Annotated in this window: 59 protein-coding genes (2 of these 59 cut by a window edge); 33 read left to right on the top strand and 26 right to left on the bottom strand. The window is 70.5% G+C overall.

Annotated elements, in window-relative coordinates; all coding sequences use genetic code 11:
• The 3 genes from hemC to hemB form a co-directional block, all read left to right on the top strand.
• A protein-coding gene (gene hemC, locus ACGFYP_RS33425; RefSeq protein WP_361964671.1) for a hydroxymethylbilane synthase crosses the window boundary here: on the top strand, positions 1 to 973 show its 3' portion. The gene continues 14 nt to the left of window position 1, outside the view; only the last 973 of its 987 coding nucleotides appear in the window; the start codon falls outside the window, past its left edge; it ends in the stop codon at positions 971 to 973.
• The gene (locus ACGFYP_RS33420; protein ID WP_361964669.1) at positions 970 to 2640 is read left to right on the top strand and encodes a uroporphyrinogen-III synthase; all 1671 of its coding nucleotides are present in this window, start codon (positions 970 to 972) and stop codon (positions 2638 to 2640) included. The genes hemC and ACGFYP_RS33420 overlap by 4 nt, the downstream gene beginning before the upstream one ends.
• Before the next feature lie 124 nt (positions 2641 to 2764).
• Complete coding sequence (hemB, locus tag ACGFYP_RS33415; protein ID WP_361964667.1) at positions 2765 to 3766, top strand: porphobilinogen synthase; 1002 nt, start codon at positions 2765 to 2767, stop codon at positions 3764 to 3766.
• A gap of 61 nt (positions 3767 to 3827) precedes the next feature.
• On the opposite strand, the gene ACGFYP_RS33410 is transcribed toward hemB, so the two are convergent.
• Positions 3828 to 4718, bottom strand: a complete 891-nt coding sequence (locus ACGFYP_RS33410; protein WP_393501655.1) for an NAD(P)-dependent oxidoreductase — start codon at positions 4716 to 4718, stop codon at positions 3828 to 3830.
• A gap of 173 nt (positions 4719 to 4891) precedes the next feature.
• Between ACGFYP_RS33410 and ACGFYP_RS33405 the strand changes: the two genes are divergently transcribed.
• Complete coding sequence (locus tag ACGFYP_RS33405) at positions 4892 to 5161, top strand: DUF1876 domain-containing protein (protein ID WP_361964707.1); 270 nt, start codon at positions 4892 to 4894, stop codon at positions 5159 to 5161.
• Between the two features lie 117 nt (positions 5162 to 5278).
• On the opposite strand, the gene argS is transcribed toward ACGFYP_RS33405, so the two are convergent.
• Positions 5279 to 7042 carry an arginine--tRNA ligase gene (argS, locus tag ACGFYP_RS33400; protein ID WP_361964662.1) on the bottom strand — a complete coding sequence of 588 codons (1764 nt, stop codon included), beginning with the start codon at positions 7040 to 7042 and terminating at the stop codon, positions 5279 to 5281.
• Positions 7043 to 7272: 230 nt separating this feature from the next.
• Between argS and lysS the strand changes: the two genes are divergently transcribed.
• Positions 7273 to 8997: a lysine--tRNA ligase gene (lysS, locus tag ACGFYP_RS33395; protein WP_393501652.1), complete on the top strand. Its 1725-nt coding sequence runs from the start codon at positions 7273 to 7275 to the stop codon at positions 8995 to 8997.
• Between the two features lie 155 nt (positions 8998 to 9152).
• A complete protein-coding gene (locus ACGFYP_RS33390) occupies positions 9153 to 9359 on the top strand; it encodes a hypothetical protein (RefSeq protein ID WP_393501650.1) in 207 nt (68 codons plus the stop codon).
• 37 nt (positions 9360 to 9396) lie between these two features.
• On the opposite strand, the gene ACGFYP_RS33385 is transcribed toward ACGFYP_RS33390, so the two are convergent.
• The 3 genes from ACGFYP_RS33385 to ACGFYP_RS33375 form a co-directional block, all read right to left on the bottom strand.
• Entirely contained in the window at positions 9397 to 10692 is a 1296-nt protein-coding gene (locus ACGFYP_RS33385; RefSeq protein ID WP_393501648.1) for a DUF2637 domain-containing protein, read from the bottom strand.
• Between the two features lie 165 nt (positions 10693 to 10857).
• A complete protein-coding gene (locus ACGFYP_RS33380) occupies positions 10858 to 11583 on the bottom strand; it encodes a DUF3558 domain-containing protein (protein WP_361964654.1) in 726 nt (241 codons plus the stop codon).
• A 118-nt stretch (positions 11584 to 11701) separates the two neighbouring features.
• Entirely contained in the window at positions 11702 to 12607 is a 906-nt protein-coding gene (locus tag ACGFYP_RS33375) for a DUF3558 domain-containing protein (RefSeq protein ID WP_393501646.1), read from the bottom strand.
• Between the two features lie 174 nt (positions 12608 to 12781).
• Between ACGFYP_RS33375 and ACGFYP_RS33370 the strand changes: the two genes are divergently transcribed.
• On the top strand, positions 12782 to 13975 hold the full coding sequence (locus tag ACGFYP_RS33370; RefSeq protein WP_393501644.1) for an RtcB family protein: 1194 nt from the start codon (positions 12782 to 12784) through the stop codon (positions 13973 to 13975).
• Positions 13976 to 14124: 149 nt separating this feature from the next.
• Here ACGFYP_RS33370 and ACGFYP_RS33365 read toward each other — a convergent pair whose 3' ends face one another.
• Positions 14125 to 14889 carry an SDR family NAD(P)-dependent oxidoreductase gene (locus ACGFYP_RS33365; RefSeq protein WP_393501690.1) on the bottom strand — a complete coding sequence of 255 codons (765 nt, stop codon included), beginning with the start codon at positions 14887 to 14889 and terminating at the stop codon, positions 14125 to 14127.
• A gap of 62 nt (positions 14890 to 14951) precedes the next feature.
• Positions 14952 to 15287, bottom strand: coding sequence for a YnfA family protein (locus tag ACGFYP_RS33360; RefSeq protein ID WP_361964648.1), 336 nt, complete (start codon positions 15285 to 15287; stop codon positions 14952 to 14954).
• A gap of 75 nt (positions 15288 to 15362) precedes the next feature.
• On the opposite strand from ACGFYP_RS33360, the gene ACGFYP_RS33355 reads away from it, so the two are divergent.
• Positions 15363 to 15833 carry a hypothetical protein gene (locus ACGFYP_RS33355; protein WP_361964646.1) on the top strand — a complete coding sequence of 157 codons (471 nt, stop codon included), beginning with the start codon at positions 15363 to 15365 and terminating at the stop codon, positions 15831 to 15833.
• Positions 15834 to 15902: 69 nt separating this feature from the next.
• On the opposite strand, the gene ACGFYP_RS33350 is transcribed toward ACGFYP_RS33355, so the two are convergent.
• Positions 15903 to 17282 carry an FAD-dependent monooxygenase gene (locus ACGFYP_RS33350; protein WP_393501641.1) on the bottom strand — a complete coding sequence of 460 codons (1380 nt, stop codon included), beginning with the start codon at positions 17280 to 17282 and terminating at the stop codon, positions 15903 to 15905.
• A 128-nt stretch (positions 17283 to 17410) separates the two neighbouring features.
• Here ACGFYP_RS33350 and ACGFYP_RS33345 point away from each other — a divergent pair, with 128 nt between their 5' ends.
• Positions 17411 to 17971 (top strand): TetR family transcriptional regulator, encoded by a 561-nt coding sequence (locus tag ACGFYP_RS33345; protein WP_361964642.1) that lies wholly within the window; start codon positions 17411 to 17413, stop codon positions 17969 to 17971.
• Positions 17972 to 18003: 32 nt separating this feature from the next.
• The gene (locus ACGFYP_RS33340) at positions 18004 to 18489 is read left to right on the top strand and encodes a MarR family winged helix-turn-helix transcriptional regulator (protein ID WP_361964640.1); all 486 of its coding nucleotides are present in this window, start codon (positions 18004 to 18006) and stop codon (positions 18487 to 18489) included.
• Between the two features lie 45 nt (positions 18490 to 18534).
• Here the strand turns inward: ACGFYP_RS33340 and ACGFYP_RS33335 are convergent, their stop codons facing one another.
• Together ACGFYP_RS33335 and ACGFYP_RS33330 are read right to left on the bottom strand one after the other, a co-directional pair.
• Positions 18535 to 19272, bottom strand: a complete 738-nt coding sequence (locus tag ACGFYP_RS33335) for a Mut7-C RNAse domain-containing protein (RefSeq protein WP_393501638.1) — start codon at positions 19270 to 19272, stop codon at positions 18535 to 18537.
• A gap of 138 nt (positions 19273 to 19410) precedes the next feature.
• Complete coding sequence (locus ACGFYP_RS33330) at positions 19411 to 20268, bottom strand: NAD(P)H-binding protein (protein WP_393501636.1); 858 nt, start codon at positions 20266 to 20268, stop codon at positions 19411 to 19413.
• A gap of 278 nt (positions 20269 to 20546) precedes the next feature.
• Here ACGFYP_RS33330 and ACGFYP_RS33325 point away from each other — a divergent pair, with 278 nt between their 5' ends.
• Entirely contained in the window at positions 20547 to 20999 is a 453-nt protein-coding gene (locus ACGFYP_RS33325; RefSeq protein WP_393501634.1) for a GNAT family N-acetyltransferase, read from the top strand.
• A gap of 36 nt (positions 21000 to 21035) precedes the next feature.
• On the opposite strand, the gene ACGFYP_RS33320 is transcribed toward ACGFYP_RS33325, so the two are convergent.
• Both ACGFYP_RS33320 and ACGFYP_RS33315 read right to left on the bottom strand, forming a co-directional pair.
• Positions 21036 to 21908, bottom strand: a complete 873-nt coding sequence (locus ACGFYP_RS33320) for a DUF6597 domain-containing transcriptional factor (RefSeq protein ID WP_393501632.1) — start codon at positions 21906 to 21908, stop codon at positions 21036 to 21038.
• 145 nt (positions 21909 to 22053) lie between these two features.
• Complete coding sequence (locus ACGFYP_RS33315; RefSeq protein ID WP_393501630.1) at positions 22054 to 22299, bottom strand: hypothetical protein; 246 nt, start codon at positions 22297 to 22299, stop codon at positions 22054 to 22056.
• Between the two features lie 250 nt (positions 22300 to 22549).
• On the opposite strand from ACGFYP_RS33315, the gene ACGFYP_RS33310 reads away from it, so the two are divergent.
• Positions 22550 to 23416: an ABC transporter substrate-binding protein gene (locus tag ACGFYP_RS33310; protein WP_393501628.1), complete on the top strand. Its 867-nt coding sequence runs from the start codon at positions 22550 to 22552 to the stop codon at positions 23414 to 23416.
• 192 nt (positions 23417 to 23608) lie between these two features.
• Here the strand turns inward: ACGFYP_RS33310 and ACGFYP_RS33305 are convergent, their stop codons facing one another.
• Positions 23609 to 23995 (bottom strand): MerR family transcriptional regulator, encoded by a 387-nt coding sequence (locus tag ACGFYP_RS33305; RefSeq protein ID WP_393501687.1) that lies wholly within the window; start codon positions 23993 to 23995, stop codon positions 23609 to 23611.
• A gap of 79 nt (positions 23996 to 24074) precedes the next feature.
• Between ACGFYP_RS33305 and ACGFYP_RS33300 the strand changes: the two genes are divergently transcribed.
• Positions 24075 to 26039, top strand: a complete 1965-nt coding sequence (locus ACGFYP_RS33300; protein WP_393501626.1) for an APC family permease — start codon at positions 24075 to 24077, stop codon at positions 26037 to 26039.
• A 57-nt stretch (positions 26040 to 26096) separates the two neighbouring features.
• Here ACGFYP_RS33300 and ACGFYP_RS33295 read toward each other — a convergent pair whose 3' ends face one another.
• Positions 26097 to 26690 carry a hypothetical protein gene (locus ACGFYP_RS33295; RefSeq protein WP_393501624.1) on the bottom strand — a complete coding sequence of 198 codons (594 nt, stop codon included), beginning with the start codon at positions 26688 to 26690 and terminating at the stop codon, positions 26097 to 26099.
• Positions 26691 to 26947: 257 nt separating this feature from the next.
• On the opposite strand from ACGFYP_RS33295, the gene hemL reads away from it, so the two are divergent.
• The 8 genes from hemL (at position 26948) to ACGFYP_RS33255 (ending at position 35459) form a co-directional block, all read left to right on the top strand.
• Positions 26948 to 28255 (top strand): glutamate-1-semialdehyde 2,1-aminomutase, encoded by a 1308-nt coding sequence (gene hemL / locus ACGFYP_RS33290; RefSeq protein ID WP_361964622.1) that lies wholly within the window; start codon positions 26948 to 26950, stop codon positions 28253 to 28255.
• Positions 28252 to 28959: a histidine phosphatase family protein gene (locus ACGFYP_RS33285; protein WP_361964620.1), complete on the top strand. Its 708-nt coding sequence runs from the start codon at positions 28252 to 28254 to the stop codon at positions 28957 to 28959. Before hemL ends, ACGFYP_RS33285 begins: the two co-directional genes overlap by 4 nt.
• Before the next feature lie 320 nt (positions 28960 to 29279).
• Positions 29280 to 30530 carry a hypothetical protein gene (locus tag ACGFYP_RS33280; RefSeq protein WP_393501621.1) on the top strand — a complete coding sequence of 417 codons (1251 nt, stop codon included), beginning with the start codon at positions 29280 to 29282 and terminating at the stop codon, positions 30528 to 30530.
• A 118-nt stretch (positions 30531 to 30648) separates the two neighbouring features.
• Positions 30649 to 31254, top strand: coding sequence for a TlpA disulfide reductase family protein (locus tag ACGFYP_RS33275; protein WP_361964616.1), 606 nt, complete (start codon positions 30649 to 30651; stop codon positions 31252 to 31254).
• A 4-nt stretch (positions 31255 to 31258) separates the two neighbouring features.
• Positions 31259 to 31996: a cytochrome c biogenesis CcdA family protein gene (locus ACGFYP_RS33270; RefSeq protein WP_393501618.1), complete on the top strand. Its 738-nt coding sequence runs from the start codon at positions 31259 to 31261 to the stop codon at positions 31994 to 31996.
• A 3-nt stretch (positions 31997 to 31999) separates the two neighbouring features.
• Positions 32000 to 33754 carry a cytochrome c biogenesis protein ResB gene (locus ACGFYP_RS33265; RefSeq protein ID WP_393501616.1) on the top strand — a complete coding sequence of 585 codons (1755 nt, stop codon included), beginning with the start codon at positions 32000 to 32002 and terminating at the stop codon, positions 33752 to 33754.
• Positions 33755 to 33765: 11 nt separating this feature from the next.
• Positions 33766 to 34854 carry a c-type cytochrome biogenesis protein CcsB gene (gene ccsB / locus ACGFYP_RS33260; RefSeq protein WP_393501682.1) on the top strand — a complete coding sequence of 363 codons (1089 nt, stop codon included), beginning with the start codon at positions 33766 to 33768 and terminating at the stop codon, positions 34852 to 34854.
• Positions 34855 to 34931: 77 nt separating this feature from the next.
• Positions 34932 to 35459: an SRPBCC domain-containing protein gene (locus ACGFYP_RS33255; protein WP_393501613.1), complete on the top strand. Its 528-nt coding sequence runs from the start codon at positions 34932 to 34934 to the stop codon at positions 35457 to 35459.
• A gap of 9 nt (positions 35460 to 35468) precedes the next feature.
• Here the strand turns inward: ACGFYP_RS33255 and ACGFYP_RS33250 are convergent, their stop codons facing one another.
• The 5 genes from ACGFYP_RS33250 to ACGFYP_RS33230 all read right to left on the bottom strand — a co-directional run bounded on the left by ACGFYP_RS33250 (position 35469) and on the right by ACGFYP_RS33230 (position 40805).
• Entirely contained in the window at positions 35469 to 37007 is a 1539-nt protein-coding gene (locus ACGFYP_RS33250) for an ABC transporter substrate-binding protein (protein ID WP_393501611.1), read from the bottom strand.
• A gap of 4 nt (positions 37008 to 37011) precedes the next feature.
• Positions 37012 to 39072 (bottom strand): hypothetical protein, encoded by a 2061-nt coding sequence (locus ACGFYP_RS33245; RefSeq protein WP_393501609.1) that lies wholly within the window; start codon positions 39070 to 39072, stop codon positions 37012 to 37014.
• 89 nt (positions 39073 to 39161) lie between these two features.
• Complete coding sequence (locus ACGFYP_RS33240; protein WP_393501607.1) at positions 39162 to 40082, bottom strand: isopenicillin N synthase family dioxygenase; 921 nt, start codon at positions 40080 to 40082, stop codon at positions 39162 to 39164.
• A complete protein-coding gene (locus ACGFYP_RS33235) occupies positions 40075 to 40527 on the bottom strand; it encodes a nucleoside deaminase (protein WP_393501605.1) in 453 nt (150 codons plus the stop codon). The genes ACGFYP_RS33240 and ACGFYP_RS33235 overlap by 8 nt, the downstream gene beginning before the upstream one ends.
• Before the next feature lie 38 nt (positions 40528 to 40565).
• The gene (locus ACGFYP_RS33230; RefSeq protein ID WP_361964599.1) at positions 40566 to 40805 is read right to left on the bottom strand and encodes a winged helix-turn-helix domain-containing protein; all 240 of its coding nucleotides are present in this window, start codon (positions 40803 to 40805) and stop codon (positions 40566 to 40568) included.
• A 163-nt stretch (positions 40806 to 40968) separates the two neighbouring features.
• Between ACGFYP_RS33230 and ACGFYP_RS33225 the strand changes: the two genes are divergently transcribed.
• Together ACGFYP_RS33225 and ACGFYP_RS33220 are read left to right on the top strand one after the other, a co-directional pair.
• Complete coding sequence (locus ACGFYP_RS33225; RefSeq protein ID WP_393501602.1) at positions 40969 to 41262, top strand: hypothetical protein; 294 nt, start codon at positions 40969 to 40971, stop codon at positions 41260 to 41262.
• Positions 41263 to 41285: 23 nt separating this feature from the next.
• A complete protein-coding gene (locus ACGFYP_RS33220; RefSeq protein ID WP_393501600.1) occupies positions 41286 to 41603 on the top strand; it encodes a hypothetical protein in 318 nt (105 codons plus the stop codon).
• Here the strand turns inward: ACGFYP_RS33220 and ACGFYP_RS33215 are convergent.
• The 3 genes from ACGFYP_RS33215 to ACGFYP_RS33205 all read right to left on the bottom strand — a co-directional run bounded on the left by ACGFYP_RS33215 (position 41590) and on the right by ACGFYP_RS33205 (position 42972).
• On the bottom strand, positions 41590 to 42261 hold the full coding sequence (locus ACGFYP_RS33215; protein ID WP_393501598.1) for a class I SAM-dependent methyltransferase: 672 nt from the start codon (positions 42259 to 42261) through the stop codon (positions 41590 to 41592). The two genes, ACGFYP_RS33220 and ACGFYP_RS33215, sit on opposite strands and share 14 nt — an antisense overlap.
• A 70-nt stretch (positions 42262 to 42331) precedes the next feature.
• The gene (locus ACGFYP_RS33210; protein WP_393501596.1) at positions 42332 to 42802 is read right to left on the bottom strand and encodes a glycine-rich domain-containing protein; all 471 of its coding nucleotides are present in this window, start codon (positions 42800 to 42802) and stop codon (positions 42332 to 42334) included.
• Positions 42799 to 42972: a hypothetical protein gene (locus ACGFYP_RS33205; RefSeq protein WP_393501594.1), complete on the bottom strand. Its 174-nt coding sequence runs from the start codon at positions 42970 to 42972 to the stop codon at positions 42799 to 42801. The genes ACGFYP_RS33210 and ACGFYP_RS33205 overlap by 4 nt, the downstream gene beginning before the upstream one ends.
• A gap of 119 nt (positions 42973 to 43091) precedes the next feature.
• On the opposite strand from ACGFYP_RS33205, the gene ACGFYP_RS33200 reads away from it, so the two are divergent.
• Entirely contained in the window at positions 43092 to 43856 is a 765-nt protein-coding gene (locus ACGFYP_RS33200) for a helix-turn-helix domain-containing protein (RefSeq protein ID WP_393501592.1), read from the top strand.
• 351 nt (positions 43857 to 44207) lie between these two features.
• Entirely contained in the window at positions 44208 to 45137 is a 930-nt protein-coding gene (locus tag ACGFYP_RS33195) for a DMT family transporter (RefSeq protein WP_393501590.1), read from the top strand.
• Here the strand turns inward: ACGFYP_RS33195 and ACGFYP_RS33190 are convergent.
• Together ACGFYP_RS33190 and ACGFYP_RS33185 are read right to left on the bottom strand one after the other, a co-directional pair.
• Positions 45040 to 45924 (bottom strand): LysR family transcriptional regulator, encoded by an 885-nt coding sequence (locus tag ACGFYP_RS33190; RefSeq protein ID WP_393501680.1) that lies wholly within the window; start codon positions 45922 to 45924, stop codon positions 45040 to 45042. The two genes, ACGFYP_RS33195 and ACGFYP_RS33190, sit on opposite strands and share 98 nt — an antisense overlap.
• A 23-nt stretch (positions 45925 to 45947) precedes the next feature.
• Positions 45948 to 46310 (bottom strand): PLD nuclease N-terminal domain-containing protein, encoded by a 363-nt coding sequence (locus tag ACGFYP_RS33185; RefSeq protein WP_393501588.1) that lies wholly within the window; start codon positions 46308 to 46310, stop codon positions 45948 to 45950.
• An 89-nt stretch (positions 46311 to 46399) separates the two neighbouring features.
• On the opposite strand from ACGFYP_RS33185, the gene ACGFYP_RS33180 reads away from it, so the two are divergent.
• Entirely contained in the window at positions 46400 to 47851 is a 1452-nt protein-coding gene (locus tag ACGFYP_RS33180; RefSeq protein WP_361964582.1) for a menaquinone biosynthesis decarboxylase, read from the top strand.
• A complete protein-coding gene (gene mqnP / locus ACGFYP_RS33175) occupies positions 47848 to 48750 on the top strand; it encodes a menaquinone biosynthesis prenyltransferase MqnP (RefSeq protein ID WP_393501585.1) in 903 nt (300 codons plus the stop codon). Before ACGFYP_RS33180 ends, mqnP begins: the two co-directional genes overlap by 4 nt.
• Positions 48751 to 48801: 51 nt before the next feature.
• On the opposite strand, the gene ACGFYP_RS33170 is transcribed toward mqnP, so the two are convergent.
• The gene (locus ACGFYP_RS33170) at positions 48802 to 49413 is read right to left on the bottom strand and encodes a rhomboid family intramembrane serine protease (RefSeq protein ID WP_393501583.1); all 612 of its coding nucleotides are present in this window, start codon (positions 49411 to 49413) and stop codon (positions 48802 to 48804) included.
• Between the two features lie 88 nt (positions 49414 to 49501).
• Between ACGFYP_RS33170 and ACGFYP_RS33165 the strand changes: the two genes are divergently transcribed.
• Positions 49502 to 50182: a UbiX family flavin prenyltransferase gene (locus ACGFYP_RS33165; protein ID WP_393501581.1), complete on the top strand. Its 681-nt coding sequence runs from the start codon at positions 49502 to 49504 to the stop codon at positions 50180 to 50182.
• Positions 50183 to 50190: 8 nt separating this feature from the next.
• Here the strand turns inward: ACGFYP_RS33165 and ACGFYP_RS33160 are convergent, their stop codons facing one another.
• Entirely contained in the window at positions 50191 to 50331 is a 141-nt protein-coding gene (locus ACGFYP_RS33160; RefSeq protein ID WP_361964576.1) for a hypothetical protein, read from the bottom strand.
• 114 nt (positions 50332 to 50445) lie between these two features.
• Here ACGFYP_RS33160 and ACGFYP_RS33155 point away from each other — a divergent pair, with 114 nt between their 5' ends.
• The 5 genes from ACGFYP_RS33155 to ACGFYP_RS33135 all read left to right on the top strand — a co-directional run.
• Complete coding sequence (locus ACGFYP_RS33155) at positions 50446 to 50901, top strand: Lrp/AsnC family transcriptional regulator (RefSeq protein WP_361438252.1); 456 nt, start codon at positions 50446 to 50448, stop codon at positions 50899 to 50901.
• A gap of 48 nt (positions 50902 to 50949) precedes the next feature.
• Complete coding sequence (gene mqnE, locus ACGFYP_RS33150; protein WP_329119378.1) at positions 50950 to 52113, top strand: aminofutalosine synthase MqnE; 1164 nt, start codon at positions 50950 to 50952, stop codon at positions 52111 to 52113.
• 4 nt (positions 52114 to 52117) lie between these two features.
• Entirely contained in the window at positions 52118 to 52642 is a 525-nt protein-coding gene (locus tag ACGFYP_RS33145; protein WP_393501578.1) for a GNAT family N-acetyltransferase, read from the top strand.
• Between the two features lie 91 nt (positions 52643 to 52733).
• Positions 52734 to 53024, top strand: a complete 291-nt coding sequence (locus ACGFYP_RS33140) for a DUF4229 domain-containing protein (protein ID WP_361964572.1) — start codon at positions 52734 to 52736, stop codon at positions 53022 to 53024.
• Positions 53025 to 53386: 362 nt separating this feature from the next.
• Positions 53387 to 54289: the 5' portion of a dicarboxylate/amino acid:cation symporter gene (locus ACGFYP_RS33135; protein ID WP_393501576.1), read on the top strand. 441 nt of this gene lie beyond the right edge of the window; only the first 903 of its 1344 coding nucleotides appear in the window; its start codon is at positions 53387 to 53389; its stop codon lies beyond the right edge, outside the window.

Here is a 54289-nt window from a genome sequence, read left to right as displayed (position 1 = left end):
ACTGAGGCTCGGGACCAGGCGCAGCAAGCTCGCCATGGCCCAGTCCGGGCAGGTGGCCGACGCCGTGCGGCGGGCGACCGGCCGGTCCGTCGAGCTCGTGGAGATCACGACGTACGGGGACGTCTCCCGTGAGCACCTCGCGCAGATCGGCGGCACGGGCGTGTTCGTCGCCGCCCTGCGCGACGCGCTCCTGGCCGGCGAGGTGGACTTCGCCGTCCACTCCCTGAAGGACCTGCCGACCGCGCAGCACCCCGAGCTTGTGCTGGCCGCCATCCCCGAGCGCGAGGACCCGCGCGACGTCCTCGTCACCCGCGAGGGGCTCGCGCTCGACCGGCTGCCCTCGGGCGCCCGGATCGGGACCGGTTCGCCGCGCAGGACCGCTCAGCTCAACGCGTACGCGCGCAGCCATGGGCTGACCATCGAGACCGTGCCGATCCGCGGGAACATCGACACCCGCGTCGGATACGTACGAAGCGGAGAGCTGGACGCGGTGGTTCTCGCCGCGGCCGGTCTCAACCGCATCGGCGGGACGGCGGAGCTCACCGGCTCCCTGTCGCTCGACCACCTGTCGGTCGACTCCGTCCTGCCCGCCCCCGGCCAGGGGGCACTGGCGATCGAGTGCCTGGCGTCCGACGCCGACCTCGTCGCCGCGCTCGCCGTGCTCGACGACCCGCTCACCCGGGCCGCCGTGACCGCCGAGCGCTCCCTGCTCGCCGCCCTGGAGGCCGGCTGCTCCGCACCCGTGGGTGCGCTGGCCGACCTGCTGGCCGAGGATTCCGGCCGCGGGCAGATTGTCACCGAAATGCGCCTGCGTGGCGTCGTCGGCACCACCGACGGCTCGACGCTGGTGCAGCTGTCCACCACCGGTCCCGTACCCGCGTCGCACGACGAGGCGATGGCGCTCGGACGCGAACTCGCGGACGAGATGCTCGCCAAGGGTGCGGCCGGTCTTATGGGGGAGCGAGCACTTTGAGCCCCACCAGCCCGACCACCAGCCCCGCGCCCGCGGCCGTCTTCGGACACGGGAGCGTCACTTTCCTCGGAGCCGGACCCGGCGACCCCGGACTGCTGACGCTCCGGGCAGTCGAAGCCCTCGCCGGCGCGGACGTCCTGATCGCCGAGCCCGAGGTGCTCGAAGTAGTCCGGTGCCATGCGCGCGCGGGGGTGAGCACGCCTGAGCTGACGGTTGTTGACGAGGCGTCAACAACCGCCGGTGTCCCCGTGTTGAGGGATGCGACCAATCTTGTCATGGAGGCCGCACGGGGCGGCAAGCGGGTCGTCCGTGCGGTGACCGGCGACCCCGGCCTCGACGGAAACGCAGGTCAGGAGATGCTCGCCTGCGCCGCCGAGGGCATCCCCTTCGAGGTCGTGCCCGGTGTCGCCACGGCCGTGGGCGTCCCCGCGTACGCCGGTGTCCCGCTGCGCGACGCGCAGGGCACCGACGTGCGGTTCGTGGACGCCCGTACCGCGGACGACCGTTGCTGGACCGAGGTCGGTGCCTCGGACGGCACCGTCGTCGTGTCCACCTCCCTGGACGCGGTGGCGGCGGCGGCCGGTGAACTGGTGGCGGCTGGCCGTAAGCCGGACACCCCGCTCACCGTGACCATCGGCGGCACGACGACCCGGCAGCGGACCTGGACCGCGACGCTCGGGACCATCGCCCAGGTCTTCAAGCAGGGCAAGGTGCTCCCCTCGCCCGAGGGCCACCGGCCGGTCATAGCCGTGGTCGGCGAGCGCAGCGCCCCGGCGCAGCGGGACCAGCTGGCGTGGTTCGAGTCCAAGCCGCTCTTCGGCTGGCGGGTGCTCGTGCCGCGCACGAAGGAGCAGGCCGCGTCGCTCTCCGACCAGCTGCGTTCGTACGGTGCGGTGCCGCACGAGGTGCCGACGATCGCCGTCGAGCCGCCTCGGACGCCGCAGCAGATGGAGCGTGCGGTCAAGGGTCTGGTGACCGGGCGGTACGAGTGGATCGCCTTCACCAGCGTGAACGCCGTGAAGGCGGTGCGGGAGAAGTTCGAGGAGTACGGGCTCGACGCGCGGGCCTTCGCCGGGATCAAGGTCGCGGCGGTGGGCGAGCAGACGGCCGCGGCGCTCGTGGACTTCGGTGTGAAGCCGGACCTGGTGCCGAGCGGTGAGCAGTCGGCTGCCGGTCTTCTCGAGGACTGGCCGCCCTACGATCCCGTTTTCGATCCGATCGACCGGGTGTTCCTGCCGCGGGCCGACATCGCGACGGAGACGCTGGTCGCGGGGCTCATCGAGCTCGGGTGGGAGGTCGACGACGTCACCGCCTACCGGACGGTGCGGGCGTCGCCGCCGCCGGCGGACACGCGCGAGGCGATCAAGGGCGGCGGCTTCGACGCCGTGCTCTTCACGTCGTCGTCCACCGTGCGGAACCTGGTGGGTATCGCGGGGAAGCCGCACAACGTGACGGTCATCGCCTGTATCGGTCCGGCCACCGCGAAGACGGCGGAGGAGCACGGGCTGCGGGTCGACGTCCTGTCGCCGGAGCCGTCGGTGCACAAGCTCGCGGAGGCGCTGGCGGACTTCGGTCTGCGGCGGCGGGCGGCGGCGCTGGAGGCGGGGGATCCGGTGACGCGACCGTCGGAGCGGCGACCGGGTGCGCGGAGGCGTCGGACCACGTGACGCTGAAGTGACTTGGGGTGCGGGACCTTGCCGGGTCCCGCACCCCGGTGCGTTTCGGGGCCTTGGAACGTATGCCCACAGCTCGTCGGCAAGGGCATGGTGCTTGCGGGCGTAGCCTCGGGGCATGAACTCGTACGGAACCTTTCCCGGGGCGCGGCCGCGGCGGCTGCGGACGACTCCTGCCATGCGGCGGATGGTGGCCGAGACGCGGCTGAGCCCGGCCGATCTGATCCTTCCCGCCTTCGTGCGCGAGGGCATCGCGGAGCCCCGGCCGATCCTCGCGATGCCCGGCGTGGTGCAGCACTCGCGGGACACGCTGCGCAAGGCCGCTGTGGAGGCGCTGGAGGCCGGGGTCTCCGGGATCATGCTCTTCGGCGTGCCGGAGGACGAGAAGAAGGACGGCGCCGGTACGGCGGGGACCGATCCGGACGGGATCCTGCAGGTCGCGATCAGGGACGTGAAGGCGGAGGTCGGCGACGACCTCGTCATCATGTCGGACCTGTGCCTGGACGAGTACACCGACCACGGGCACTGCGGTGTCCTGGACGAGAACGGGCGCGTCGACAACGACGCGACGCTGGAACGTTACGCCGAGATGGCCCAGGTCCAGGCCGACGCCGGCGTCCACGTCGTCGGGCCGTCCGGGATGATGGACGGTCAGGTCGGAGTGGTCCGCGACGCGCTGGACACCATCGGCAAGGAGGACGTGTCGATCCTCGCGTACACCGCGAAGTACTCCTCCGCCTTCTACGGCCCCTTCCGTGAGGCCGTCGGATCGTCTCTGCAGGGCGACCGCAAGACCTACCAGCAGGACCCGGCCAACGTCCGTGAGTCGCTGCGGGAGCTCGCGCTCGACCTGGAGGAGGGCGCCGACATGGTCATGGTGAAGCCCGCCGGTCCCTACCTGGACGTGCTCGCGAAGGTCGCCGACGCCGTGGACGTGCCGGTCGCCGCGTACCAGATCAGTGGCGAGTACGCGATGGTCGAAGCCGCCGCCGAGAAGGGCTGGATCGACCGCGACAAGGCCATCCTCGAGACGCTGACCGGGATCCGGCGCGCGGGCGCGCAGATGATCCTCACCTACTGGGCCACCGAGGTCGCCCAGAAGCTCGGGCGTGGGGTCTGACCGCCCCGAGACAATCTTCCACGGGGTCGGAGCCGCTGCACGGTGGTTCCGACCCCGTCGGTCATCGCGTCAGCAGCTCCACCAGGCGTGACATGCCGTCCTGCGCGTAACCCTCCTCGACCGACCGGTCCAGGAGCGCCTGGAGCGGCTCGAACAGCTCCGTGCTGACGCCCTGCGCCTCGAACGTCGCCATGAAGTTCGGGAACGCCGCCTGGTTCACGGCGAGGCTGGAGACGTCCGTGAGGTGGTTCCCGGAGTCGATGTCCCGGGCGATCTCGGGCACGATGCCGAGCATCGCCGTGATCCACGGGACCAGCAGCTCGGCGTACTCCTCGGCGCCGACCTTCTCCGTACGGACCAGGGCCAGCGCCTGCAGGACACCCGCGAACATCCCGTACATGCCCGTGAGCAGACCGAGGTCGTACAGCGCCGCGAGGCCCGGGTCGGCGCCCGTCCACCTGGTGCCGCCGAGCACGGCCAGGGTCGTGCGGTGGGTCTCGTACGCCTCCTCGTCACCGCTGTAGAAGACGTACGCCGCCGGGCTCGCGATCATCTGCGGGACGGCCATGATGCCGCCGTCGACGTACCGGGCACCGAGGCCCGTGGCGCGGGCGGAGAGGGCGCGGGCCTGCTCCGGCGTCCCGTTGGTGAGGTTGACCAGGGTCTTTCCGGCCACGGAGTCGCCGAGGGAGGTAAGGATCTCGTCGACGTTGTCGTTCGTCAGCAGGCACAGGATCACGAGTGGACTCGCCGCGACCGCGTCCGCGGTCGTGGCGGTCGGGTGCGCGCCCTGGGCGACCAGGGGGCCGGTCCTGGCCGGCGAACGGTTCCAGACGGTGACCGGGTGGCCGGCCCGCAGGAAGGCCGCGGCTAGGGCGGAGCCCATCATTCCCAGGCCGAGGACGGAGACCGGGGTGGGAGTGGGGGAGGGGGCGAAAGGTCTTTTGGGCATGGGTCTGCTCCTGGGCTCGGAAATGGAGGTTCGAGCCGTTCTCCGGCTCCCTTTCGATCCTTCTCCGGCGTGGTTGGTGCCACAAGTACCGACTTATTCGTCAGGTACGCACCGATTGGTAAGGGAGGGCCGGGCGGCGCACCCTGGAAGTACCTCAGGAGGTGGTCCTCATGATGCACACGCTCGTGGGATGGCACGTCGAGATGGAGTTCGAGGAGGACGGCGACCGGACGAGGGCGGCCGCCATGGTGCGGTTGGGTGACGGCACCGAGTTCCGCGCCCAGGGCAACGCCCACCGGCATCCGTCCGACCCGGAGCAGTTGCGGGTCGGCGAGGAGATCGCGGGCGCCCGCGCGCTCATGGATCTCGCCTCTCAACTGCTCCAGAAGGCCCACGTCGAGATCGACGAGGTGTCGGGGCGGACGTCCCACCCGATCCGCTGAAGCTTCATTCCGCGACGGGTTCAGTTGCGGCGTACGGAAAGGCCCCGGCACGGTCGCCCGTGCCGGGGCCTTCCACGGTCCGTTCTGATCCGTACGGATCAGGGGCGCTCGGGAGGATCAGAGGCGCTCGGGCGTCCGGATGCCGAGGAGCGCCATGCCCTGGTGGAGCGTGCGGGCCGTCAGGTCGCAGATGAACAGGCGGTTCTCCGCGACCTCCTGCGGCGGCTCGGGCTTGATGACCGGGCACTGGTCGTAGAACGTCGTGTACAGCGAGGCCAGCTGGTACAGGTACGCGGCCAGCTTGTGCGGGGCGTAGTCGGCGGCGGCCTCGGCCACCGTCTCGCCGAACTGGTCCAGGTGCAGGCCGAGCGCGCGCTCCGCCGGGGCCAGCTCCAGCTCGGGGTGGGCGACCGGGGTGCGGTCGCCCGCCTTGCCGAAGATCGACTTGATACGCGCGTACGCGTACTGGAGGTACACCGAGGTGTCGCCGTTGAGCGACACCATCTGGTCCAGGTCGAACTTGTAGTCCCGCGCCGCCGACGTCGACAGGTCCGCGTACTTCACCGCGCCGATGCCCACCTGGGCACCCCGCTCGGCGATCTCGTCCTCGGTCAGGTCGCGCGCCTTCTCGCGGACCACGGACGCGGCCCGGTCGATCGCCTCGTCCAGCAGGTCCACCAGCCGGACCGTCTCGCCCTCACGGGTCTTGAACGGCTTGCCGTCCTTGCCGAGCACCGTGCCGAAGGCCAGCTGGACTGCCTTCACGTCCTCGTTCAGCCAGCCGGCCCGGCGGGCGGTCTCGAAGACCATCTTGAAGTGCAGGGACTGCCGGGCGTCGACCACGTACAGCAGGGTCGTCGCCTTCAGGTTCTGCACCCGGTCACGGATCGCCGACAGGTCCGTCGCCGCGTAGCCGAAGCCGCCGTCGGACTTCTGGACGATCAGCGGCGTCGGGTTGCCGTCGGGGCCCTTGATGTCGTCGAAGAAGACGCACAGCGCACCGTTGGAGCGGACCGCGACACCGGACTCCTCCAGGATGCGGCAGGTCTCCACCAGCATGTCGTTGTAGCCCGACTCGCCGACCACGTCCGGGTCGTGGATGTCCATGTCGAGCTTGTCGAAGACCGAGTAGAAGTAGATCTTCGACTCGTCGACGAACCGCTGCCACATGGCACGGGTCTGCTCGTCGCCCGCCTGGAGCTCCACCACCCGTGCCCGCGCCCGGGTCTTGAACTCCTCGTCGGAGTCGAACAGCGCGCGCGAGGCCTTGTAGAGCCGGTTGAGGTTGGACATGGCCTCCTCACCGGAGACCTCGTCCTCGGACTTGTGGTCCAGCTCGTGCGGGTGCTCCATCAGGTACTGGATGAGCATGCCGAACTGGGTGCCCCAGTCGCCGATGTGGTGGCGACGGACCACCTTCTCGCCCGTGAACTCCAGGATCTCGACCATCGCCGCACCGATCACGGCGGAGCGGAGGTGGCCGACGTGCATCTCCTTGGCCACGTTCGGCTGGGCGTAGTCGATCACCGTCGTGCCCGCGTCCTGCGCGAACGGCACGCCGAGGCGGTCGTCGGCGGCGCGCGCGGCGAGGGTCCTGACGATCGCCGCGTCCGTGACCGTGATGTTCAGGAAGCCGGGGCCGGAGACCTCGATCTCCTTCAGCACGTCGTTCGCCGGGATTCCGTCGACGACCTTCGTCGCCAGCTCACGCGGATTGCCCTTGAGCTGCTTGGCGAGCGCCAGGATGCCGTTGGCCTGGAAGTCGGCCCGGTCGCTTCGTCGCAGCAGCGGGTCGGCGGAACCGGCCTCCGGCAGAGCTGCCGAGAGACCTTCCGCGAGACGCTGCTGCACGGTCGAAGCGAGGGAAGGGACCGAGGCCATGAGCTTCCGTTCCTGTCGGTGTTCTGTGGTGGGCTATTGCGCTTGTCAAGTGTCCCATGGGCGGGCAACGTGTTTTCTCCACCTGTGGACAACCTCGGCCTGTGGACAACCTCGGGGCGGGCCGTTCCGTCTGGGAGAATGGCTGGCGTAAGGCCGCAAGGCTTTCGCGTGCATCCAGCCTGATCAACCCTGAACGACAGAGACCATCCAGGAAGAAGGACGTACCGACCGTGGCTCAGAGCAGCACAGAGACCGACTGGGTCTCCCGTTTCGCGGACGAGGTCATCGCCGAGTCGGAGCGACGTGCGCCTGGCAAACCGGTCGTCGTCGCCTCCGGACTCTCCCCCTCCGGCCCCATCCACCTGGGCAACCTTCGCGAGGTCATGACCCCGCACCTGGTCGCCGACGAGATCCGGCGGCGCGGGCACGAGGTCCGCCACCTGATCTCCTGGGACGACTACGACCGGTACCGCAAGGTGCCGAACGGCGTCGAGGGCATCGACGACTCCTGGGGCGAGCACATCGGCAAGCCGCTGACCTCCGTCCCCGCCCCGGCCGGCTCCCCGCACCCGAACTGGGCCGAGCACTTCAAGGCCGCCATGGTCGAGGCGCTCGAGGAGCTGGGCGTCGAGTACGACCCGATCAGCCAGACCGAGCAGTACACGGCGGGCACGTACCGCGAGCAGATCCTGCACGCCATGAAGCACCGCGGTGACATCGACGCCATCCTCGACCAGTACCGGACGAAGAAGGCGCCGAAGAAGCAGTCGCAGAAGCCGGTCGACGCCGCGGAGCTGGAGGCCGAGGAGGGCTCCGGCGCGGCGAACGAGGACGACGGCTCCGGCGGCACCGGCGGGTACTACCCGTACAAGCCGTACTGCGGCCGGTGCGAGAAGGACCTGACGGCCGTCACCTCGTACGACGACGAGACCACCGAGCTCGCCTACACCTGCACGGCGTGCGGCTTCGGCGAGACCGTGAAGCTCAGCGAGTTCAACCGCGGCAAGCTGGTCTGGAAGGTCGACTGGCCGATGCGCTGGGCGTTCGAGGGCGTCATCTTCGAGCCGTCGGGTGTGGACCACTCGTCCCCCGGCTCGTCGTTCGTCGTCGGCGGCCAGATCGTCCGCGAGATCTTCGACGGCGTCCAGCCGATCGGCCCCATGTACGCCTTCGTCGGCATCAGCGGCATGGCCAAGATGTCCTCCTCGAAGGGCGGCGTGCCCACCCCGGCGGACGCGCTGAAGATCATGGAGGCGCCGCTGCTGCGCTGGCTCTACGCCCGCCGCAAGCCCAACCAGTCCTTCAAGATCGCCTTCGACCAGGAGATCCAGCGGCTCTACGACGAGTGGGACAAGCTGGAGGCCAAGGTCGCCGACGGCACCGTCCTGCCGGCGGACGCCGCCGCGCACGCCCGGGCCGCCCGCACGGCCGCCGGTGAGCTGCCGCGCACCCCGCGCCCGCTGCCGTACCGGACGCTCGCCTCGGTCATGGACATCACGGCCGGTCACGACGAGCAGACCCTGCGGATCCTCACCGAGCTGGACCCGGAGCAACCGGTGACCTCCCTCGACGAGGTCCGGCCCCGCCTGGACCGCGCCGAGAACTGGATCACCACGCAGGTCCCGGCCGACCAGCGCACCATCGTCCGCGACGAGCCCGACACCGAGCTGCTCGGCTCGCTCGACGACGAGGGCCGCGAGTCCCTGCGCCTCCTCCTGGAGGGCCTGGACACGCACTGGTCCCTGGACGGCCTCACCACGCTCGTCTACGGCGTCCCGAAGGTCATGGCCGGACTGGACCCCGAGGCCAAGCCGACGCCCGAGCTGAAGGTCGCCCAGCGCTCCTTCTTCGCCCTGCTCTACAAGCTCCTCGTCAGCCGCGAGACCGGGCCCCGCCTGCCCACGCTGCTCCTCGCGGTCGGCGCCGGGCGCGTACGCAAGCTGCTCGGCGCGTAACCGGGTACTCGTACGGACAGGGCCGCCACCGGGATTCCGGTGGCGGCCCTTCCGCGTCCGTCTGCCTGCTTCCGTGTCTTCTGCGACCTTCGGAGTAGACCGGGTTCCGACGTGCGCACGACGAAACGTGGCGCCGCGCACGGGACCGTGGACACATGAAGAACGAAGTCATCGCAGTCATCGGATGGATCACCCTCGTCCAGGGCGTACTCGGCGCCGGCGGCCAGATCTTCGGGGACAAGGCCTGGGGCCTGCTCCAGAAGTGGTGGGAGATCCCCACCGCCGGATACGTCGTCCTGGCGCTCGCCGGTCTCGTCCTCGCCGTGTGGGGCGAGGGCGCGAAGAAGCGGGCGAAGGCCTGAGCGACGCGGCAGTGGCCGATCGCGGCCGATCGCCGGGTCAGGCGATGTGGTTCTCCGCGAGCTCCTGCTCCATGCGCTGCCTGAGCCCGGGCATCAACTGCCGGAGCAGCGCAGCGCTGCGCGGGTGTTGGACGCCGTACCGGTCGCTCAGCAGTATGTCGAGCTGCTCGACGCTCGGCGGGAGCTGGTTGTCCCCGTAGTACGTCAGCAGGGCCTTGTACGCCACCTCCGTGAACTCCTCCACGGGCGGATCCTGGTCCACGTACTCCGGGTACTCCTGGAACTGCTCCGGGCCCTGCTCCTGGCGCGGGTCGGGGATCGGGAGCTCGTCGGGGCCGTAGGGCACCGCCACCGGCGTCGGCTCCAGGCCTTCGACGAACTGAGGAGCGTAAGCCCCTTCGTACGCCTCCGGCGGCAGCTGCTGGGCCTGGAACCACGGGCTGTCGTGGTTCGGTTCCTGAAGCTCCTGAGGATCGAGCTGCTCCTGAGGGGCGAGCTGCTCGTGCTGCTCCTGCCGCGGACCCGGCTGGTGCCGCTGCTGGACCTGGTACCCGGCCTGGCCCTGCGGAAGCTGCGGCGCCGTCTGCGCCGGCACCGCCAGCGGCTCGGCCTGCGCGACCACCGGCTGCGGCGGCAGCAGAGCCGGCTCCACACCGGCTGCCGCGAGCCCGGCCGCGGCCGTCTCCGACAGCGGCACACCGTACTTCGCGAGCCGTAGCGGCATCAGGGCCTCCACCGGCGCCTTCCGGCGCCACGCCCGGCCGAACCGCGCCTGCAGCCGCGCCTGGTAGATCAGCCGGTCCTGCTCCAGCTTGATCACCTGCTCGTACGAGCGCAGCTCCCACAGCTTCATCCGCCGCCACAGCCGGAAGGTCGGAATCGGCGACAGCAGCCAACGCGTCAGCCGTACGCCCTCCATGTGCTTGTCGGCGGTGATGTCGGCTATTCGGCCCACCGCGTGACGTGCGGCCTCCACCGCGACCACGAACAGCACCGGGATCACCGCGTGCATGCCGACGCCCAGCGGGTCCGGCCACGCGGCCGCGCCGTTGAAGGCGATCGTCGCCGCCGTCAGCACCCATGCGGTCTGACGCAGCAGCGGGAAGGGGATCCGGATCCAGGTCAGCAGCAGGTCGAGTGCGAGGAGCACACAGATGCCCGCGTCGATGCCGATCGGGAAGAAGTACGAGAAGTCGCCGAAGCCCTTCTCCACGGCGAGCTCGCGCACAGCTGCGTACGAACCCGCGAAACCGATACCGGCGATGATCACCGCACCGGCGATCACCACACCGATCAGCACCTTGTGCGTGCGTGTCAGCTGCACCGCGGCCACCCGCGATCCCCTCCCGTCAATCCACATCTCGCGGGCACAGCGTGGCACATGCGCGAGGAGCCCGGCCCCCGGGGGAGGGACAGGCTCCTCGAAAACACGTGCAAATACGGGTGTACGCGACGCCCGTCGGCTCCTGGCCTACGCGTTCGGTCCTACTGGGTCGGTCTACTTGTTGGCCGCGGCGACCGCCGCGACCGCCTCCTTGGAGGCCTTCACCGCGCCGTCCATCACCGTCTTGTCCGAGGGCGCGTCCGCGCCCGCGTAGCCGGCGCCGTTGTACGTGAGCAGCACCAGCACGTTGCCCGTGCGGGCGACGACCGAGACGTACTTGAAGTCCTCGTCCGTCTTCTTCAGCTCGTACGCCACGGTCTTCGACTGGTCGCCGATGCCCGACGCGTCCGCGGTACGGATCTTCTTCGCGCCCGCGGTCGCCTGGAGCTTGGCCAGCTCCTTGGCGAAGTTGTCCTGGGCACGCTCCTCGCCGCTGCCGAGGGAGGCGTCCGACGCGTAGCGGTAGAAGGAGACGTCGAGCCAGCGGTACTGCGAGCCCTTGACGCCCTTGTCGTCCAGACCGTTCCACGAGCAGCCGCCCCGGCTCTCGACGTCGCTGGACGCCGCCGCCGTACCGTTCTTCGCCTTCGCCTTCGGCACCAGGCTCGCGGTGGTCTTCTCGGTGATCGACTTGCAGACGTCGGGCAGCTTCGCGAACTTCGCGGGCGCGACCGACTTCGTCGACTGCGCGGCGCTCGGCGCCGACGACGCCGAACCCTTGCCCTTGTCCGGCGAGCCCGAACCACTGTCGGAGTCCGAGGAGCAGCCGGCGACGACGAGCATCACCGGGACGGCTGCGCAGGCGAGTATGCGGGTGAGTCGCGGGGCTGATCGGTGCATGGTTCCTTCAGTCGCTTGTCGTACGGTCCGGATTCCGGGTGCGGTCGGGAGGGAGTACGCCGACACGTTACGTGGTCCGGGAGCGGTCACGGAGTGGGTCCGAACGACTGCGGGACCGCTACTCCTCCAGGCGCTCGGCGAGCAGCCGGGCCAGGTTCCGGGCCTTTTCCTGCAGTTCCTGGCTGTCGGGGGCGTCCGCGGAACCCGTCGTCTGCTCCACGTACTCGACCGTCACGATCACGTTGGATGTGCGGAACACCACGCTCACGGTGCGGTGCCGGCCGTTCGCTCCCCCCGCGCTGAGCGCGTCGTCGAGGAACGCGACCTGGCCGAGGCCCTCCAGGACGCGGGGCTCCAGGCCGGTGGTGGGCGTGCCGGAGGGGGTGCCGTTGGGCGCTCCTCCGGTGGACGTCCCGGGGGGAGCGGCGGGGGGCGTCGTGGCTCCGCTCGGGCCGCTCGGGCCGCCGCTCGCCGTGGCGCTCGGGCTGCCGGGCGCCGTGGCGGTGCCCGTGCCCGTCTCCGTCGCCGAGCCGCTCGCCGAGCCGCTCGGGGTGGTCCCGGTCGGGCTCGGGGGCGGCTGGGGGAGGTTCGCCGCGATCTGCTTGTGGGAGAACACCTCCTGCGCGCGGTCGTCGTCGCTCACGGTCGGGTCGTACGACACCACCCGCTCGATGTCGATCCGCAGCCGGTGCATGGCGTCGGGTGTGTCGGACTTCCAGCTGCAGCCGACCCGGCGGTCGGTGTCGTACGTGACGGCGGCGCTGCCGCGGTAGGCCGCGTCCCGCTCGTCGTCGGGGAGCTGGGTGGCGCCGGGGAGCAGGTCGCGGAGGGTGTTCTGGGGGACGGCGCCGCAGGGCTCGAAGAGCGTGCGGTAGCGGCCGGGGGGAGCGGCGGCGGAGGCGGGGCCGGCCTTGGAGTCGACGTTGTCGGTGCCGGACCCGCTGCCGGCGGAGCATCCGGTGAGCCCCAGGACGAGGGCCGCGCCGAGCGCTGCCAGTCCGGGTACGTACGCCTGTCGCTGCACGCTCCCAGGCTCCCTTCTCCCGAAGACTTCCCCGAAAACCCTTTGCCGCCGGAGACCGGTCGGTGGACACAATGTCTATCGCACGCGCTGCCGTTGATGCCGGTCCGTTGTCACCTGTACGGGCCTTGGAGCCGGTTTTTGCGTTATCAGGCTTTTTGGGGGAATTGAGGAAGTATGTCGTATGTAGAGGTACCGGGTGCGAAGGTGCCCATCCGGATGTGGACCGATCCTTCCATGATCGACGACGGTGCGATGCGCCAGCTCCACAACGTGGCCACCCTCCCGTGGATCAAGGGCCTGGCCGTGATGCCGGACGTGCATTACGGCAAGGGCGCGACGGTCGGCTCGGTGATCGCGATGCGCGGGGCGGTGTGTCCTGCGGCGGTGGGTGTGGACATCGGCTGTGGCATGTCGGCGGTGAAGACGTCGCTGACGGCGAACGACCTGCCGGGGGATCTGTCGCGGCTGCGGTCGAAGATCGAGCAGGCGATTCCGGTGGGGCGCGGGATGCACCGGGACGAGGTGGACCCCGCGCGGCTGTTCAAGTTCCCGACGGCGGGGTGGGACGACTTCTGGTCGCGCTTCGACGGGATCGCGGAATCGGTCAAGTTCCGTCATGAGCGGGCCACGAAGCAGATGGGAACGCTGGGATCGGGCAACCACTTCGTCGAGTTCTGTCTGGACGAGTCGGGTGCGGTCTGGCTGATGCTGCACTCCGGGTCGCGGAACATCGGCAAGGAGCTCGCCGAGTACCACATCGGCGAGGCGCAGAAGCTGCCGCACAACCAGGGTCTCGTCGACCGTGACCTGGCGGTCTTCGTCGCGGACACCCCGCAGATGGGGGCCTACCGCAACGATCTCTTCTGGGCGCAGGAGTACGCGAAGTACAACCGCGCGATCATGATGGCGCTCTTCCAGGAGGTCGTCCGCCGGGAGTTCCGCAAGGCGAAGGTGACCTTCGATCCGGTCATCTCCTGCCACCACAACTACGTGGCGGAGGAGCGGTACGAGGGCATGGACCTGCTGGTCACCCGTAAGGGTGCGATCCGGGCCGGCTCCGGCGACTTCGGGATCATCCCGGGCTCGATGGGCACCGGTTCGTACATCGTGAAGGGGCTCGGCAACGAGGCGTCCTTCAACTCCGCCTCGCACGGCGCGGGCCGGAAGATGAGCCGGAGCGCGGCGAAGAAGCGCTTCTCGACGCGGGACCTGGAGGAGCAGACGCGGGGCGTGGAGTGCCGTAAGGACTCCGGTGTCGTGGACGAGATCCCGGGTGCGTACAAGCCGATCGAGAAGGTCATGGAGCAGCAGCGGGACCTGGTCGAGGTCGTCGCCAAGCTGAAGCAGGTCATCTGCGTGAAGGGCTGACGGCCCGCGTTCTTCGCGGGAGCGTTCCGGGGGCTGTCGGCGGTTGTCCGTGTCCGGAGGCTGTGGGCGGAGGTCGGGGGAGGGAAGGGGCCGGTGCTGCGCGCACCGGCCCTTTCCTCGCGTTCTCGCGCCTCGCGGCGGGCGGGTGCTCAGAGTTCGCGGTGGACCTTGGTGTTGGAGGCCTGGGCGCGGGGGCGGACGACGAGGAGGTCGATGTTGACGTGCGGAGGGCGGGTGCACGCCCAGGTGATGGTGTCGGCCACGTCGTCGGCGGTGAGGGGTTCGGCCACGCCCGCGTAGACCTTGGCGGCCTTCTCGGTGTCGCCGCGGAAGCGGGTGGTGGCGAACTCGTCCGTCTTGACCATGCCGGGGGCGATCTCGATGACCCGGACGGGCGTGCCGACGATCTCCAGGCGGAGGGTCTCGGCGAGGACGCGGGCGCCGTTCTTCGCGGCGACGTACCCGCCGCCGCCTTCGTAGGTGGTGTGGCCGGCGGTGGAGGAGAGGATCACGACCGTGCCGTCGCCGCTCGCGGTGAGGGCGGGCAGCAGGGCCTGGGTGACGTTGAGCGTGCCGATGACGTTGACCTCGTACATCTCGCGCCAGTCGGCGGGGTCGCCGGTGGCGACGGGGTCGGCGCCGAGGGCACCGCCGGCGTTGTTGACGAGGACGGAGATCGTCCGGAAGGCGGTCGCGAAGGTCTGGACGGCTTCGCGGTCGGTGACGTCGAGGGCGTACGACGTGGCCTGGTGGCCGGCCTCGTTGAGTTCGGCGGCGAGGGCCTCGATGCGGTCCTTGCGGCGGGCGGTGAGGACCACGCGGTATCCGGCGGCGGCGAGTTGCCTGGCGGTGGCGGCGCCGATGCCGCTGCTCGCTCCGGTGACGACGGCGATGGGGGTACCGGCGGCGGTCATGACGTGCTCCTCGCGCATGTGGTCGATTGTGTCGATCGCTCGGTCAGGATAGGTCCGGGGGATCAGCGGCCGCGGGGGGCGTACATGATCACGGCCATGCCGGCCAGGCAGATCAGGGCTCCGGTGATGTCCCAGCGGTCGGGGCGGTACCCGTCGGCGACCATGCCCCAGGCGATGGATCCGGCGACGAAGACACCGCCGTAGGCGGCGAGGATGCGGCCGAATTCGGCGTCGGGCTGGAGGGTGGCGACGAAGCCGTAGATGCCGAGGGCCGCGACACCGGCGCCGATCCAGATCCAGCCGCGGTGTTCGCGGACGCCCTGCCAGACCAGCCAGGCGCCTCCGATCTCGAAGAGAGCGGCGACGGCGAAGAGGGCTGCGGACCGTGCGATGAGCATGGGCTCAGGGTGCCACGGGACACGCTGACTGATGGATAGTCAGACTATGTGCCGATTCGTCGGTATCTTCTGGCTATGAGTGCGATGCGCAGAGGTCTGCTCGGTGTGGTTCTCGCGGCCGTGGTGGTGGTCGGGACGGGTGTGGGTGCCCGTGCTGCGGGGGCGGAGGCCGATCTGGCCCATCATGGCCATCTCTCCTTGTGGGAGGGGCGGATCGGGGTCTGGTTGGTGAGCGAGAACCACGGGCCGTCGGACGTGTCCCAGGCGACGGTGAGGCTGGCGTTCTCCGAGCCGATGGCGGGTGGGCAGGAGCTGCCGCCGTCCTGCCTCTGGGGGAGCGACCGGGTGGTGGTCTGCCGTACGGGTGAGCTGCGGGCCGCGGGCCTGGTGGAGGAACTGGCGCTGGACCTGCGGATGGCGGCGTCTCCGGACGAGGTGACCGTCGACATCTCCACGATGTGGACGGACGGGACCGCCGACGGGAATCCCCGGAACGACCGGCATCGCGTTCTCGTGCTGGCCACGGGTGATCCGTACGTCTTCTGAGGCGCGTCCGAGCCGCGCCCGAGGCGCGTCCGAGCCGCGTCCGTGCGCCCGGCGGTGCCGCACGCACGGTCAGTACGTGTAGCTGTCGGGGCGGACCAGGAGTGTCGTGCGGAGGGTGGGGTCGGCCCAGGTGGCCCGGACGAGGCGGGCCGGTGTGGTGGGGGCGGCGGGGAGTCCGGGTGTGGTGCCTTCGGGGGCGATGAGGACGAACTCGCCCGCGCGCAGCAGTTCGTAGAGCCTGCCTTCGCGCAGTCTCAGGTCGGGGACGCGTCGGTGGGCCCGGCCGTAGGAGATGCCGATGCCGCTGATCATGCCCGTCGCCTTGGCGGAGACGGGTGGCACCTTGGTGAGCAGCTGTGCGGCGAGGGTGCGGGCGGTGCGCAGCAGGGGGCCGCGGGCCATGGCGAGGCGGATGATGGCGCCGCTGCTGCGGAGCACCGCCGCGCCGACGGGGTGACGTTCGGCCTGGTAGCTGTCGAGCAGGGCGTCGGGGTCGGGGGCGTCGCCGTGGAGGACGGCGGCGAGCTTCCAGGAGAGGTTGGCGGCGTCCTGGAGGCCGGTGTTCATGCCTTGGCCGCCGGCGGGGGAGTGGACGTGGGCGGCGTCGCCGGCGAGGAGGACGCGGCCGACGCGATAGGCGGGGGCCTGGCGTTCGTCGCTGTGGAAGCGGGAGATCCAGCGGGCGTCGTGCATGCCGTAGTCCGTGCCGAAGGCGAGACGGGTGATCTCGCGGAGCTCGTCGAGGTCGACGGGTTCGGTGTCCGGGACCTGGCGGGCGCGGTTCCAGCCCATGACGCGGTACCAGCCGTCGCCGAAGGGGGCGATGAAGGCGAAGGCGTCGTCCGCTCCGTTGACGCGGAGCAGGTCTTCGGGCTCCTCGGCGAGGCGGACGTCGGCGAGGACGAGGGAGCGGATCACGGCCGTGCCGGGGAAGGGCAGGCCGAGCGCGGTCCGGACGGCGCTGCGGACGCCGTCGGTGCCGACGAGATAGTGGGCGTGGAGGGTGGTGGGGGTGCCGTCAGGGCCGGTGATCTCGGCGGTGACCCGGTCGGTGTCCTGGTCGAGTCCGCGCAGTTCCGTGCCGTACCGGACGTCCACACCTGTGGACCGCGCGCGGCGTTCGAGGACGCGCTCGACTTCGTACTGCGGGGTGACGAGGAGGTACGGGAAGCGGGAGGGCAGGCGGGACAGGTCGAGGGCGGGGCGGCCGAAGATCCGTAGCCGGCTGAGGGGGGTGCCGGTCGCGACGAGTTCGTCGGCGAGGCCGCGGGCGTCGAGCTGCTCCAGGGTGCGGGCGTGCACGGCGAAGGCCCGGGTCATGTTGCTGATGCCGGCGGGGCGGCGTTCGAGGAGCGTGACGCGGAGGCCCGCGGCGGCGAGGTCGCCGGCGAGGAGCATTCCGGTGGGGCCCGCGCCTACGACGAGGACGTCCGTGTCGAGGTGGTTCATGGCAGCCTCCTGCTGGGGTGCGTGCGCCATCAACGGTCGTTGGCCAACGGGTGTTGGTCAACGCTTGTTGGCAACGGTAGAGCCGTTCGGTCTGGTGCGTCAACACTCGTTGGCCTACAGTTGTTGGCATGACGACCGCCCGCCGCTCCGACGCCACGCGCGCCGCGATCCTCGAAGCCGCCCGCGAACACTTCGCGTCCGACGGCTACGACCGCGCCACCATCCGGGCCATCGCCCGCGACGCCGGAATCGACCCGTCGATGGTGATGCGCTACTACGGCAGCAAGGAGGGGCTGTTCACCGCGGCGTCCGACTTCGAGCTGGACCTGCCCGAGCTCGGCGCCCTGCCGTCCCGGCACATCGGCGCGGTCCTGGTCACGCACTTCCTCGAACGCTGGGAGCGCGACGACGTCCTGACCGCGCTCCTGCGGGTCGGGGTCACCAACCCCGCGGGCGTCGAGCGGATGCAGGAGATCTTCGCGGGGCAGCTCGGGCCGATCACCCGTGGTGTCTGCCCGGACCCGGCGGACGCTCCGCGCCGCGCCGCCCTGGTCGCCTCGCAGATCCTCGGCATGGCGCTCACCCGCTATGTGCTGCGGCTGCCGCCCGCGGTGGAGATGTCCACGGACGAGGTCGTCGCCTGGCTGGGGCCGACGGTCCAGCGCTACCTGACGGACCCGGAGCCGTAGGCCCGCAGGCCCCTGCTCCTTACACTTTCTGCATGCCGCAGAAGAATTCCGGCCGGCGCGACGGTCTCATGAGCGAGCTGTACGACGAGTCCCGCCGCTACATGGCCGCCTACGCGCTCTTCAACCAGGCCGTCGCCGACCATCTGCGGCTCCACCCGACCGACGTGCAGTGCCTGAACCTGCTCTCCCTGGAGTCGGGCCCGGTGACCACCGGCCGCATCGCCGAGCTCACCGGGCTGACCACGGGCTCCGCGACCCGGCTCGTCGACCGGCTGGAGCGGGCCGGCTACCTCACGCGCGAGCGGGACTCCGAGGACCGACGGCGGGTCCTGGTCACCGTGGTGCCGGAGCGGATGGCGGAGCTGGGCGCCTTCTGGCGGCGGCTCAACGACGCCTGGGGCACCATGTTCGACGCGTACAGCGACGCCGAAGTCGCCCTGCTCATCGCCCATATGCGACGGACCGTCGAGCTCAGCGCGGCCCAGGTCGAGCGGCTGCGCACGGGCGACCTGGACTGACGGGCGGTACCGGGCCTCGGGCGGGCCCTTGGGCCGGGGCCCGGGTCAGCGGGTTGCCGCGCCGCCGAACTCGCGCAGGGCGTCGGTGACGATCGCCTCCAGGTGGGCGTGGTGGGCGCCCCGCCAGTAGACCCGCTCGCACTCCGTGCACCGGGCGAAGACGTCGTACGTCTTCTCCGTGCCCTGCTCCAGGCGCTCGCGCACCGAGTCCTTGTCGGCGTCGGTCAGCGGCCCGTTGCAGGCGGTGCAGCGGGTCCAGGGCCGCAGGGGCGGCGCGAACCGCTCCAGTACGTCACGGAGTTGGTCGTCGGGCTGGTCGCTGTACACATAGGCGCCCGCCCACAGCTCCCTGCGGCGCAGCAGCCCCCGGTCCCGGGAGAGCATCACGCGCTGCTCCCGTGCGGAGAGCGCCGCCAGCGCGGGGTCGCCGATGTCCTCGCTCTCGTACGCCGCGTCGACCCCGAGGAGTCGCAACCGCCGCGCGAGCGTGCCCAGATGGACGTCGAGGAGGAACCGGAGCGGGGCGCCGGGCACCTCCTGCGGGCGCTCGACGTCCTCGACCTCGACCGTCTCGCCTGCGGCCGGGATGTGGGACACGCCCACCGGGCGTCCGTCGACCAGGATCCGGCCGGCCTCGGTCAGCGGCACGCCCAGCGACTCCACGACATGGCCGAGCGTCGAGGCGCCGTCGGTGGTCACGGGGGTGCGTCCCGCGCGCCGCTCCGTCGAGACGAAGAGCCGCAGGCCGGGGGCGAAACTGATCTGGATCTCCGGTCCGTTCACGGGGACAGGATGTCACCGCGGCCCACCGCGCGGCCAGGTATTTCGGCCGCGTGCCCCGCGGTGCTCGGCCCAGGGTTTCGGCCCGTGCTGCCACCGGGCCGGCGTCGTTGTCGGGAGGGCGGAGGTGGGTGGTGGTGTCTACGGGTGGAAGGCCTCCGCGTGGTCGGTGGCCCACTCGGTGAAGGTGCGCCCCGGGTGTCCGGTCAGCTCCTGGACGGTCTCGGACAGCGGCACGGGGCGGCCGTCGTGCGAGGCCCAGTAGGAGAGCAGGGCGTCGGCGAAGGCCTCCGGAATGTGGGCGGAGACGGATGCCTTCCACTGCTCCGGGGTGACCGGCACGAAGGGCGCCGGGCGGCCCGTCGCCTCGGTGAGTATCGCCAGCTGCTCGGTGAACGTCAGCGACTCCGGGCCGGTCAGCAGATACGAGGAGCCGCGCAGCCGGGGCTCGGTCAGCACGGCGAACGCGGCCTCGGCGACGTCCCGCTCGTGGATCGGGTCACCGTGCGAACCGGGGTGGGGCAGCTCCACCGGGCGCCCCGCCTTGATCGCCCAGGACCACTGCAGGGCGTTGGTCGCGAAGGCGCCCGGCTGGAGGTGCGTCGCCTCGACGTCGCCCCGGGCGGCCGCGGCCTCCAGGGCGCGTTCGACGGCCAGGTGCGAGGCGGCGATCGGGTTCTCCGCCGCGTCCGGGGCGAGCACGGAGCTGGAGGAGAGCAGGGCGATGTGCTGGACCCCGGCCGCGCGGGCCCGGGCGAGGAAGGTCTCGATGTGCGAGGCCTCCGCGTACAGGAACACGGAGTCGACGCCGTCGAGTGCTGCGTCGAAGTCCGCCGGGTCGGAGAGGTCGCAGCGGACGGTGTCGATGTCGATGCCGCCGGGTGGTGCGAGGTCCGCGGGGTTCTTGGACGCGGCCCTGACCTTGACTCCCGCGCCGTGCAGGAGCCCGAGGAGGGTGGAGCCGACGCGGCCGCGGCTGCCGGTGACGAGGACGGTCATGTGAAGGGCTCCTTCGGTGAGATCCCCACGCATTCGACTGCGTAGAGAAGAATCTGTGTCACGCAGATAAATATCCGCGAGGGTGCGCCGCCCGTCAACCCTGATTCCACCCTGGGGCGACCCCCTGAGGCGGCCCTGCGCCGGTCCTGGGGCGGGGCTCCCTGAGGCGGGGTCCTCGGGCCGGTCCTCAGGGGGCTATCGGGGGGCCTTGGGGGGCCTTGGGGGGCTCTGAGCCGGGTTCGAGTCGACCCTCAGCAGCCCTGAGGTACCGTCCCGGCATGAAGATCGTCGACCTTGAGCCCGGTGACCCGCGTCTGGACTCCGACCTGCTCCCCGTCCTGCTCGAACTGCGTCCCCACCTCACGTCGGAGCTCTTCCGCGAGGTGCAGGAGCGAGGCCGCGCCCAGGGGCTGCGCTTCACCGCCGCCTACGCGGACGACGACACCTGCGTGGGCGCCGCCGGCTGGCGGATCATCGACAACACCAGCTCCATCCGCAAGCTCTACGTCGACGACCTGGTGACCGCCGCCGACACCCGTTCCACCGGCGTCGGCCACGCGCTCCTGGCCCACCTGGAGGACCACGCGCGCCAGGCGGGCTGCCTGGAGCTGAACCTCGACTCCGGCACCCACCGCACCGGAGCCCACCGCTTCTACCTGCGCGAACGTCTCGACATCGTCGCCTTCCACTTCAGCAAGGAGCTCAAGCCTCAGGAGAGCGAGAAGCCCTAGGGGGGCGAGAGGCCCTAGGGCGGCGAGAGGCCCAGGTCAGGGTTCCGACACCTGACGGGCGTACGCGGTGGGTGGTACCCCGACCGTCGCCGTGAAGTCCCGTACGAGATGGGCCTGATCGCTGTAGCCCAGCTCGGCCGCGAGCCCGGCCCAGTCCGGGGAGCCCTCGGTCCCGGTCGCCTCGGCGCGTTCGAGGGCCTCGTGGATGCGGTAGCGCAGGATGACCCATTTCGGGCCGACGCCCACGTAGGTGGCGAAGAGCCGCTGGAGCGACCGGCTCGAAAGACCCGCCGCATCCGCCAGTTCGGACACGCGGCGGATCGACCGGTCCGTGCGGACCACGGCGACCAGATCCATCGCCTGCGTGGCCTGCGGATCGGGGGCGGGGCCGAGGGCGAGCAGGAAGGCGTCGAGCGCCGCCACGCGCGCGTGGTCGGTCTCCGGGCCCAGTACGGCGGCCACGGAGGCGGCGTCGGCGTCCGCGAAGACCTCGTCGAGCGGGACGCGTCGGCCGGTCCAGTCCGACACCGGCCGTTCGGGGGCGAAGGGGCGGAAGCCGCCAGGCCGGAACTGCACGCCGCAGACCCGGCCGACGCCAGTGAGCTTCTTCGTGAACAGTTCGAGCCCGATCCCGGAGACCTCCGCGAAGGTCGTCTCCTCGGTCCCGTCCGAGTGCCCGTCCGAGTGTCCGTCCGGGTTCCGGTATCGCTGGAAGACGATGTTCACCGACGGATGCGGGACGACGTGGCTCGCGTACGGCTCGGAGAGGTTCCAGTCGATGAACCAGTAGTGCTCCAGGTACGGGCGCAGCTCCGGCGCCGGATCATGACGGCGGAACCGGACGCGGGTGAGGAGTTCGGCGCCGTCGACGATTCCCCGGGTGTCGCGGCGTGGACCGGAAGGAGTCATGGCGCGGAGCCTAGGGGTGCTCTCGGACAGTGGGGGGGCGTGAGGTGGGAGGGCGGGGCGCACGGCTCCGTTCATGCCTCGCCTCGTCACCCCGGCTCGCCTCGCCTCGGCGCGTCGCCCGCCTCTCCTCGTCGCCCCGCCCCGCTCAGCGCAGGCGGCCTGCGGAGCCCACCGAGAGGCGGGAGACGACCTGGCCGAACGCGTCCTCCTCGGCCGGGGTCAGCGACACCGTCTCGTGGGGGTGCCAGACCCGCTCCAGGGGCGCCGCCGCCCGCGCGCGGCGGGCGCGGGAGCGCAGGCTCAGCGCGACCCAGGCGGCCGTGGATACGGCGAGCAGTCCGACGAGGGTGATCACGCGGGGGTCCGAGAACTGGCCGGGCAAGGACGACATGGCTGACTCCGGGGAGCGAGGGCCGGTACGGAAACGCGCCCTGGCAGACGGCGCGCGCGCACGGCGCTGACGATTCCTGCTGCTTCCTCCCGACCTGTTCAGTTAACACCACCATGGGGGACTTTCGGCAGGGGGGTCCGGGACCTAGGTCCCGGCCGGTACCGGTGGGCCGGAGGCCCTCTTGTGCGGGTCGGTGAAGCGCCCCAAGGTGTCGGGACAGGCAGGTTTCGGCCGGGGAGGGAGCAGCCGCATGTCGGACGCGAGGGCGTGGGGGTTCACCGACGACAGGGGTACGGCGCTGGAGGCCGTACGTACGCCGGCGAGGGTGGTGGCCTATGTACGGGCGGGGGCCGCGCTGCTCGACCTGGGGGTGACGCCGGTCGCGGTGTACGGCTCCGGGCACGACGGCGACGCCCTCGACCCGGTGAAGGCGGGGCGGCTGGAATCGGCCGGAGTCCCGTACCTGGGGCCGGGGCGGGCCCTGGACGAGGCGCGGCTGCGGGGGGTGGGTCCGGAGCTGATCGTCGACGTCACGTACGACGGGAAGAGCGCGTACGCGCTGGACGAGGGGGTCGCGGAGCGGCTGGGGGTGCCGGTGGTGGCGCTCTCGGTCGGGAACGAGTTGACGCTCGGCGCGGTCATCGGGCGGTTCGGGGAGTTGGCGTCGGCGCTGGGTGGTGGCGCTGATCTTGCGGCTTCCGCCGGTCTTGTGGCTTCCGCCGAGGCGGCCTTGCGGGACGCTGCCGCGGGGGTGGACGTCGGTGTGCTCGCGCTCTCCGGGGCCGGGCCGGACCAGGTCCACCTTGCTCGGCCGCATGCGTGGCCCGAGCTGGCGCGGCTGGCTGAGCTGGGGGTGCGGTTGGTGGATCCCGGCCCCGGGCCCGGGGCGAACTGGCTCACGGCGGACTGGGGGCGGGTGGCGGCGTTGGAGCCGGGGCTCGTGCTGTACGACAGCCGCGCGAATGCGGTCGGGCCGGGGCCGGGGCCTGCGGGGCCTGCGGGGCCTGCGGGGGGTGCGGGCGGTGCGCGGGTGGCGCCTTGGAATCCGGAGACGCCGCCGAGTGCGGTGGCGTACGCCGCGTTCTTCCTGGAGCTTGCGGAGGCGCTCCGCGGGTAGCCCGTGTCCTGCCCTGCCCCGGGCCCGGGGCACCCCGGAGGCGCGCGCGGCCCCCGGGGCGGGGCCTGGGCCGAACGGTTCTGGGACGGGCACCGCCCCCGTGGGCTGTGCCCACCCTCCCCCTAGGACTTCGTCCTGGGGGGCACCCGCCCACAACGCGGGCCGCGGCGGTCCCGGTCGTAGCGGCCCGCGTTACCCCAGCCTCGCCCGTAGGGAGCCCGCGAATTCTTCTGCTCTTGCCAGTTGGGCGCGGAGTTCGGCCACGCGTTCTGTGGCGGCTTGTTCGTAGTGGCGGACTCGGGCGAGGAGGGTGGTGCGGTCGGTGGGGGTGAGGTGGGGGTCCGCGAGGCGGTCCACCGCTCTGAGGAGATCGCGGGTCTCGTCGATCGTGAAGCCCAGGGGCTTCATCCGGCGGATCACCATCAGCCGGTCGACGTCCGCGTCCGTGTAGAGCGGGAAGCCGCCCGGCGACGAGGCGGAGGGGACGACGAGGCCGCTGTCCTCGTACTGGCGGATGGTCCGCAGGGACATGTCCGTCCGTGCGGCTACCTCGCCGATCTGCATGGGTTCGCCGGCCATGCGCAGTCTGCTCACGGCGCCCGTCCTTCCCGCGCGGCTTGCGCGCACCCTGAAGTCATTTGTCCTAACTTCAGCACTTATGAGAGCTGGAAGTGCGGCGAAACGCCTGCTGGTGGGACGGCCATTGGACAGCGGCCGGCTCGGCGAGACCCTGCTGCCCAAGCGGCTCGCCCTGCCGATCTTCTGCAGCGACCCGCTCTCCTCCGTCGCGTACGCCACCGAGGAGATCCTGCTGATCCTCGCGCTCGGCGGACTCGCCGTACTCCATCTGGCCTGGTACGCGGCGGTCGCGATCGTCATCCTGCTCCTGGTCGTCGTCGCCTCCTACCGGCAGACCTGTTACGCCTACCCGGGCGGCGGCGGGGCCTACGTCGTCTCCGCCGAGAACCTCGGCCAGACCGCCGCGCTCACCGCCGCCAGCGCCCTGCTCATCGACTACGTGATGACCGTCGCCGTCTCGATCGTCTCGGGCGTCGCGGCCATCACCTCGGCCGTGCCCGCGCTCGACGGATCCGCGGTCGGCCTGTCCGTCGCGTTCGTGGTGATCCTGGCCTGGCTCAATCTGCGCGGTGTCCGCGAGTCGGGGCGCTACTTCGCCATCCCGACGTACGCCTTCATCGCCACCATCTACCTCATGTTCGCCGTCGCGGCCGTCCGGATGGCGACCGGGGCGACGATCCGCGCCGAATCCTCCGACCTGCCCGTCCACGCCGAATCCAGCTACGCGGGCCTCGCGCTCGTGCTGCTCGCCATGCGCGCCTTCGCCTCCGGCTGTACGGCCCTGACCGGTGTCGAGGCCATCAGCAACGGCGTACCGGCGTTCGCGAAGCCCAAGAGCCGCAACGCGGCCACCACCCTCGCGATCATGGGCGCCTTCGCCGTGACGATGTTCTTCGGGATCACCACCCTCGCCATGATCTACGAGGTGCACGTCGCCGAGGACCCGACCGAGCTCGGGCTCGCCCCCGGCACCGCGATGCCCACCGCGCTCGCCCAGATCGGCCGCGCCACCTTCGGCAGCTGGCACTTCCTCTTCTACCTGCTCCAGGCCGTCACCGCCGCCGTCCTGATCATGGCGGCCAACACCGCCTTCAACGGCTTCCCCATGCTCGCCTCCGTCCTCGGCCGCGACCGCTACGCGCCCCGCCAGCTCTTCCACCGCGGTGACCGGCTCGTCTACTCCAACGGCGTCGTCCTGCTCTCCCTCGCCGCCATCGCCCTGATCGTCGCCTTCGACGCCAACCTCACCCGCCTCATCCAGCTCTACATCATCGGAGTCTTCGTCTCCTTCACCCTGTCCCAGGCGGGCATGGTCAAGCACTGGCGGCGAGAACTCGCCACCCCGGAAGGCGCCGCGAACCGGATCCACATCCTGCGCCGCCTCGCCATCAACGCCTTCGGCGCCTGCCTCACGGCCGTCGTCCTCGTCATCGTGCTGATCACCAAGTTCACGCACGGCGCCTGGATCGTCGTCATCGCCATGCCCGTGCTCTTCGCCGGCATGAAGGGGGTGCGCCGGCACTACGAGACCGTCGCCGCCGAGGTCGCCGTCCCGGCCGACGCCCGCCCCCACCCGCTCTCCGAGAACCACGTCATGGTCCTGGTGGCCTCCGTCAACGCGCCGAGCCTGAGGGCGCTCTCCTACGCCAAGACCCTGCGCCCCGCCTCACTGACGGCGGTCACCGTCGCCGAGGACCCCGCGGAGGCGGAGGTGCTCCGCGCCACCTGGGACGCCCACGGCATCGACGTACCGCTGCGGGTGCTCAGCTCCCCGTACCGCTCCATCGTCCAGCCGGTCCTGCGCCACATCCGGGAGGCGCCCGAGCGGACCGGGGACTCGGTGGTGTCGGTCGTCATCCCGGAGTACGTCGTCGGGCACTGGTGGGAGCAGCCGCTGCACAACCAGAGCGCGCTACGGCTCAAGGCCCGGCTGTTGTTCATGAAGAACGTCGTCGTCATCGACGTTCCGTACCGGCTCGCCTCCGCCCGCGAACTGGCCGCCGAGCGCGCGCGAGCCGCCGCCGCCCGTGACAAGGAGGGGTAGTGGGACCCAGGGGCTGCCAGGCGTCGCGGCCCCGGCCGTGATTCGCCGGACAGGCCCCTACGGCCACACCAAGCAGTACGGCTGATGCCCCGCCTCGTGCAAGCGGTGGCTGAAGTCCTGCCACTCGTGCAGCAGCTGGTAGACGTTGAAGGCGTCCCGCGGGCCGCCGCGGTCCGGGACCGTGGACCAGATGAAGGCCGCCGCGCCGACCGACTCCTCGCCGATGCCGCGCAGCGGGTCGACCACGGTCATGGGCAGCTTCACCACGGCGTAGTCGGGATGGAGGACGACCAGTTCCAGCGGGGGCACCTTGTGCAAGGGCATGCCTTGGATGCCCGTGAGGACCATCGCGGCTATCGTCTCGGGCTTGATCTTCGTGAACATGCCGCCCATGCCGAGCTCGTCGCCGCCCAGCTCCTCCGGGCGCATCGAGATCGGGACGCGGGCCGCCGTGGCACCGTCGGGCGCACCGAAGTACTTGTACGTCACCCCCAACCGGCCACTCCCGCCCTGCGTCGTGGGTTCCGAGGCCCCTGTGGACCCCGTCGATTGCGTGGGCTCTTCCGTACGGCGTCGCCGGTGCTTCCCCCGCCGGGCAGGCTCGGGACCCAGATCGTCCGTCCCCTCGCCCAGTCCGCCACCGCGATGCATATCTCCACCCGACTGCTTTTTAGGCAACACGACCCCCGCCGCGCAACCCGATCATCGTGACAGTGACCTCCCCCACGCTCTCGCGGTGAAACACCTGTCCGCAAGAACGTCCGGCCCTCTGACACCATGGATTCCGTGAGCCATCCCTATGACGCCCCAGTTTCGCAGACGCCGAGGATCGACGCCCCGGCGTAACGCACAGGGTGCTCACACCCCTACCGTAGTGCTCGCAGCCGTACTCGCAGGTCAGGACCACAGTGCCGTATTCATACGAAGCCCCAGTCTCACAGACGCTTTTCGACCGCGCGTCCCTCGTGACGCCCGGCGGCGTGAACTCACCGGTGCGCGCCTTCCGAGCCGTGGGCGGAACGCCCCGGTTCATGGTGTCCGGTACCGGCCCGTACCTCACCGACGCGGACGGCAGGGAGTATGTCGACCTCGTCTGCTCGTGGGGGCCGATGATTCTCGGCCACTCCCACCCCGAGGTGATCGCCGCCGTGCAGGCCGCCGTCGCCCGCGGCACCTCCTTCGGTACGCCGGGGGAGGGCGAGGTCGCCCTCGCCGAGGAGATCGTCGCCCGGATCGAGCCCGTCGAGCAGGTCCGGCTCGTCTCCTCCGGTACGGAGGCCACGATGTCCGCGATCCGGCTCGCCCGCGGCTTCACCGGCCGGGCGAAGGTCGTGAAGTTCGCCGGCTGCTACCACGGGCACGTGGACGCGCTGCTCGCCGCCGCCGGCTCCGGCGTGGCCACGTTCGGCCTGCCCGACACGCCCGGGGTGACCGGTGCGCAGGCCGGCGACACGATCGTCCTGCCGTACAACGACCTGGAGGCCGTGCACGAGGCCTTCCACCGGTACCCGGGCGAGATCGCCTGTGTGATCACCGAGGCCTCGCCGGGCAACATGGGCGTCGTTCCGCCGCTGCCCGGCTTCAACCAGGGCCTGAAGGACGCGTGCGCGAAGAACGGCGCGCTGTACATCTCCGACGAGGTCATGACCGGCTTCCGGACCTCCCGCGCCGGCTGGTACGGCGTCGACGGTGTGAAGCCCGACCTGATGACCTTCGGCAAGGTCATGGGCGGCGGCTTCCCGGCCGCGGCGTTCGGCGGCCGCGCCGACGTCATGGGGCACCTCGCCCCGGCCGGCCCGGTCTACCAGGCGGGCACCCTCTCCGGTAACCCGATCGCCACCGCCGCCGGCCTCGCGCAGCTGCGGCTGCTCGACGACGCCGCGTACGCCACGGTCGACGCCGTGTCGAAGGAGATCCAGGGGCTCGTCACCGACGCGCTCAGCAAGGAGGGCGTCGCGCACCGGCTGCAGACCGCCTCCAACATGTTCTCCGTCTTCTTCACGTCCACCGAGGTCCGCAACTACGACGACGCGAAGAAGCAGGAGGCGTTCCGCTTCAACGCCTTCTTCCACTCGATGCTGGCCGACGGGGTCTACCTGCCGCCGTCCGCGTTCGAGTCCTGGTTCGTGTCGACGGCGCACGACGAGCGCGCGATCGAGCGGATCGCCGCCGCGCTGCCCGCCGCCGCGCGCGCCGCAGCGGAGGCCACGGCATGAGCGTCGACGACATCGCCGGTATCGACGGCAACGACGACATCACCGTCGTCCACCTGGTGCGCCACGGCGAGGTGCACAACCCCGACGGCGTCCTCTACGGCCGCCGCGGCGGCTACCACCTCTCCGAGCTGGGCCGGCAGATGGCCGACCGCGTCGCCGAGCACCTGGCCGACCGGGACATCACGCACGTCGTGGCCTCCCCGCTGGAGCGGGCGCAGGAGACGGCCCAGCCGGTCGCCAAGAGCCACGGCCTGGACCTGGCCACGGACGGGCGGCTGATCGAGGCGGGGAACGTCTTCGAGGGCAAGACCTTCGGCGTCGGTGACGGCGCCCTGCGCAAGCCGGGCAACTGGAAGCACCTCACCAACCCGTTCAAGCCGTCCTGGGGCGAGCCGTACGTCGAGCAGGTCGTACGGATGATGGGCGCCCTGGACGCGGCGAAGGACGCGGCGCGCGGCCACGAGGCGGTCTGCGTCAGCCACCAGCTGCCGATCTGGATCGTGCGGAGCTTCGTGGAGAAGCGGCGGCTGTGGCACGACCCGCGGCGTCGGCAGTGCACGCTGGCCTCGCTGACCTCGTTCACGTACCAGGGCGACAAGATCGTCTCGGTCGGCTACAGCGAGCCGGCGCGTGACCTCGTCCCCGCGCACCTGCTGGCGGGCGCGAAGCCGGTCAAGGGGAAGGCGAAGGCCTTCGGCGCGTAGCGCTACTGCGGGGGCCAGGACGTTTTGCGGAGGCCGGTGCGTGTCGTGCGGGTCCGTTGTGGCTTGTCGCGCAGTTCCCCGCGCCCCTAAACCCCCTGGGCCCCCGCGCCCCTAAGCCCCCCGCCACGTAGAGGTTTCGTGTAGGGCGTTCGGGCACCAGTTCTGTGGGTACACCGTCAGGGCGATCGGGTGACGTGAAGTCATCTGGTCGCCCTGAAATATTTGTGCTAATTCCCGGAACCTACGCGTTCCTCCCGGCATCTCACTCATTGTCGGTTTGGATGACCTTTCGGTCATACGTAAACGCGAATGGGGACGTCATGCGCGGGATCACTCGAAGGGGACTCATCGGGGCGGGCGTTGGCGCTGCCGCCGCGATCGGGATCGCCGGATGCAGCGGCAACGGGTCGGACAAATCGGGAAGTACCGGACCTGGCAAGGGTGGTGACGTCTCCGGATCCCCGAGCGCCCCCAAGCCCACCGGTCCAGAGGCGAAACTCATCGGTGACGGTTCCACCGCCGACACCGGAAAGCAGCCGAACCAGCCCGACGCCCCCGTCCCGCTCGAACCCGGCCAGACCCCGCCTCAGTTCGTGATCTTCTCCTGGGACGGTGCGGGAGAGGTCGGCAACGGCCTCTTCCCCCGCTTCCTGGAACTGGCCAAGAACCACGACGCCGCGATGACCTTCTTCCTCTCCGGGGTCTACCTCCTCCCGGAGTCCAAGAAGAACCTGTACCGCCCGCCGAACAACCGCGTCGGCGCCTCCGACATCGGCTACCTCACCGACGACCACATCAAGGACACCCTCAAGAACGTCCGCCAGGCGTGGCTCGACGGCCACGAGATAGGCACGCACTTCAACGGCCACTTCTGCGGCGGCTCCGGCTCGGTCGGCAACTGGACCCCGGCCCAGTGGCAGAGCGAGATCGACCAGGCGATGAAGTTCGTCACCGAGTGGAAGACCAACAGCGGCTGGACCGACCTCGACCCGCTGCCCTTCGACTACAGCAAGGAACTCGTCGGCGGCCGCACTCCCTGCCTCCTCGGCCAGGACAACCTGCTGCCCACCGCCAAGCGCCTCGGCTGGCGCTACGACGCCAGCTCGCCCGGCGGCCGCCAGATGTGGCCGGTCAAGCGCCAGGGCATCTGGGACCTCCCGCTGCAGGCCGTGCCCTTCCCCGGCCACTCCTTCGAGGTCCTGTCCATGGACTACAACATCCTCGCCAACCAGTCGAAGAACACCACCAAGGGCGTGCCCGCGCGCTACCCGGGCTGGCGCAAGCAGGCCACCGAGGCGTACCTCGCCGGGTTCAAGCGCGCCTACGAGTCCAACCGCGCGCCCTTCTTCATCGGCAACCACTTCGAGCAGTGGAACGGCGGCATCTACATGGACGCCGTCGAGGAGTCGCTGAAGGGCATGGCGGGCAAGAAGGACGTCCGGCTCGTCTCCTTCCGCCAGTTCGTGGACTGGCTGGACGTGCAGGACCCCAAGATCCTCGCCAAGCTCCGCACGCTGGAGGTGGGCCAGACGCCGACCGGCGGCTGGAGCACCTTCCTCAAGACCGTCTAGGTCGAGGACGGAAGACCGCTTACGGCCCGTACGTCCCTTAAGCCCCCTTGACAAGGGGCTTTACGGGCACCCAGGGGGGCGCCCAAGATCCCCCAAACGCCCATGCGAAACTTTTCACATGAGCCTTAGCCGTGCCCCTCGACGCACCCTGCTCGCCGTCGGAGCCCTGTCGGCCGCCCTCGCTCTGTCGGCCTGCAGCTCGGACTCCAACGGCAAGTCGGGCGGCGGCGGCGGAACCAACTTCGTGACCAACACGGGCGGTATCTCCACCGTCGCCAAGGGCGAGCGCACGGCGCCCAACCAGATCGCGGGCGAGACCCTCGAAGGCGAGAAGCTCGACGTCGCCGACCTCAAGGGCAAGGTCGTCGTCCTCAACGCCTGGGGATCGTGGTGCGGCCCCTGCCGCGCCGAGGCCTCGCACTTTGCCAAGGTCGCGAACGACCTCAAGGGCAAGGGCGTCGAATTCGTCGGACTGAACACCCGCGATTTCAACAAGCAGCAGGCGATCACCTTCGAAGAGGACTACAAGGTCCCCTACCCGAGCCTGTACGACCCGGCCGGCAAGGTGATCCTCAACGGATTCCCCAAGGGCACGCTCAACCTCCAGGCCATTCCGTCCACCGTCGTCCTCGACAAGGACGGCAAGGTCGCCGCCCGCGCCCTCATGGCTCTCGACGAGAAGAAGCTCCGCTCGATGATCGAGCCGCTTCTCGCGGAGAAGTGATCCGGTGAACGAGACGGTCTTCAGCGGGGCCCTCCTGCTCGCCCTGCCCATCGCCGTGCTCGGCGGCCTGGTCTCCTTCTTCTCCCCGTGCGTCCTGCCGCTCGTCCCCGGCTACCTCAGCTACGTGACCGGCGTCACCGGCACCGACCTGGCCGAGGCCAAGCGCGGCCGGATGGCGGGCGGGGCCGCGCTCTTCGTCCTGGGCTTCACCGCCGTGTTCGTCTCCGGCGGCGCCCTCTTCGGCGGCTTCGGCAACACCCTGCAGGAACACCGCGAGGTCATCTCCAAGGTCCTCGGCGCCCTGACCATCCTGCTCGGCCTCTTCTTCATGGGCGCGATGCCCTCGATCACCCGCCGCGAGTTCCGCTTCCACAAGCGGCCCGTGACGGGGCTCCTCGGCGCGCCCATGCTGGGCGTGCTGTTCGGCGTCGGCTGGGTCCCCTGCATCGGCCCGACCCTCGCCGCCGTCCTCGCGCTCGCCTCCAACGAGGCCAGCGCCGGACGCGGAGCCGTCCTCACCGTGGCCTACTGCCTGGGCCTCGGCCTGCCGTTCATCCTCACCGCGATCGCCTTCCGCCGGGCCCTTGGCGCCTTCGGCTGGGTGAAGCGGCATTATGTCTGGGTCATGCGCATCGGCGGCATCATGCTGATCGCGACCGGCCTGCTGCTCGTCACCGGAGCCTGGGATCGCATCGTGTCCGAGATGCAGGTCTGGACTGCCGGCTTCACCCCGGGGATCTGACCCATGACCCACACCAGCCCGAACGAGACCGGCTCGACCGAGACCGAGACCGACACCGGCCTGAGCAACACCGGCCTGAAAGAGGCCGAAGCGCGCGACGAGCTGACCGCGGCGGGCTCCCAGCTCTCCACGGCCCCGCAGGAGGAGGCCGCCGTCGGCGGACCCACCCTCGGGGTCATCGGCTGGATCCGCTGGTTCTGGCGCCAGCTCACCTCCATGCGGGTGGCGCTGATCCTGCTCTTCCTGCTCTCCCTCGGCGCGATCCCCGGCTCGCTCATCCCGCAGACCAGCGCGGACGAGCTCAAGGTGCAGACCTTCCAGAAGGCCCACCCGACGCTCACGCCGATCTACGAGAAGCTCCAGCTCTTCGACGTCTACAGCTCGGTGTGGTTCTCCGCGATCTACATACTGCTGTTCGTCTCCCTCATCGGCTGCATCGTCCCGCGCAGCTGGCAGTTCATCGGCCAGCTCCGCGGCCGCCCGCCCGGCGCCCCCGGCCGCCTGACCCGGCTGCCCGCGTACACGACCTGGCGGACCGAGGCCGAGCCCGAGCAGGTCCGTGAGGCCGCGCTCGCGATGCTCAAGGGCCGCCGGTTCCGCGCGCACGTCGTCAAGGACGCCGTCTCCGCCGAGAAGGGCTACCTCCGCGAGGCGGGGAACCTGCTCTTCCACATCGCGCTCATCGTGATGCTGGTGGCCTTCGCCTGGGGCCAGCTCTTCAAGTCCGAGGGCGGCAAGCTGATCGTCGAGGGCGACGGCTTCTCCAACACGCTCACGCAGTACGACGACTTCAAGTCCGGCTCCCTCTACAGCAGCGACGACCTCGCCCCGTTCGGCTTCACGCTGGACAGCTTCACCGGTACGTACGAGAAGAGCGGCCCGCAGCGCGGCACCCCGCGCACCTTCGAGGCCGCCGTCACGTACTCCGAGGCGGGCGGGAAGGACAAGAAGGCCGTCATCCGGGTCAACGAGCCGCTGAAGGTCCGCGACTCCAAGGTCTATCTGATCGCCCACGGGTACGCGCCCGTCGTCACCGTCAAGGACGGCCGCGGCAAGGTCGTCTTCCACGGCGCCGTCCCGCTGCTGCCGTTCGACAACAACATCACCTCGACCGGCGCGATCAAGGTGATGGACGGCTACCGCGACAAGAACGGCAAGAAGGAGCAGCTGGGCTTCCAGGCCTTCTTCGTGCCGACGTTCGCGGGCGCCGGCAAGGGCGACATGTTCTCCCAGTTCCCGGCGCTCGACTTCCCCGTCATGGCCCTCACCGGCTACCACGGCGACCTGCGCGTCAACTCGGGGCTGCCGCAGAACGTGTACCAGCTCGACACCTCCAAGATGAAGCAGTTCAAGGTCGAGACGGGGACCGGCGTCGCGCAGCGGATGCTGCCCGGCGAGACGATGACCCTGCCCGACGGTGCCGGCTCGATCACCTTCGAGAAGGACATCAAGGAGTGGGCGAGCTTCCAGATCTCCCAGCAGCCGGGCAACGGTCTCGCCCTCGCGGGCGCGATCTCCGCGATCGCGGGCCTGACCGGCTCGCTCTTCATCCAGCGCCGCCGGGTCTGGGTCCGGGCCGTACGAGGGAAGGACGGCGTGACCGTCGTCGAGATGGCGGGTCTTGGCCGGAGCGAGTCCGCCAAGCTCCCGGAGGAGCTGGCCGAACTCGCGGTCACGCTCAACGCACAGGCGCCGACCGCGCCCGAACCTGCCACAGCAGAACCTGCCACCGCAGAAGCCGAAGGGGCTGAGAAGTGAATCTCGCCGCCGTGAGTCTCGCCGCCGAGACCAACGAGAGCCTGGCGCAGATGAGCAACACGCTCATCTACTCCTCGATGGCCGTCTACACGCTGGCCTTCCTGGCGCACATCGCCGAGTGGGTCTTCGGCAGCCGCAGCAAGGTCGGCCGTACGGCCGCCGCGCTGACCCAGCAGGCATCGGAGGCCGCGGCCCCAGCCGTCACCGTCCAGGTGAAGACGGCCGCCGGATCCACCGCCGTCCTCGACAAGCCCACGGTCGTCACCCGGTCCGGCGCGGGCGTCCGCGACGTGCCCGACGGCCCCGGCGCGGCCGGCGGCACGGTCAAGGGCGATCTGTACGGCCGTATCGCCGTCTCGCTCACCGCGCTCGCCTTCCTCGTCGAGGCGGCGGGCGTGGTCACCCGCGCGATCTCCGTGCAGCGCGCCCCCTGGGGCAACATGTACGAGTTCTCCACCACCTTCTCCACGGTCGCGGTCGGCGCGTACCTCGGCTTCCTGGTGGCGAAGAAGAACGTCCGCTGGATCGGTCTGCCGCTGGTGACGACCGTCCTGCTCGACCTGGGCCTGGCCACGACGTGGCTGTACACCGACAGCGACCAGCTGGTGCCCGCGCTCGACTCGTACTGGCTGTGGATCCACGTCTCCACCGCGATCTTCTGCGGCGCCGTGTTCTACCTGGGCGCGGTCGCCACCCTGCTCTACCTCTTCCGCGACTCCTACGAGAACAAGCTCGCGACCGGCGGCAACCCGGGCTCCTTCGCCCGCTCCGTCCTGGAGCGGCTGCCGTCGGCGGCCTCCCTGGACAAGTTCTCGTACCGGATCAACGCGGCGATCTTCCCGCTGTGGACCTTCACGATCATCGCGGGCGCGATCTGGGCCGGCGACGCGTGGGGCCGCTACTGGGGCTGGGACGCCAAGGAGGTCTGGTCCTTCATCACCTGGGTCGGTTACGCGGCGTACCTGCACGCGCGCGCCACGGCCGGCTGGAAGGGCCGCAAGGCCGCGTACATCGCGCTCATCGCCTTCGGCTGCTTCCTCTTCAACTACTACGGCGTCAACATCTTCGTGAGCAGCAAGCACTCGTACGCGGGCGTCTGAGCCGCTCCGAGGCGTCCTGGGCCGCTCCGAGCCGGTCTGAGCTGGCACGGCGCCTGCCCCGGCGCGACGCTTGAGGTATGAGCGAGATACCTCGGGGCAGGTGCGAGACCCACGACGGCAACCTGCATCACCTGCGGTACGTGATCGACCTGCCCCACCCGATGGTGCGGGTCTGGGCGGCCGTCGCGACGCCGGAGGGCCTTCCGCAGTGGCTCTGCGCGGCGGATCCGCTGGAGCCGCGGCTCGGCGGAGCGGTGACGCTGCGCTGGCTGAACGGCGACACGGAGGTCTCGGGCACGGTGACGGCCTGGGACCCGGAGTACGTCGCCGAGTACACGGTCGGCCCGCCGCACGGCCGGATCCGGTTCCATCTGGAACCGGCCGGGAGCGGCGGGGCGACCGTGCTGCGTTTCACCAACGAGGTCCGTGGGACGCGGGAGGAGAGGCTGGACGCCATGGCGGGGTGGCACGAGCACTTCGAGCGGCTCGCGGCGGCGCTGGAGGGCCGCCCCACGGACTGGCGGGAGTGGACCCCCGACCGGTGGCAGCACCTGCGCGACCTGTACGTACGGGAGGACGCCCCCTGGCCCAAGTGGCAGCCGTAGGGGCTGCCCCTAGGGCCTCCGCGGCGGCAGGCAGTCCTTGGTCGGGGGCCTGCCCTCCGGCCAGGCGGTCTGGACGAACTTCTGCGTGCCGTCCTCCGTCAGTTCCACGATCGGGACCGCCTTGTTGAAGGGGTTGCCGAAGTTGTCCAGGCAGATCCAGCCGCTCGCGCCGTCGACGCGCAGGGACCCCTTCACCTGGGGCCACTGGGTGACCACGTCCGCGAGCTCGGGGAACTGGGCGCCCTGCGGGGTCGCCTGGCGGATCGCGTGGACCGCCGTCGCCATCGCGTCGTACGCCACGATCGCCTGGCCGTCCGTGAGCGGGATCGGCTTCTTCGACGCGCGGGCGATGTCCGCGAGGAACGTTCCGTACGCGGCCGTCGAGCCGCCCGTCGCCGGGACCTTGCGGCCCGAGGCGGCCGTCCAGGCGTCCGGGTGGGCAAGGGCGGCGTAGCGGACGGTCAGCTTCGCCTTGAGCGCGGCCCGGTTGAGCTTGCTGTCCGCGCCCAGGTACGAGCCCTCGTCGCCGGTCAGGATCGTGAACGGCCGCTCCGCGCAGCCCCGCGCGCCGAGCGCGTTGATGAACTGCCGCAGCTGGGTGTGGCGGCCCGCGAAGAACACCGTCTCCGCCCTCGTGTCGCAGATCAGGTGGGTGATCTGGCGGAAGGTGTTCGCGGTGGTGCCCTCCTCCGTCGGGTCCGGCGGCGAGGTGAAGAGCTGCGGTTCGTACGGCGCGCCCTTGAGGGAGGCCGAGAACGCCTGCTTCAGCGTGTCCGTGTAGTGGTCGCCGGTCCGGGTGTCCTGGACCAGCAGCGCCTTCGCCGCCTCGACCTTGCCGAAGTGGGCCAGCGCCCTGGCCTCGTCGCTGTTGGTGGGGGAGACGCGGGCGAGGCCGGGGAACCGGTTCTTGCCCGCGCCCGGGCCGTTGGCTATGTCGTCGGCGGTGATGGTGGTGCCGACGACCGCGATGCCCGCGCCGGTCAGCTCCGCCACCGCCTGCCGTATCTCGGTGGAGGAGGTGGCCACCCCGGAGACCGCCCGCAGTCGGTCCTCCCCGCCGGTCATCGTCTTCAGCCGGTCCACCGTCGTACGCCAATGGGCGTTGGCCTTACCGGTGTTGGCGAGGACGAGCCGGATCTTCGGGGTCTCGCTGTTCGACTCGTGGTTGGCCCGGTACTGGCGGGCGTACGCGCCCTGGATCTCGTACAGGACCTTCTCCCGCATGCCGCTGTCCGGGGAGGTCAGCGGCAGCAGCAGGGCGACCGTCGCGTACTCGCCGGACTTCAGGCCGCGGTTCTCGTCGCGGATGAGACCGGCGATCCCGGCCAGCGTCGGGACGCCGAAGTCGTGGCCGTCGCCGTTGACGCCGACGCACTCGGTGCTGCCCTCGGGCCGCTCCACGCCCGGGGCGCAGGAACGGTCCTCCGGGGTCAGGGCGCGGTCCACGGCGTACCCGCCGACGGAGCCGAGGACGGCAACGGCGACCACGGTCGTGAGGACCTTCTGACGGGCGGTGTACCAGAAGCGGGCGCGCAGCCGGCTGACCATGGCCTCAGACTCCGTTCTCCGAGCCGGGCGGGAGCGAGAGCCGCCGCCAGGCGCGGATGTCCCTCGGCCAGTGGGTGGCCGCGTCCCACAGCGGACTGTTCCCCGTCCGGTGGCGGCCGGAGAGCTGGCGCAGTTCGTGCGTCAGCTTGCCGGTCACCTCCTCGTCGGGCAGCGCGAGCGGATCGGTGAGCAGCCATACGGCGTGCAGCAACCGCCGCAGACAGAGGTGGAGTTCGACGGTCTCGGCGTCGAACGTGGCGGGCAGCGGGTCGCCCGTGACCTGGCCGAGCGCGGTCGCCCGACGCGGGTCGGGCCGCCCGGGTCCGTGCCGGTCGCGCGGGTACGGCGCCGAGGCGATGAACCGGAGCCGGTCGAGCCAGCCGAGGACGTCCGGCTCGGGGAACGTGACGCGCAGATGGGTCACCGCGTCCTCGGTGCGCCCGAGCACAAGCTCCTGGTGCAGCCGGTACGGGACGGGCCCGGGGGCGTAGTGCCGGTGCAGGGTCTCGTGGACGGCCCGCCAGGTCGCGTACTCCTCGCCGTCCTCGAAGCGCAGCCGGTGCAGGAGCAGGGCGCGCAGCAGCGGGTCGGCGACGAAGTGCTCGGGGCCCTCGGGCCAGTCCTCGGCGCGCAGCAGGTCCCGGACGCGCAGGGCCATGTCGCCGTCGAGGGACTCGCCGCGCAGCCTGGTCCTGGCGAGCATCCGGGCCGAGTCCTCGTCGTGGGCGGCGGCGAGGACGGCGAAGGCGTCGTGGCGCAGGCGTGGCAGGAGCTCTTCGAGCAGGGTGGGGGCGACCGGTACGGGCGCGCTGTCCTCGCGCAGCTCCACCGTGAGGTCGAGGAGCGCGCCGGGGGTCAGCGAGGGCTTCCGGTCGGTGGGTGCCTCGCCGGCCGCGCGGCCGAGGAGGACGACGCCGAGGGGCCGGCCGCCGGTCAGCCGGTGGACGGCGCGGGCCAGTTCGGCGGGGGTGCGGCCCGCCGGGTCGAAGCGGTCGAAGGCGCTCCGGGTCTGGGCGGGCGAGAGCGGGGACAGTTCGACGGCGAGGATGCCGGAGGTGACGTCCTGCCCGCGCGGGCAGGGCGCGCGGTGCGCGGTCTCGGGCAGCCGCACGCGGGTCGCGTGGCGGATGCCGTCGTGGTCGCGGACGCGGGAGGTGGCGATGACGACGACCCGGTCGCGGCGGCCGTCGGCGCGGGCCCGCAGGATCGGTTCGATCAGGCGCCGGCCGAGCGGCTCGTGGGCGTTGTCGAGGAGCAGGACCGGGCGGCCCCTGCGGGCGCCCCGGTTGGCGAGCCCGGTGAAGGCGCGGACCAGGTCCTCGATGAGCGCGCCGACGAGGAAGTCCTCGGCCTCGCGGCGGCGGCCGCCTCCCTGCGCGAAGTCCATCGCGAGCTGCTGGAGCCCGGCCTTTCCGCGCCCGCCCGCGTTGCGGTAGGTCCCGTACCAGCTCTCGGCCTTCTGCTGGAAGCGGCCGAAGACCTCTTCGAGGACCGTCTCGACGGTGGCCTCGGCGAGGAGTCCGGCCATGGGGGCGGTGGCCTCGGCGAATTTGGCGGCGAGTTTGGTGAGGACCTTGGTGACCCAGTTCGCCGCGGCGCCCTTGGCGGCGTCGACGGTGGAGAGGACCGGTCCGAGGCGTTGCAGGTCGCGCCTGGCCCGCTCGTCGTCCTCCTGGGACCAGCTGATGGAGGCGACGGCGACGAGGCCGAGCGAGAGCCGGGGGAACTGCACGGGCTTGGCGGCGAGCACGCGGGGCGACAGCTGGACGGCGAGTTCGCCGAGCGCGCCGGTGAGTTCGTTCCAGCCGGGGCCGTGGTCGGCGGGGGGTTCGATGTGCGCGCAGTCGAGCAGGGCGAGCGGGGTGGCGGCCTTGTAGGCGTTGCGTACCTGCTTGAGCAGGGCGGTCTTGCCCATGCCCCGGCCGCCGGTGAAGACGGTGACGGGCGGGTCGTCGTCGTGTTCGTACGGGGTGCGCGCGTAGCGGTACGGCGTCAGGCCGATCAACCGCGCGGCGAGCCCTGCGTCCTGGAAGACCGCCTCGCGTCCGTACAGCTCTCTGTCCACGCCCCGTCACCCCCGTCACAGACAACTACAGGGTATCGACGGAGTGTTGGGAAAGCGGCAGGCTTTTCGACTCTGTTGCGCGGACGTGTTCACTCCGTGGCGATCGCGTCGAGTTGCCCCCGGAGGTAGGAGTGGGACTCGATCCCGTGGATGGTGGTCCCGGGGTCGCACTCGTAGAAGTAGACGAGCGAGATCAGCTCCTCGGTGGGTACGTCGGCGGGCGGCGGTAGTACCCGGTGGCGGCCGGAGCGCCAGCGGGTGCCGGTCCAACCGGCCATCAGATCACCGATGTTGACGGTGAAGGCGTCGGGATCGTACGGCGCGTCCTGCCAGCCGTGGGCATCGGTGTACACCTGCAGTCCGCCCTTGCCGGCCTGCCGGTCCAGGATCGTGACCGTGCCGAAGTCGGTGTGCGGCCCGATCCGGAACTGCCCCGGCTCCGGCTCGCCGGTCCGCTCGCGCCCCGGGTACCAGTTGATGTTGAAGCCGAAGGTGGGGTGGCCGGTGTGCCGGGTGAAGAAGTCCCGCTCCTCGCCGAGCGCCTCGCCGAGCAGATCGAGCACGCGGTCGGAGAGGGCCTGCATCTGTGCGAGGTACGTCTCGACCAGCGGCTTCAACTCGGGCACCTCGGCGGGCCAGGTGTTCGGCAGGAACCACTCGGCGTCCACGACGGGGTCGCCGGTGGGCTCGTCGGCCGCGAAGGACAGCGACTCCTTGAGGTCGGGCGGGGTGACGGTCCCCTCCGCGTACCCGTTGGCCTCCGCGCCGGGCCCGAGCCACCCGCGCCCGCCGACCCGCACGGCATACGGCTCTTTGGCGGTGGCGGGGAGGTGGAAGAAGCGGCGGGCGACGTCCCGGATCTCGGCCCGCAGCCCGGGATCGACCCCGTGCCCGCCGACCAGCAGGAACCCGGCCTCGCGCAGGGCCCGGTCGACGGCGGGCAGCTGGGGGGCGGGGTCGCGCCGCAGGTCGATGGTGGGAAGGCCGGCCGTGGGGGTTGCTTCACTCATGCCCGATGTCCTCGTTCCAGAGAGCGGGGTGTCGGTCGACGAACTCCCGCATGAGCGCGACGCATTCGGCATCGTCGAGCACGACGACCTCGACCCCGTGCTCGGCCAGCCAGTCGTGCCCGCCGTGAAAGGTCTCCGCCTCCCCGACGACCACCCGCGAGATCCCGAACTGCCGGACGAGCCCGGAGCAGTACCAGCACGGCGAGAGGGTCGTGACCATCGTCGTCCCCCGATACGACCGCTGCCGCCCGGCCGCCCGAAAGGCGGCGGTCTCCGCGTGCAGCGAAGGATCCCCGTCCTGCACCCGCCGATTCCGCCCACGCCCGAGGAGGGTGCCGTCGGCGGCGTAGAGGGCGGCGCCGACCGGAATGCCACCTTCGGCGAGCCCGGCCCGGGCTTCGGTCAGGGCGGTGGCCAGCCACCGGTGTGCCTGTTCTTGGTCCACGGGGGGAGCCTTCCCCGGCGGAGCCGGGAGATCACGCCTCAGTCGGAGGGCAGGACGTACGAACCTTTACCGGGGACGGTGACGATCAGTCCGCGCTCGCGGAGTTCCCGCATGGCCCGGCGGGCGGTCAGCACGGCGATGCCGTATTCCTCGGAGAGACGGCCGGGCGTGGGGATCATCCGGTCGGGGGCGAACTCCCCGGAGGCGATCTTCGCTGCGATCACGTCGGCCAGCTGCATGTACAGGGGGCGTGCCGACTTGGGATCAAGGCTGCTCATAGGCCAACAGTAGATAGTCATACAAATACACGTTGGGATGGCTCTAGCTACATCGTGATGCATCACTGTGCATCACGCACTACGGTGAGCGCGAACGCAAAGCCCCGGCGGCCGCTGGAACGGCCCCGGGGCATGGCCACCAACTGCTACAGGAGTTGATGACGTGCGGAACCCTATCGCGCGCGTACTGATCTGGCTGCTGATCCTGACCCTGCCACCCACCGGCAGGCACCGCCCCCGCCCGGTCACCCGCCCGGTGCCACCGGCCACCGCGCCGCGGCACCGCGCCCCCACCCGCCGGTCTCCGTACGCACGGGAGCAGGCGATGCTCCTCGACGGCGCCCAGTCGCGGCTGGAGCGGCCGTACGTACAGCGCAGGCGGCGGCGGACTTTGTGGCTGGCCACGGTCGGGGTGGACGTCGACCAGCGGAACATCCACGCCGGGGGCGTCCGATGAGCCGCTGTGGGGTCCGGCGGTCCGTGTTCGCCGTCGCGGAGGTCGTCCGGCCGGTGTGGGGCGGCTCGGTCTGCGTGCTGGACGTGGGGCACGACGGTCCGCACCGGGACCGTGCCGGTGACGGCTGGTGGGTGACGCCGGAGATCGCCGACGCGGTGACCGTGTCCCTCCTGACCCGCGCCCTCGCGGCCGAGCCCGAGCCGGAGTTCCGGTCACCCCGCTGCGTCGTCGGCCGCCACGACCGCTGCCGGGACGGGGTCCCCCGCGAGACGGGCGTGCGGGAAGTCCGCCACCTCGTGTGCGGGTGCCCCTGCCATCCGGCGCCCCCTACCGCGCCCTGACGCCTCGGACGAGCAGAGTCCCCGTTCGCCTCCCGTCCGGGGGCGCGACCACCTCAGCCGTCACGCCCGTGAACCCGGCCTGCTGGAGGAGCTCCGCCCAGCGGCCGGGCTCGTGGTCCCACCGCTTCACGTACAGGGGCTCCGCCCCCTTCTCCGGTGCTTGCATCTGGGACGCCTGCGGTCCGTAGCAGCCTTCCAGCGCCGGGGGGTTGTGGGAGAACGCGTAGACGCCGCCATGCGCAAGGCGCGCATGGACCAGGGGCAACAGCTCGGCGGGATCGGTGAACCACGCGGCGCCGAAGACCGAGTAGACGGCGGCGAACTCGGCCGTGCCTGCGGTGAGGAACTCCTCGGCCGTCTGCTGCCTCACGTCCAGGTGCGGCCAGCGTTCACGCGCCTTGGCGACCTGGACGGGCGAGATGTCCACGCCGACCGCCTCGGCCCCCAGCGCGACCAGGTGGGCAAGGTTTCCGCCGCTGCCGCAGCCGAGGTCGAGGACCCGCCCGCCGGCGAGGTCCCCGAGGAGCCTCTCGTCGGGCCCGTGGTCGGGCCACTGCGTCCAGTTGAACCACGTCGCGGCCCCGGCCGCGTTCCTCTCCCCGCGTCCGGGCCTGGCCGCGCCCCACACGTCCCATGCACCGGCGTCCTGTTCGCGCACCCTCGTCCCTTCCTACGCGGAGAGCCCGCCCGCCGACCCGAGGGCCGGGGGACGGGCGGTGTCGCCGTGTCTACTTCTTGCCGCCCACCGGGCTGTCCGTGCAGCCCGAGTGGCACTGCGTGCATTCGGCGGCGTTCGGCCACAGCCCCTGGTCCAGGTCGAAGCCTGCCGCACGGATGGCGGCCACCGTGCGGTTCCGGGCCACTTCGGGGCCCCCTGTCTCGGCCGCGTCAGGGACGCCCGGGTGATGGTGGACGAACCGGCCCGCGTGCCGCTCGCAGAACTCCTGGTACGCCTGGGTGCGCAGCAGGAACGCGTGCCAGCCCCAGTCGACGTACTCGGACGGGGACAGGGGCCGGTCGGTCATCGTCCCCGCGATCAGGAACGCGACGGTCTGACCGATGATCCGCTTTGCCAGCACCCGGCCCGTGCCAGGGTGCGCCTTGATCACGTCGGCGGTCAGGGCCTGCCACACCTCCCGGGGCAGGAGGGTGCGGGGCTCGGTGTAGTGGATCGGGGGATGCTCAAGCGCGATGTTCACCTGAATGTCCCTTTCTTCTCGGCGGAGCGCTGCGGGTGGCAGCGCGGGCAGGTGCAGACCGGCATCACGCTGGTCACCAGCGGTGCTCCGCCCTCGCCCTCGTACAGGGTTCGGGGCTCCGTGCGGGTCCCGTCAGCTCTGACCAGGTAGGCGTCGATGCGGATCGGCATGGCATCCATCGTCCGCACGGGGCCAGGTCATCGCGGCGGCAGACAAGGCGTCATTCGGGTGTCACTCGTAGGCGTCAAATCGGTGTCATTTGACTGCTGTTGGGGCTAGCGTCGAAGCCATGACGACTGCCGCGACGAACGATGTTCTGCGGGCCGTGCGGATCGGCCTGCGCATGAGCCAGGATGACTTAGCAAAGGCGCTCCGCGCGGCCGGTGAGGAGCTGGGCGAACCCAACGAAGCGAGTAAGCGTCTCGTCCAGCGCTGGGAATCCGGCATCAGCCGCGCTCCGCGCCCCGTGTACGCCCGCGCCCTGGAACACGTCACGGGGCGTCCCGTCGAAGCCCTGGGCTTCGCCCTGCCCGTGCCGCGGGCACGCGTCCATCCCGATTCCTCAGGAGGCCACGACATGGACCTCGGCCCCGCAGGTATTCAGGCGGCCACTGCCACCCAACCGCCACCGGACGGCATGAACTACTCGGGCATCTGGCTGTCACGGTACGAGTTCTTCAGCTCCTCGCGCGACGAGACGTTCGAGGCCAAGCACTACGTCGTACTGCTCCAGCACGGCGCCCGCCTGACCGGCCAGAGTCTTCCTGGAGCCTCCAGCAACCCGGACAGCCCGCTCACCCTGGACCTGACCATCGACCGCAACGTGGTCACCGGCTCCTGGACCGAGCAGACCGCCACCGACGGCTACTACCAGGGTGCCCGCTACCACGGCGCGATCCAGATGCTCGTGGAACCGACCGGTCGGCGCATGGTGGGCAAGTGGGTCGGCTTCGGAAAGGACTTCGACGTCAATACCGGGCCGTGGGAGCTGAGACTCGTCGACACCTCGACGTCGAAGGCGACGCTTCAGAAATACGGCCGCGCCCCGGACTAGGTACGGCACGCGTACGACGCCAAGGCTGGAAGGGGAAGCAGGCACTCCGGCGGGAGCTGGCGCGTGCGGAGCCCGCACCACCATTCTCAGGCCCTTGCCGGACTCCGTCGTGGCCGTCGGACGGTGGGACGGCGGCCTGCGGGGTGGTGGTTCGGAGGGCGCGCGGTCGTTGCCGCCGATCGGCTGAGGAGGCGGGGACCACCGGCCCGGTCCGACAACTGATCCCTCCCGTTCCGCTGCCCGCCGCGCGGGCGGCGGAACGGGCCCCATCGGCGGAGCCGATGGCCCCATCGGCACAACGCCCCAGTGGCTCGTGGACCCGCCACCGGCACCGTCCGTAGCGTCGGCGGCATGAGAAACGAGACCCGAGGAACGCTCGAACTGACCCTCGCCATGGTGCTCTCCGGCACCCTCGGCATCTTCGTCGTGGAGTCCGGAGCTTCGCCCCTGAACGTGGTGTTCTTCCGGTGCCTCTTCGGGGCCCTCGCGCTCGGGCTGTACAGCCTCGTCAGGGGGTACTTCCGCGGGCACGGGTTCACGGTCAGGAAGGTGGGGCTGGCCGCGCTCGGTGGGGTGTTCATCGTCTTCAACTGGGTGTTGCTCTTCGAGGCGTACGAAGCGACCTCGATCTCCTTCGCCACCGTCGTCTACCACACACAGCCGTTCTTCCTGGTGGTGTTCGGCGCCGTGCTCTTCCGCGAGCGGATCAGCGCCGCCAAGTTCGGCTGGCTCGGGGTGGCCTTCGTCGGGCTCGTGCTCGTGTCCGGCATACGGCCCGGGGACACCGCCTCCCTCAAGGGGCTCGGGCTCGCGCTTGCCGCCGCCGTGCTCTACGCGCTCTCCACGATCGTCACCAAGCGCGTCAGCGGCGTTCGGCCGCATCTGATCGCCCTCGTGCAGGTTCTCGTCGGGCTGCCGTTGCTCGTGCCCTTCGTCGAGCTGAGGGAGACCGCCCAACTCGGCGCCGGGTGGGGGTGGCTCGTCGGGCTCGGGCTCATTCACACCGGGCTGATGTACGTCCTCATGTACGCCGCCTACCAGAAGCTGCCCACCGCCAAGATCGCCGTGCTCGCCTTCACCTACCCCGCCGTCGCGATGGTCGCCGACTGGGCGGTCTACGGGCACCACATCGGGCTCGTCCAGGCGCTCGGCGTCCCGCTGATCGTCCTCGCGAGCCTGAAGGTCACGCTCGCTGCTCGGACACCAGCCGGCGCGCCTGCTCCACGAACAGCCGCACATGAGCCGGAAGCCGCTTCCCCCGCCGCCACGCGATCTGCGTGAAGAGCGTGAAGGGCACCTTCCAGTCCAGTTCGGTCAGGACTCCGGACGACAGTTCCTCAGCCACCGTGATCCTGGGCACCAGGGCGATGCCCAGGCCGCCCGCCACGCCCCGCTTGGTCGCCTCCAACGTGCCGAACTCCATGAACGGCGGCGCCCACTCGCTCAGCGCCTCCTCGAACAGGTCGCGGTACGGGCAGCCCGGCTCGGTCCCCATCAGCTGCGTCGCCGCCAGGTCCGCCGGAGTCAGCCCCGTACGCCCCGCCAAGGGGTGACGCGGGGAGGCCACCAGGGTCAGGGGTTCCTCCGCCAGGACTTCCGCCTCCAGGCCCGCGTGTTCCGTCTCCGGCTCCATCAGGAAGCCGATGTCGTACGTCCCCTGGCGCAGTGCCTGCCGGGTCTCGTCGCCGAGCGTGGGGCGCAGCGTCAGCCGGACCTCGGGGTAGCGGTGGTGGAAGAGCTCCAGCAGGGGCGGCAGCCGGTAGGAGGTCAGCGACTCCATCGTGCCGATGGCGATCGGTCCCGCCGGTTCCGCGGTCTCCACGACCGCGGCCCGCGCCTCCTCCGTCAGCTCGATGATCCGGCGGGCGTACGGGACGAGGCGCTCGCCCGCCTGCGTGAGCCGGATACGGCTGCCGAGCCGCTCGAAGAGCTCCACGCCGAGCGAGGCCTCCAGGGCGCGGATCTGGCTGGTCACGCTGGACTGGGCGTACCGCAGTTCGGTGGCGGCGCGGGTGAAGGAGAGGACGGTGGCGACCTTCTCGAAGGTGACCAGGAGCCGGAGCTCCATCACCGGTCCCGTCACCGGTCCCATCACTGGTCCTTGTCGTCGCGGTCCTGCTCGTCCCGGTGCTCGTCCCGGTTCTCGTCCCGCTTCTCGTCCGTCCGCGGTGCGTCCTTCTGCTCGTCCTCGCGCAGGGACTTCAGGAACTCGGGGTTGTCGTCCGGGGCGACCCAGCGGTTCGAGGCGCCGCCCCTGCCCGTGCCGTACGCGGCGCGCCGCTGCTTGCCCGCGACGAACCAGACGAGCGCGGCGGCGATCGGGAAGAGCAGGATCAGGACGACCCAGGCGAGCTTGGGCAGGTGCTTGGTCTCGTCATCGGGCGTGGTGACGCAGTCGATGCAGGCGTAGATCGTCAGCGCCAGCGGCAGGATGAACATCAGCGCCCTGAGCATGTGGGACAGCCCCCTGGATCCGGTGGCGGGGTACGTTTCGACGGCCCCGGTGACAGGTCAAGCCTAGCCGGTGGCCGATACTGGGCCCCATGGCTTACGACGATCTCCGCTCGCTGCTCAGGGCCCTTGAGCGCGAAGGCGACCTCAAGCGCATCAAGGCCGAAGTCGATCCGTACCTGGAGGTCGGGGAGATCGTCGACCGGGTGAACAAGGCGGGAGGCCCGGCGCTTCTCTTCGAGAACGTCAAGGGCGCCGCCATGCCGCTCGCGATGAACGTCTTCGGCACCGACCGGCGGCTGCTCAAGGCGCTGGGGCTGAAGTCGTACGAGGACATCAGCGACAAGATCGGCGGGCTGCTCAAGCCCGAGCTGCCGCAGGGCTTCATCGGCGTACGCGAGGCCTTCGGCAAGCTGGGCTCGATGGTCCACGTGCCGCCGAAGAAGGTGAAGGATGCTCCGGTGCAGGAGGTCGTCCTCACCGGCGACGACGTCGATCTGGACCAGCTCCCGGCGCTGTTCACCTGGCCCAAGGACGGCGGGTCCTTCTTCAACCTGGGACTCACGCATACGAAGCACCCGGAGACCGGGGTCCGCAACCTCGGGCTCTACCGCCTCCAGCGCCACGACAAGCGCACCATCGGCATGCACTGGCAGATCCACAAGGACAGCCGCAACCACTACGCGGTGGCGGCGGCGAAGGGCGAGCGGCTGCCGGTCGCGATCGCCTTCGGCTGCCCCCCGGCCGTGACGTACGCGTCGACGGCGCCGCTCCCCGGTGACATCGACGAGTACCTCTTCGCGGGCTTCGTGCAGGGCAAGCGGATCGAGATGGTCGACTGCAAGACCGTGCCGCTGCAGGTGCCGGCGCAGGCCGAGGTCGTCATCGAGGGCTGGCTGGAGCCGGGCGAGATGCTCCCGGAGGGTCCCTTCGGCGACCACACCGGTTTCTACACGCCGCAGGAGCCCTTCCCGGCTCTGACCATCGACTGCGTGACCATGCGGAAGCGTCCGCTGCTGCAGTCGATCGTGGTCGGCCGGCCGCCGACGGAGGACGGTCCCCTCGGCCGGGCGACGGAGCGCTTCTTCCTGCCGCTCCTGAAGATCATCGTGCCGGACATCGTGGACTACCACCTGCCCGAGTCGGGCGGCTTCCACAACTGCGCGATCGTCTCGATCGACAAGAAGTACCCGAAGCACGCGCAGAAGGTCATGCACGCCATCTGGGGCGCGCACATGATGTCGCTGACGAAGCTGATCATCGTGGTGGACAAGGACTGCGACGTCCACGACCTGCACGAGGTGTCCTGGCGGGCGCTCGGCAACACGGACTACTCCCGCGACCTCACGGTCGTCGAGGGCCCCGTGGACCACCTGGACCACTCCTCGTACCAGCAGTTCTGGGGCGGCAAGGCGGGCATCGACGCCACCAAGAAGCTCCCCGAGGAGGGGTACACCCGGGACGGCGGCTGGCCGGACATGGTCGAGTCTGACCCGGCGACGGCGGCCCTGGTGGACCGCCGCTGGAAGGAGTACGGCCTGTGACCACCGCGGCCGTACCCGGCGCCCAGCCGGGGCGTACCAAGGCCTTCCTGCGCCTGGTGATGATCGAGCACTCGGTGTTCGCGCTGCCGTTCGCGTACATCGCCTCGCTGACCGCGATGTTCCAGCTGGACAAGCACATCCACTGGGGCAAGCTGCTCCTGGTCACCATCTGCATGGTGGGGCTGCGGACCTTCGCGATGGCCTGCAACCGGATCATCGACCGGGAGATCGACGCCCGTAACCCGCGGACGGCCGGCCGCGAGCTGGTGACCGGCGCGGTGTCGGTGCGTTCCGCGTGGACGGGGGCCGGGATCGCCGTCGTCGTCTTCCTCGGGGCGGCGGCGCTGCTCAACCCGCTGTGCCTGGCGCTCGCGCCGCTCGCCGTGGTGCCGATGGTGGTCTATCCGTACGGCAAGAGGTTCACGAACTTCCCGCACGCGATCCTCGGCCTCGCGCAGGCCATAGGGCCGATCGGGGCCTGGCTCGCGGTGACCGGGGAGTGGTCCTGGGACGCGGTGATCCTCGGGCTCGCGGTCGGGATCTGGATCGGCGGCTTCGACCTGATCTTCGCCTGCCAGGACGTCCAGGCCGACCGCGCCGAGGGCGTCATGTCGGTCCCCGCCCGCTTCGGCGTCCCGGCGGCGCTCTGGGGCGCGCGGGGCTCGGCGGTCGTCACGACGGGCCTGCTGGTCTGGTACGCCCTCGCCACGGACGCGGGGCTGTTCTTCTGGGTCGGCCTGGTGATCGTGGTCGCGGCGTTCTGCTACGAACACACGATCGTGAAGCCCCACGACCTGTCCCGCCTCAACCGCGCGTTCTTCACGACGAACGGCTTCATCGGCATCTCGCTGTTCCTGTGCGCGCTGATCGACCTGGTGATGCGGGGGCTGACGGTGTGAGCCGGTCCTCGTGACGCACCCCGTGATGCACGGGGTGAGCGCGGCGGGGATTCACGGGGTGAGCGCCGCGGGCCGGCGCGTGGGCCGGAACAGGAACGCCGCGCCCACGCCCGCCGCCAGGCCGACCAGGTGGCCCTGCCAGCTGACCGTGGTGTTGGTGGGGGAGATGCCCATGAGTATCGAGCCGCCCCAGAGCGCGGCGATCGTCAGGCCCACGGCGATGCCGAGGGGCTTGCGCTCCACGAAGCCGCGGACCACGAGGTAGCCGAAGAGGCCGAAGACCAGGCCGGACGCGCCCGCGGTGATCGAGTTCGACGGGGAGATCAGCCAGACGCCGATGCCGTCGGCGACGATGATCAGCGCGCAGACGGCGAGGAAGCGGCGGATGCCGCCGAGGGCGGCGACGAAGCCGAAGATCAGCAGCGGGACGCTGTTGGACGCGACGTGCCCGAAGCCGAAGTGCAGGAACGGCGCCGCGAGGATCCCGCCGAAGCTGTCCGGGTCGCGGGCGACGATGCCGTACGCGTCGAGCTCGTGGCCCGTCACATGGTCGATGCCTTCGAGCAGCCACAAGAGGGCGACCCAACCCGCCATGAGCTGGACGGCCGCCTTCGCCCGGTCGGACGTACGCCATCCCGTCGCTTCGAGATCTGTCATGACCATCCCCCTGCGGTCCGAACCCTGTGTAGGGGAGAACGTACGGGACCCCGTGCGGAGTTCTCCTCCCGGGCCGCCGGATAGGCTCGTCGGCGTGGAGCCGGTAGAGGAACAGCAGCGTCGTCCTTGGGTGGTCGGGGTGTCCGGGGCGTCTGGGACCCCGTACGCCGCCGCCGTGCTGAGGGGGCTGCTCGCAGCGGGGGAGAGCGTCGACCTGGTCGTCTCGCGCGCGTCGCGACTGACGCTGCTCGACGAGACGGGGATCGCCTTCCGGGACGCGCACTGGCGCGAGGACCTGGCGGCCTGGTTGGCGCGGGGCGCCGACGGGAAGCCGGGGACGTTCGCACCCGACATCGACGACGTGCGGTACTGGGCGGCCGGGGACCTGGCCGCAGGGCCGAGCAGCGGCTCGTACCCGGTGAAGGGGATGTTGATCGTGCCCGCGTCGACCGCCTCGGTGGCGGGCGTGGCGCTGGGCCTTTCGAAGGACCTGCTGCAGCGGGTGGCGAGCGTGACGCTCAAGGAGCGGCGGCCGCTGGTGGTCGCGGTGCGGGAGACCCCGCTGAACGGGCAGACGCTGAAGCACCTGGTGGCGCTGGACGAGGCGGGCGCCGTGGTGCTGCCCGCCTCTCCGGCGTTCTACGCGGGGGCGACGCACATCCAGGATCTGGTGGACTTCGTCGCCGGGCGGGTGCTCGACGCGGCAGGCGTGCCGCACCGGCTGTACCGCCGTTGGGAGGGGGAGCTCGGTGGAGCGTCCCCTCGGGGGGAATAGAGCCGTGATCAGCGCTTCTTGGCGGCGCGCTTCTTCTCTGCGCGCCGGGCGGCGGCGGACGGCTTGTGGGCACGCGAGCGGTCGGCCAGGTCCTGCAGCTCGCGCATACGGGCGTAGGCCATCTCGATCGTGTACACGGTGAACACCACTCCTGAATGATCGTCTTTGTTCAATTGAAAGATTCACAGGGTGTCGACCCCTGTGTACCTTAGATTCTATACCTAAACTCGCGGTATCGCTGGACAATGGAAGGCCTCATACCTATGGACGCCGTGGACAGGCAGCTCATCCAGGCTCTGCGCGAGAACGGCCGCGCTTCGTACGCCGAACTCGGCCGGCTCGTCGGGCTCTCCGGCCCCTCCGTCACCGACCGCATCAACCGTCTGGAGGCGGCCGGCGTCATCACCGGCTACCGCGCGACGGTCGACGCCGCCTCGCTCGGCCTCGGCGTCACCGCCCTCATCGGCATCTCCCTCTCCGACGCCGCCGACCACGAGGACGTGGCCCGCCGCCTGAAGGACCTCGCCGAGATCGAGGACTGCTGGTTCATCGCCGGCGACGACTCGTACATGCTCAAGGTGCGCGTCAGCGACGTCGACGGCCTGGAGAAGACGATCCGCCGCCTCTCCGGCACCAAGGGCGTCTCCCGCACCCGTACGACGATCGTGCTCTCCACCAAGTGGGAGAACCGGGTCGGGGATCTGCCCGAAGAGGGCTGAGAGTACGGTGGGTGGAGCCTGAAATCGTCAGACATGGGAGGCGGCCGCATGGACGCGGGACTCAAGCGCGAGCTGGAGCAGAAGGTCCGTTCCGGAGAGCGGCTGAGCCGCGAGGACGGCATCGCCCTGTACGAGTCCGACGACCTGGCCTGGCTCGGCGGCCTGGCCCACGAGGTCCGGACCCGCAAGAACGGTGACGTCGTCCACTTCAACGTCAACCGCCACCTCAACATGACGAACGTGTGCACCGCGTCCTGCGCGTACTGCTCGTTCCAGCGCAAGCCGGGCGAGAAGGACGCGTACACGATGCGCATCGAGGAGGCCGTCCGCCTCGCCAAGGCGATGGAGAACGAGAACCTCACCGAGCTGCACATCGTCAACGGGCTCCACCCCAACCTGCCCTGGCGCTACTACCCGCGCTCGCTCTCCGAGCTGAAGAAGGCGCTCCCGAACGTCTCCCTCAAGGCCTTCACCGCCACCGAGATCCACCACTTCGAGACCATCTCGGGCATGTCGGCCTCCGACATCCTCGACGAGCTCATCGAGGCCGGCCTGGAGTCCCTCACCGGCGGCGGCGCGGAGATCTTCGACTGGGAGGTCCGCCAGCACATCGTGGACCACCGCACCCACTGGGAGGACTGGTCCCGGATCCACCGCCTCGCGCACGAGAAGGGGCTCAAGACCCCCTCGACGATGCTGTACGGGCACATCGAGGAGCCCCGGCACCGCGTCGACCACGTGCTGCGGCTGCGTGAACTCCAGGACGAGACCGGCGGCTTCCAGGTCTTCATCCCGCTGCGCTACCAGCACGACTTCGTGGACATGCAGGACGGCAAGGTCCGCAACAAGCTCCAGGCGCGCACGACGATGGCGACCGGCGCGGAGGCCCTCAAGACCTTCGCCGTCTCCCGCCTCCTCTTCGACAACGTGCCGCACGTCAAGGTCTTCTGGGTCATGCACGGCGTCCAGACCGCCCAGCTCGCGCTGCAGCACGGCGCCGACGACATGGACGGCTCGGTCGTCGAGTACAAGATCACGCACGACGCCGACAACTACGGCACCCCGAACAAGCTGGGCCGCGAGGACCTCCTGGAGCTGATCCGCGACGCCGGCTTCCGTCCGGTGGAGCGGAACACGCGGTACGAGATCATCCGGGAGTACCCGGGCCCGGACGCGGACCGCCGCGAGTCGCCCCAGCCGATGCGGGTCTGACCCCATGAGCCTCACCTTCGCACTGGATCCGCCGGTCACCCCCGCGCTCCGGGACGGCGTCCTGCGGCTGTGGGCGGACGTCTCCGACGCGGGTGGGGCCGTCGGCTTCGTCCCGCCGGTCGACGTGGAGACGATCCGGCCCGAGCTGGTCAAGCACCTCGCCGCGATGGCCGATGGCCGGATGCGGCTCGTCGTCGGGTACGAGGAGGACGGCACCGTCGCCGCCACCACCTTCGTCGCGTACAACACGCACCGGCTGATGACGCACTGGGTCTGGCTCTACACGGTCATGGTCCACCCCTCCCACCAGGGCAAGGGGTACGGCCGCGACCTGATGGCCGCCGTCGAGGACGCGGTCCGCGGCTTCGACGGGATCGAGGCGATCCGGCTCACCTGCCGGGGCGGCACGGGCGTCGACCGCTTCTACGGTTCCTGCGGCTACAAGGAGGTCGGGCGGGTGCCCGGCGCGATCCGGGTGGCCGAGGGCGACGACAGGGACGACATCTTCATGCTCCTCCCGCTGCATTGATCACGTTCGTACCGTGCTTCACTGGACGGACGATTCGGCACAGACAGTGAGTCGGACAGTGAGTCGGACAGAGACAGAGAAAGGGGCCGTCGTGGCCGCGAACGGGACGGGCGCTGCGACCCTCCGCTACACCCTCATGCGCCTCGGCATCTTCGCCGGGTGCTTCCTCGCGCTCTGGGGGCTCGTCTACGTGGGCGTGCTGCCGCGCGGCCTCGGCGACTCCAACCTGCTCTGGGTGCTGATCCTCTCCATCGTGATCTCCGCGCCGCTCAGCTTCGTCCTGCTGCGGGGCCAGCGGGACGCGATGTCCGAGCAGATCGTGGCCAAGGTGGACCGGGCGAAGGGCCGCCTCGAGGCCAACCGGGCCAGCGAGGACGTGTAAGGCCCAGGTAAGTTTCGTCACAGCACAAACACCCCGGTCAGGAGCTTCGAAGGCTCCTGACCGGGGTGTTCTGCGTTTCGGAGGTCCAGGCGGGTTCCTACTACCTCAAAGAAGAGCTTTGAGGTTCTCAAAGTTCAAGTGTTAACGTACCTGTCATGACGACAGCAGTGCGCCTCGTGCGCCACCTCGACGCCGCGAGCACCCCGCTCGTGGCGCGTCTGCATGTCGATCTGTGCCGCTGTATGTCCGCGGTCTGTTGCCGCGAGCTCTGACCCCGGCATCATGCAGCGGTACCGCCCAGCGCGTGTGTACCGCACCCCCCGTCCTCGTATTTCCCCGATACGCACCTGTGGAGTGTGTCTGTGTCCGCGTCCGCGTCCACGCCCGAGACGAAGTCCCCGACGTCCTCGCGCATACCCAAGGTCCCCTTCTGGGCCCAGATAGTCGCCGGTCTCGTACTCGGCGTCCTGCTCGGCTGGCTCGCCCGCAGCCAGGACGTCAGCTGGCTCAAGGAGACCCTCGGCCAGGTCGGCGACATCTTCGTCCAGCTCCTGAAGCTGGCCGTCGCCCCGCTCGTCTTCTTCGCGATCCTGGTGTCGATCACCAACCTCCGCAAGGTCAACAACGCGGCCCGGCTGGCCGCCCAGACCCTGGTCTGGTTCATGATCACCTCGCTGATCGCGGTCGGCATCGGCCTCGCGATCGGCCTGCTCACCAACCCGGGCGCCGGCACCGGCCTCACCCCGCAGGACGGCAAGCTGCCGAAGCGCGAGGGCACCTGGATCGACTTCCTGACCGGGATCATCCCGACGGACGTCATCACCCCGTTCACCGAGCTGAACGTCCTGCAGATCGTCTTCATGGCCGCCGTCGCCGGTGTCGCCGCCCTCAAGCTCGGTGACCGCGCCAAGCCGATCCTGGCCCTCTCCGAGTCGGTCCTCGAACTCCTCCAGAAGGCCCTGTGGTGGGTCATCCGCCTCGCCCCGATCGGCACCGTCGGCCTCATCGGCTTCGCCATCGCCGACTACGGCTGGGAGCTGATCGGCAAGTACGCGACCTTCACCGCCGACGTCTACATCGGCTCGGCCCTCGTGATGTTCGGCGTCTACCCGCTGCTGCTCGCGACGGTCGCCAAGGTCAACCCGCTCCAGTTCTTCAAGGGCGCCTGGCCGGCCATCCAGCTGGCCTTCGTCTCCCGCTCCTCGGTCGGCACGATGCCGGTCACCCAGAAGGTCACCGAGCGCCTCGGCGTCCCGAAGGAGTAC

This window comes from Streptomyces sp. NPDC048370 (assembly GCF_043200825.1).
GTDB lineage: Bacteria > Actinomycetota > Actinomycetes > Streptomycetales > Streptomycetaceae > Streptomyces.
This window is presented reverse-complemented; position numbering and strand designations above follow the sequence as displayed.

What these genes read in the sequence shown, in the direction of transcription:
- ACGFYP_RS33330 (WP_393501636.1), bottom strand. Translation starts at nt 20,268, where the DNA reads ATGACCGTCCTCGTCACCGGCAGCCGCGGCCGCGTCGGCTCCACCCTC.
- ACGFYP_RS33180 (WP_361964582.1), top strand. Translation starts at nt 46,400, where the DNA reads ATGGCTTACGACGATCTCCGCTCGCTGCTCAGGGCCCTTGAGCGCGAA.
- ACGFYP_RS33280 (WP_393501621.1), top strand. Translation starts at nt 29,280, where the DNA reads ATGCGCGGGATCACTCGAAGGGGACTCATCGGGGCGGGCGTTGGCGCT.
- ACGFYP_RS33145 (WP_393501578.1), top strand. Translation starts at nt 52,118, where the DNA reads ATGAGCCTCACCTTCGCACTGGATCCGCCGGTCACCCCCGCGCTCCGG.
- ACGFYP_RS33300 (WP_393501626.1), top strand. Translation starts at nt 24,075, where the DNA reads ATGAGAGCTGGAAGTGCGGCGAAACGCCTGCTGGTGGGACGGCCATTG.
- ACGFYP_RS33265 (WP_393501616.1), top strand. Translation starts at nt 32,000, where the DNA reads ATGACCCACACCAGCCCGAACGAGACCGGCTCGACCGAGACCGAGACC.
- ACGFYP_RS33405 (WP_361964707.1), top strand. Translation starts at nt 4,892, where the DNA reads ATGCACACGCTCGTGGGATGGCACGTCGAGATGGAGTTCGAGGAGGAC.
- ACGFYP_RS33320 (WP_393501632.1), bottom strand. Translation starts at nt 21,908, where the DNA reads ATGACTCCTTCCGGTCCACGCCGCGACACCCGGGGAATCGTCGACGGC.
- ACGFYP_RS33310 (WP_393501628.1), top strand. Translation starts at nt 22,550, where the DNA reads ATGTCGGACGCGAGGGCGTGGGGGTTCACCGACGACAGGGGTACGGCG.
- ACGFYP_RS33355 (WP_361964646.1), top strand. Translation starts at nt 15,363, where the DNA reads ATGAGTGCGATGCGCAGAGGTCTGCTCGGTGTGGTTCTCGCGGCCGTG.
- ACGFYP_RS33390 (WP_393501650.1), top strand. Translation starts at nt 9,153, where the DNA reads ATGAAGAACGAAGTCATCGCAGTCATCGGATGGATCACCCTCGTCCAG.
- ACGFYP_RS33350 (WP_393501641.1), bottom strand. Translation starts at nt 17,282, where the DNA reads ATGAACCACCTCGACACGGACGTCCTCGTCGTAGGCGCGGGCCCCACC.
- ACGFYP_RS33205 (WP_393501594.1), bottom strand. Translation starts at nt 42,972, where the DNA reads ATGCCGATCCGCATCGACGCCTACCTGGTCAGAGCTGACGGGACCCGC.
- ACGFYP_RS33295 (WP_393501624.1), bottom strand. Translation starts at nt 26,690, where the DNA reads ATGCATCGCGGTGGCGGACTGGGCGAGGGGACGGACGATCTGGGTCCC.
- ACGFYP_RS33170 (WP_393501583.1), bottom strand. Translation starts at nt 49,413, where the DNA reads ATGGTCATGACAGATCTCGAAGCGACGGGATGGCGTACGTCCGACCGG.
- ACGFYP_RS33190 (WP_393501680.1), bottom strand. Translation starts at nt 45,924, where the DNA reads ATGGAGCTCCGGCTCCTGGTCACCTTCGAGAAGGTCGCCACCGTCCTC.
- ACGFYP_RS33370 (WP_393501644.1), top strand. Translation starts at nt 12,782, where the DNA reads ATGTCGTATGTAGAGGTACCGGGTGCGAAGGTGCCCATCCGGATGTGG.
- mqnE (WP_329119378.1), top strand. Translation starts at nt 50,950, where the DNA reads ATGGACGCGGGACTCAAGCGCGAGCTGGAGCAGAAGGTCCGTTCCGGA.
- ACGFYP_RS33360 (WP_361964648.1), bottom strand. Translation starts at nt 15,287, where the DNA reads ATGCTCATCGCACGGTCCGCAGCCCTCTTCGCCGTCGCCGCTCTCTTC.
- ACGFYP_RS33155 (WP_361438252.1), top strand. Translation starts at nt 50,446, where the DNA reads ATGGACGCCGTGGACAGGCAGCTCATCCAGGCTCTGCGCGAGAACGGC.
- ACGFYP_RS33255 (WP_393501613.1), top strand. Translation starts at nt 34,932, where the DNA reads ATGAGCGAGATACCTCGGGGCAGGTGCGAGACCCACGACGGCAACCTG.
- ACGFYP_RS33285 (WP_361964620.1), top strand. Translation starts at nt 28,252, where the DNA reads ATGAGCGTCGACGACATCGCCGGTATCGACGGCAACGACGACATCACC.
- argS (WP_361964662.1), bottom strand. Translation starts at nt 7,042, where the DNA reads ATGGCCTCGGTCCCTTCCCTCGCTTCGACCGTGCAGCAGCGTCTCGCG.
- ACGFYP_RS33250 (WP_393501611.1), bottom strand. Translation starts at nt 37,007, where the DNA reads ATGGTCAGCCGGCTGCGCGCCCGCTTCTGGTACACCGCCCGTCAGAAG.
- ACGFYP_RS33315 (WP_393501630.1), bottom strand. Translation starts at nt 22,299, where the DNA reads ATGTCGTCCTTGCCCGGCCAGTTCTCGGACCCCCGCGTGATCACCCTC.
- ACGFYP_RS33185 (WP_393501588.1), bottom strand. Translation starts at nt 46,310, where the DNA reads ATGCTCAGGGCGCTGATGTTCATCCTGCCGCTGGCGCTGACGATCTAC.
- ACGFYP_RS33345 (WP_361964642.1), top strand. Translation starts at nt 17,411, where the DNA reads ATGACGACCGCCCGCCGCTCCGACGCCACGCGCGCCGCGATCCTCGAA.
- ACGFYP_RS33380 (WP_361964654.1), bottom strand. Translation starts at nt 11,583, where the DNA reads ATGCACCGATCAGCCCCGCGACTCACCCGCATACTCGCCTGCGCAGCC.
- ACGFYP_RS33410 (WP_393501655.1), bottom strand. Translation starts at nt 4,718, where the DNA reads ATGCCCAAAAGACCTTTCGCCCCCTCCCCCACTCCCACCCCGGTCTCC.
- ACGFYP_RS33305 (WP_393501687.1), bottom strand. Translation starts at nt 23,995, where the DNA reads ATGGCCGGCGAACCCATGCAGATCGGCGAGGTAGCCGCACGGACGGAC.
- ACGFYP_RS33365 (WP_393501690.1), bottom strand. Translation starts at nt 14,889, where the DNA reads ATGACCGCCGCCGGTACCCCCATCGCCGTCGTCACCGGAGCGAGCAGC.
- ACGFYP_RS33195 (WP_393501590.1), top strand. Translation starts at nt 44,208, where the DNA reads ATGAGAAACGAGACCCGAGGAACGCTCGAACTGACCCTCGCCATGGTG.
- ACGFYP_RS33325 (WP_393501634.1), top strand. Translation starts at nt 20,547, where the DNA reads ATGAAGATCGTCGACCTTGAGCCCGGTGACCCGCGTCTGGACTCCGAC.
- ACGFYP_RS33240 (WP_393501607.1), bottom strand. Translation starts at nt 40,082, where the DNA reads ATGAGTGAAGCAACCCCCACGGCCGGCCTTCCCACCATCGACCTGCGG.
- ACGFYP_RS33275 (WP_361964616.1), top strand. Translation starts at nt 30,649, where the DNA reads ATGAGCCTTAGCCGTGCCCCTCGACGCACCCTGCTCGCCGTCGGAGCC.
- ACGFYP_RS33340 (WP_361964640.1), top strand. Translation starts at nt 18,004, where the DNA reads ATGCCGCAGAAGAATTCCGGCCGGCGCGACGGTCTCATGAGCGAGCTG.
- hemB (WP_361964667.1), top strand. Translation starts at nt 2,765, where the DNA reads ATGAACTCGTACGGAACCTTTCCCGGGGCGCGGCCGCGGCGGCTGCGG.
- ACGFYP_RS33230 (WP_361964599.1), bottom strand. Translation starts at nt 40,805, where the DNA reads ATGAGCAGCCTTGATCCCAAGTCGGCACGCCCCCTGTACATGCAGCTG.
- ACGFYP_RS33200 (WP_393501592.1), top strand. Translation starts at nt 43,092, where the DNA reads ATGACGACTGCCGCGACGAACGATGTTCTGCGGGCCGTGCGGATCGGC.